At 69.1% G+C, this 56,060-nt stretch carries 50 protein-coding genes (1 of these 50 running past the window's edge); 20 read left to right on the plus strand and 30 right to left on the minus strand.

Translation table 11 applies throughout. The features are described 5' to 3' along the window. Window positions 1-129 precede the first annotated feature (129 nt). The 6 genes from ACZ3HL_RS26345 to ACZ3HL_RS26370 all read right to left on the minus strand — a co-directional run bounded on the left by ACZ3HL_RS26345 (window position 130) and on the right by ACZ3HL_RS26370 (window position 6,711). Window positions 130-972, minus strand: a complete 843-nt coding sequence (locus ACZ3HL_RS26345) for a prephenate dehydrogenase (protein ID WP_465534440.1) — start codon at window positions 970-972, stop codon at window positions 130-132. A 119-nt stretch (window positions 973-1,091) separates the two neighbouring features. Next, a complete protein-coding gene (locus ACZ3HL_RS26350) occupies window positions 1,092-1,889 on the minus strand; it encodes a helix-turn-helix domain-containing protein (RefSeq protein WP_465534441.1) in 798 nt (265 codons plus the stop codon). Window positions 1,890-3,185: 1,296 nt separating this feature from the next. Then, window positions 3,186-3,794, minus strand: a complete 609-nt coding sequence (vanX, locus tag ACZ3HL_RS26355; RefSeq protein WP_465534442.1) for a D-Ala-D-Ala dipeptidase VanX — start codon at window positions 3,792-3,794, stop codon at window positions 3,186-3,188. Then, window positions 3,791-4,831, minus strand: a complete 1,041-nt coding sequence (gene vanA-Ao2 / locus ACZ3HL_RS26360) for a D-alanine--(R)-lactate ligase VanA-Ao2 (RefSeq protein WP_465422310.1) — start codon at window positions 4,829-4,831, stop codon at window positions 3,791-3,793. Before vanA-Ao2 ends, vanX begins: the two co-directional genes overlap by 4 nt. A gap of 1 nt (window position 4,832) precedes the next feature. Next, complete coding sequence (gene vanH / locus ACZ3HL_RS26365; RefSeq protein ID WP_465534443.1) at window positions 4,833-5,864, minus strand: VanH-AOV family D-lactate dehydrogenase; 1,032 nt, start codon at window positions 5,862-5,864, stop codon at window positions 4,833-4,835. 121 nt (window positions 5,865-5,985) lie between these two features. Continuing rightward, window positions 5,986-6,711 carry an alpha/beta fold hydrolase gene (locus ACZ3HL_RS26370; RefSeq protein ID WP_465534444.1) on the minus strand — a complete coding sequence of 242 codons (726 nt, stop codon included), beginning with the start codon at window positions 6,709-6,711 and terminating at the stop codon, window positions 5,986-5,988. A gap of 69 nt (window positions 6,712-6,780) precedes the next feature. Between ACZ3HL_RS26370 and ACZ3HL_RS26375 the strand changes: the two genes are divergently transcribed. After that, complete coding sequence (locus tag ACZ3HL_RS26375; protein WP_465422307.1) at window positions 6,781-7,446, plus strand: TetR/AcrR family transcriptional regulator; 666 nt, start codon at window positions 6,781-6,783, stop codon at window positions 7,444-7,446. On the opposite strand, the gene ACZ3HL_RS26380 is transcribed toward ACZ3HL_RS26375, so the two are convergent. Next, the gene (locus ACZ3HL_RS26380) at window positions 7,367-7,828 is read right to left on the minus strand and encodes a hypothetical protein (RefSeq protein ID WP_465534445.1); all 462 of its coding nucleotides are present in this window, start codon (window positions 7,826-7,828) and stop codon (window positions 7,367-7,369) included. The genes ACZ3HL_RS26375 and ACZ3HL_RS26380 overlap by 80 nt on opposite strands. 239 nt (window positions 7,829-8,067) lie before the next feature. On the opposite strand from ACZ3HL_RS26380, the gene ACZ3HL_RS26385 reads away from it, so the two are divergent. The 3 genes from ACZ3HL_RS26385 (at window position 8,068) to ACZ3HL_RS26395 (ending at window position 12,105) form a co-directional block, all read left to right on the plus strand. After that, window positions 8,068-8,949, plus strand: a complete 882-nt coding sequence (locus ACZ3HL_RS26385) for a helix-turn-helix domain-containing protein (protein WP_465422305.1) — start codon at window positions 8,068-8,070, stop codon at window positions 8,947-8,949. A gap of 157 nt (window positions 8,950-9,106) precedes the next feature. After that, the gene (locus ACZ3HL_RS26390; protein WP_465534446.1) at window positions 9,107-11,287 is read left to right on the plus strand and encodes an RICIN domain-containing protein; all 2,181 of its coding nucleotides are present in this window, start codon (window positions 9,107-9,109) and stop codon (window positions 11,285-11,287) included. A gap of 152 nt (window positions 11,288-11,439) precedes the next feature. Beyond that, entirely contained in the window at window positions 11,440-12,105 is a 666-nt protein-coding gene (locus ACZ3HL_RS26395) for a VCBS repeat-containing protein (RefSeq protein WP_465422303.1), read from the plus strand. Between the two features lie 180 nt (window positions 12,106-12,285). On the opposite strand, the gene ACZ3HL_RS26400 is transcribed toward ACZ3HL_RS26395, so the two are convergent. Together ACZ3HL_RS26400 and ACZ3HL_RS26405 are read right to left on the minus strand one after the other, a co-directional pair. After that, complete coding sequence (locus ACZ3HL_RS26400; protein WP_016331847.1) at window positions 12,286-12,582, minus strand: DUF1540 domain-containing protein; 297 nt, start codon at window positions 12,580-12,582, stop codon at window positions 12,286-12,288. Window positions 12,583-12,630: 48 nt separating this feature from the next. Then, the gene (locus tag ACZ3HL_RS26405) at window positions 12,631-13,623 is read right to left on the minus strand and encodes an alpha/beta hydrolase (RefSeq protein WP_465534447.1); all 993 of its coding nucleotides are present in this window, start codon (window positions 13,621-13,623) and stop codon (window positions 12,631-12,633) included. A 112-nt stretch (window positions 13,624-13,735) separates the two neighbouring features. On the opposite strand from ACZ3HL_RS26405, the gene ACZ3HL_RS26410 reads away from it, so the two are divergent. Then, entirely contained in the window at window positions 13,736-13,957 is a 222-nt protein-coding gene (locus tag ACZ3HL_RS26410) for a hypothetical protein (RefSeq protein ID WP_465420173.1), read from the plus strand. A 1-nt stretch (window position 13,958) separates the two neighbouring features. On the opposite strand, the gene ACZ3HL_RS26415 is transcribed toward ACZ3HL_RS26410, so the two are convergent. Then, complete coding sequence (locus ACZ3HL_RS26415) at window positions 13,959-14,774, minus strand: oxidoreductase (protein WP_465534448.1); 816 nt, start codon at window positions 14,772-14,774, stop codon at window positions 13,959-13,961. Window positions 14,775-14,922: 148 nt separating this feature from the next. Between ACZ3HL_RS26415 and ACZ3HL_RS26420 the strand changes: the two genes are divergently transcribed. Further along, on the plus strand, window positions 14,923-15,594 hold the full coding sequence (locus tag ACZ3HL_RS26420) for a GbsR/MarR family transcriptional regulator (protein ID WP_465534449.1): 672 nt from the start codon (window positions 14,923-14,925) through the stop codon (window positions 15,592-15,594). A 102-nt stretch (window positions 15,595-15,696) separates the two neighbouring features. Here the strand turns inward: ACZ3HL_RS26420 and ACZ3HL_RS26425 are convergent, their stop codons facing one another. Beyond that, entirely contained in the window at window positions 15,697-16,515 is an 819-nt protein-coding gene (locus ACZ3HL_RS26425) for a peptidoglycan-binding domain-containing protein (RefSeq protein ID WP_465420166.1), read from the minus strand. Between the two features lie 255 nt (window positions 16,516-16,770). Here ACZ3HL_RS26425 and ACZ3HL_RS26430 point away from each other — a divergent pair, with 255 nt between their 5' ends. The 3 genes from ACZ3HL_RS26430 (at window position 16,771) to ACZ3HL_RS26440 (ending at window position 21,483) form a co-directional block, all read left to right on the plus strand. Beyond that, window positions 16,771-17,532 carry an NBR1-Ig-like domain-containing protein gene (locus ACZ3HL_RS26430; protein WP_465534450.1) on the plus strand — a complete coding sequence of 254 codons (762 nt, stop codon included), beginning with the start codon at window positions 16,771-16,773 and terminating at the stop codon, window positions 17,530-17,532. Between the two features lie 223 nt (window positions 17,533-17,755). Next, window positions 17,756-18,325 (plus strand): YbhB/YbcL family Raf kinase inhibitor-like protein, encoded by a 570-nt coding sequence (locus ACZ3HL_RS26435; RefSeq protein WP_465534451.1) that lies wholly within the window; start codon window positions 17,756-17,758, stop codon window positions 18,323-18,325. A 32-nt stretch (window positions 18,326-18,357) separates the two neighbouring features. Next, the gene (locus tag ACZ3HL_RS26440) at window positions 18,358-21,483 is read left to right on the plus strand and encodes an AfsR/SARP family transcriptional regulator (RefSeq protein WP_465534452.1); all 3,126 of its coding nucleotides are present in this window, start codon (window positions 18,358-18,360) and stop codon (window positions 21,481-21,483) included. Here the strand turns inward: ACZ3HL_RS26440 and ACZ3HL_RS26445 are convergent. Both ACZ3HL_RS26445 and ACZ3HL_RS26450 read right to left on the minus strand, forming a co-directional pair. Next, on the minus strand, window positions 21,467-22,210 hold the full coding sequence (locus tag ACZ3HL_RS26445) for an ABC transporter permease (RefSeq protein ID WP_126733900.1): 744 nt from the start codon (window positions 22,208-22,210) through the stop codon (window positions 21,467-21,469). The genes ACZ3HL_RS26440 and ACZ3HL_RS26445 overlap by 17 nt on opposite strands. Beyond that, window positions 22,207-23,139 carry an ATP-binding cassette domain-containing protein gene (locus tag ACZ3HL_RS26450; protein WP_465420156.1) on the minus strand — a complete coding sequence of 311 codons (933 nt, stop codon included), beginning with the start codon at window positions 23,137-23,139 and terminating at the stop codon, window positions 22,207-22,209. Before ACZ3HL_RS26450 ends, ACZ3HL_RS26445 begins: the two co-directional genes overlap by 4 nt. Window positions 23,140-23,272: 133 nt before the next feature. On the opposite strand from ACZ3HL_RS26450, the gene ACZ3HL_RS26455 reads away from it, so the two are divergent. Continuing rightward, window positions 23,273-24,490: a cytochrome P450 gene (locus ACZ3HL_RS26455; RefSeq protein WP_465534453.1), complete on the plus strand. Its 1,218-nt coding sequence runs from the start codon at window positions 23,273-23,275 to the stop codon at window positions 24,488-24,490. Between the two features lie 141 nt (window positions 24,491-24,631). Continuing rightward, complete coding sequence (locus ACZ3HL_RS26460) at window positions 24,632-25,483, plus strand: poly(ethylene terephthalate) hydrolase family protein (RefSeq protein ID WP_465534454.1); 852 nt, start codon at window positions 24,632-24,634, stop codon at window positions 25,481-25,483. An 11-nt stretch (window positions 25,484-25,494) separates the two neighbouring features. On the opposite strand, the gene ACZ3HL_RS26465 is transcribed toward ACZ3HL_RS26460, so the two are convergent. Both ACZ3HL_RS26465 and ACZ3HL_RS26470 read right to left on the minus strand, forming a co-directional pair. After that, a complete protein-coding gene (locus tag ACZ3HL_RS26465) occupies window positions 25,495-26,064 on the minus strand; it encodes an NADPH-dependent FMN reductase (RefSeq protein WP_465420151.1) in 570 nt (189 codons plus the stop codon). Between the two features lie 15 nt (window positions 26,065-26,079). Next, window positions 26,080-26,985 (minus strand): EamA family transporter, encoded by a 906-nt coding sequence (locus tag ACZ3HL_RS26470; protein WP_465534455.1) that lies wholly within the window; start codon window positions 26,983-26,985, stop codon window positions 26,080-26,082. A 93-nt stretch (window positions 26,986-27,078) separates the two neighbouring features. Here ACZ3HL_RS26470 and ACZ3HL_RS26475 point away from each other — a divergent pair, with 93 nt between their 5' ends. Then, entirely contained in the window at window positions 27,079-27,585 is a 507-nt protein-coding gene (locus ACZ3HL_RS26475) for a MarR family winged helix-turn-helix transcriptional regulator (protein WP_465534456.1), read from the plus strand. Here the strand turns inward: ACZ3HL_RS26475 and ACZ3HL_RS26480 are convergent. From ACZ3HL_RS26480 to ACZ3HL_RS26495, 4 genes are all read right to left on the minus strand, one after another. Continuing rightward, window positions 27,574-27,948: a GntR family transcriptional regulator gene (locus ACZ3HL_RS26480; RefSeq protein WP_465534457.1), complete on the minus strand. Its 375-nt coding sequence runs from the start codon at window positions 27,946-27,948 to the stop codon at window positions 27,574-27,576. The two genes, ACZ3HL_RS26475 and ACZ3HL_RS26480, sit on opposite strands and share 12 nt — an antisense overlap. Beyond that, on the minus strand, window positions 27,939-28,655 hold the full coding sequence (locus ACZ3HL_RS26485) for a hypothetical protein (protein WP_465534458.1): 717 nt from the start codon (window positions 28,653-28,655) through the stop codon (window positions 27,939-27,941). The genes ACZ3HL_RS26480 and ACZ3HL_RS26485 overlap by 10 nt, the downstream gene beginning before the upstream one ends. 100 nt (window positions 28,656-28,755) lie before the next feature. Then, the gene (locus ACZ3HL_RS26490) at window positions 28,756-31,287 is read right to left on the minus strand and encodes a phosphocholine-specific phospholipase C (protein ID WP_465534459.1); all 2,532 of its coding nucleotides are present in this window, start codon (window positions 31,285-31,287) and stop codon (window positions 28,756-28,758) included. A 559-nt stretch (window positions 31,288-31,846) separates the two neighbouring features. Further along, window positions 31,847-32,260, minus strand: coding sequence for a hypothetical protein (locus ACZ3HL_RS26495; RefSeq protein WP_465534460.1), 414 nt, complete (start codon window positions 32,258-32,260; stop codon window positions 31,847-31,849). A gap of 203 nt (window positions 32,261-32,463) precedes the next feature. On the opposite strand from ACZ3HL_RS26495, the gene ACZ3HL_RS26500 reads away from it, so the two are divergent. The 3 genes from ACZ3HL_RS26500 to ACZ3HL_RS26510 all read left to right on the plus strand — a co-directional run bounded on the left by ACZ3HL_RS26500 (window position 32,464) and on the right by ACZ3HL_RS26510 (window position 35,270). Beyond that, on the plus strand, window positions 32,464-33,177 hold the full coding sequence (locus tag ACZ3HL_RS26500; protein ID WP_465534461.1) for a Crp/Fnr family transcriptional regulator: 714 nt from the start codon (window positions 32,464-32,466) through the stop codon (window positions 33,175-33,177). A gap of 78 nt (window positions 33,178-33,255) precedes the next feature. Then, the gene (locus ACZ3HL_RS26505) at window positions 33,256-33,453 is read left to right on the plus strand and encodes a hypothetical protein (RefSeq protein ID WP_465534462.1); all 198 of its coding nucleotides are present in this window, start codon (window positions 33,256-33,258) and stop codon (window positions 33,451-33,453) included. Then, window positions 33,453-35,270 (plus strand): aKG-HExxH-type peptide beta-hydroxylase, encoded by a 1,818-nt coding sequence (locus tag ACZ3HL_RS26510; protein WP_465534463.1) that lies wholly within the window; start codon window positions 33,453-33,455, stop codon window positions 35,268-35,270. Before ACZ3HL_RS26505 ends, ACZ3HL_RS26510 begins: the two co-directional genes overlap by 1 nt. Window position 35,271: 1 nt before the next feature. On the opposite strand, the gene fxsT is transcribed toward ACZ3HL_RS26510, so the two are convergent. From fxsT to ACZ3HL_RS26535, 5 genes are all read right to left on the minus strand, one after another. Next, window positions 35,272-39,663 carry an FxSxx-COOH system tetratricopeptide repeat protein gene (fxsT, locus tag ACZ3HL_RS26515; RefSeq protein WP_465534464.1) on the minus strand — a complete coding sequence of 1,464 codons (4,392 nt, stop codon included), beginning with the start codon at window positions 39,661-39,663 and terminating at the stop codon, window positions 35,272-35,274. Window position 39,664: 1 nt separating this feature from the next. Continuing rightward, on the minus strand, window positions 39,665-40,747 hold the full coding sequence (locus ACZ3HL_RS26520; protein WP_465534465.1) for an AAA family ATPase: 1,083 nt from the start codon (window positions 40,745-40,747) through the stop codon (window positions 39,665-39,667). A 13-nt stretch (window positions 40,748-40,760) separates the two neighbouring features. Then, window positions 40,761-42,572: a VMAP-C domain-containing protein gene (locus ACZ3HL_RS26525; RefSeq protein ID WP_465420124.1), complete on the minus strand. Its 1,812-nt coding sequence runs from the start codon at window positions 42,570-42,572 to the stop codon at window positions 40,761-40,763. A 170-nt stretch (window positions 42,573-42,742) separates the two neighbouring features. Beyond that, window positions 42,743-43,459, minus strand: a complete 717-nt coding sequence (locus ACZ3HL_RS26530) for a S1 family peptidase (protein WP_465420122.1) — start codon at window positions 43,457-43,459, stop codon at window positions 42,743-42,745. 172 nt (window positions 43,460-43,631) lie between these two features. Further along, entirely contained in the window at window positions 43,632-44,666 is a 1,035-nt protein-coding gene (locus tag ACZ3HL_RS26535) for a PucR family transcriptional regulator (RefSeq protein WP_465534466.1), read from the minus strand. A gap of 97 nt (window positions 44,667-44,763) precedes the next feature. Here ACZ3HL_RS26535 and ACZ3HL_RS26540 point away from each other — a divergent pair, with 97 nt between their 5' ends. From ACZ3HL_RS26540 to ACZ3HL_RS26555, 4 genes are read left to right on the plus strand one after another with little or no spacing between them, the layout of a single operon-like run. Next, a complete protein-coding gene (locus ACZ3HL_RS26540; protein ID WP_465534467.1) occupies window positions 44,764-45,666 on the plus strand; it encodes an alpha/beta hydrolase in 903 nt (300 codons plus the stop codon). Further along, on the plus strand, window positions 45,663-47,405 hold the full coding sequence (locus tag ACZ3HL_RS26545; RefSeq protein ID WP_465534468.1) for an ABC transporter ATP-binding protein: 1,743 nt from the start codon (window positions 45,663-45,665) through the stop codon (window positions 47,403-47,405). The genes ACZ3HL_RS26540 and ACZ3HL_RS26545 overlap by 4 nt, the downstream gene beginning before the upstream one ends. Next, window positions 47,402-49,102, plus strand: a complete 1,701-nt coding sequence (locus ACZ3HL_RS26550; RefSeq protein ID WP_465534469.1) for an ABC transporter ATP-binding protein — start codon at window positions 47,402-47,404, stop codon at window positions 49,100-49,102. The genes ACZ3HL_RS26545 and ACZ3HL_RS26550 overlap by 4 nt, the downstream gene beginning before the upstream one ends. A gap of 31 nt (window positions 49,103-49,133) precedes the next feature. Further along, entirely contained in the window at window positions 49,134-50,318 is a 1,185-nt protein-coding gene (locus ACZ3HL_RS26555) for a GNAT family N-acetyltransferase (protein ID WP_465534470.1), read from the plus strand. Here the strand turns inward: ACZ3HL_RS26555 and ACZ3HL_RS26560 are convergent, their stop codons facing one another. From ACZ3HL_RS26560 to ACZ3HL_RS26570, 3 genes are all read right to left on the minus strand, one after another. Then, window positions 50,319-51,491 (minus strand): MFS transporter, encoded by a 1,173-nt coding sequence (locus tag ACZ3HL_RS26560; RefSeq protein ID WP_465534471.1) that lies wholly within the window; start codon window positions 51,489-51,491, stop codon window positions 50,319-50,321. A 167-nt stretch (window positions 51,492-51,658) separates the two neighbouring features. Continuing rightward, the gene (locus ACZ3HL_RS26565) at window positions 51,659-52,153 is read right to left on the minus strand and encodes a MarR family winged helix-turn-helix transcriptional regulator (RefSeq protein ID WP_126733919.1); all 495 of its coding nucleotides are present in this window, start codon (window positions 52,151-52,153) and stop codon (window positions 51,659-51,661) included. Window positions 52,154-52,216: 63 nt separating this feature from the next. Beyond that, on the minus strand, window positions 52,217-52,756 hold the full coding sequence (locus ACZ3HL_RS26570; protein ID WP_465534588.1) for a dihydrofolate reductase family protein: 540 nt from the start codon (window positions 52,754-52,756) through the stop codon (window positions 52,217-52,219). A 55-nt stretch (window positions 52,757-52,811) separates the two neighbouring features. Here ACZ3HL_RS26570 and ACZ3HL_RS26575 point away from each other — a divergent pair, with 55 nt between their 5' ends. After that, the gene (locus ACZ3HL_RS26575; protein WP_465420105.1) at window positions 52,812-53,399 is read left to right on the plus strand and encodes a TetR/AcrR family transcriptional regulator; all 588 of its coding nucleotides are present in this window, start codon (window positions 52,812-52,814) and stop codon (window positions 53,397-53,399) included. A 39-nt stretch (window positions 53,400-53,438) separates the two neighbouring features. Here ACZ3HL_RS26575 and ACZ3HL_RS26580 read toward each other — a convergent pair whose 3' ends face one another. The 3 genes from ACZ3HL_RS26580 to ACZ3HL_RS26590 all read right to left on the minus strand — a co-directional run. After that, window positions 53,439-54,413 carry a sporulation protein gene (locus ACZ3HL_RS26580; RefSeq protein ID WP_465420102.1) on the minus strand — a complete coding sequence of 325 codons (975 nt, stop codon included), beginning with the start codon at window positions 54,411-54,413 and terminating at the stop codon, window positions 53,439-53,441. A gap of 122 nt (window positions 54,414-54,535) precedes the next feature. Then, window positions 54,536-55,861 carry an erythromycin esterase family protein gene (locus ACZ3HL_RS26585; RefSeq protein ID WP_465534472.1) on the minus strand — a complete coding sequence of 442 codons (1,326 nt, stop codon included), beginning with the start codon at window positions 55,859-55,861 and terminating at the stop codon, window positions 54,536-54,538. Window positions 55,862-56,054: 193 nt separating this feature from the next. Beyond that, window positions 56,055-56,060 carry the 3' end of a dioxygenase family protein gene (locus ACZ3HL_RS26590; RefSeq protein WP_465420098.1) on the minus strand. Its footprint extends 837 nt past the window's final position, so the window shows 6 of its 843 coding nt (coding positions 838-843); its start codon lies beyond the right edge, outside the window — the gene reads right to left on this strand; its stop codon occupies window positions 56,055-56,057.

Genomic DNA, 56,060 nt, shown 5'->3' on the forward strand with positions numbered 1-56,060 from the left:
CCGCCTGGGACCGCGCGGCTTGGTGGCTAACCCCAATTCCGAACCTTTGATGGTTGCTAATGTGGCTTCCCCAACCCGCCGGCCCGCCTCCCCGGCCGGCTACCTGGGGCGGGCCGGCCACCAGGACCGCTACCGCCCAACGGCCGGACCGGCGGGGATCCGCCCGTGACCATCCACCCCGCGCCACAGCAAATCCGTCACGACGTCCAGGTCGCCCGCTCGCAGCGCCGAGGCCGCCGAGACGAGATCGGCCGCGATCCGGTCGAGCACCGCCGCCACCGGCAGCGCGTTCCCGGCGAGGATCTTCCGCCACAGCACAGGATTCCCGGCCGCGATACGGGTGACGTCGCGCAATCCCTGCCCGGCGAGGCGCAGGGCGACGTCGTCACCAAGCTTCAGGCTCGCCGCCACCGCCGAGGCGGCCACGTGCGGCGCGTGCGACACCAGCGCCACCGCCGAGTCGTGCTCGGCCGCGCCGACGGTGACGGCCTCGGCCCCGCACAACGCCACCAGTTCGCGGGTCAGCCGTAAGGCCTCGGCCCCGGTTTCGACGCCGGGGCACAGCGCCCACGGGCGGCCCGCGAACAGGCCGGCGCGCGCCGCGGCCGGACCGGATCGTTCCCGTCCCGCGAGCGGATGCCCTGGCACGTAGGAGATCAGGTCGCAGCCGAGCCGCTCCGCGTCGGCGATCGGACCGGCCTTGACGCTCGCGACGTCGGTGTACGCCCGAGCCGCGCCCTGCTTCTGGAGCGCGGCCAGCCGCTCCCCCACGAGGTGCGGCGGGACGGCGATCACCGCCAGGTCCACTTCCTCGCCGGTCCATTCGCGGCCGGCGCCGAGCTCCCCCGCCACACGTACGGCGTGTTCGTCGATGTCGGTGAGATGGACGGCGACACCCTTTTCCCGCAGGGACAACGCGGCCGACGTGCCGATCAGGCCGGTGCCGACGACAAGCGCCTTCTCGATGGTCACCACTACTTCTTAGGCCGCTCTCCCGGCGATGTCGAGCCGCGCGGCCTGGGCACCGCGGGAGAAGACGAAGGGGACTTTTCCGCGCCACACGCGGAAAAGTCCCCTTCGCGGCTACCCGGTCACCGTGCGGCCAGATCGGTCGCCCGGCTCTCCAGATGGTCCGCGAACCCCGCCCAGACCCGGGCGTGATCCCTGGCGAAGCCGGCGACCACGCCGTACAGGTGCGGCGGGACACCGTGCAGGATCCGTTCCCATTCCTGCCCGTCCATGGAGTGCATGGCGAGCATGCGCAACAGGATCCGGCCGACCTCGCTCAACCGCAGCGCCGGGTCGGCCTTGAGCCGCTCCAGCACGGTGAGCCGTTCCCGGTCCAGCGAGTGACCGAGGTCGGTTTCCGTCAGGCTCAACGGATCCGGCTTCGCGCGCAGCCGCCTGCTCCCGTCCGGGGTCGGGCTTTCCCCGCGCTCCAGCCTGCCGCGCACGTCCCGGACCGTCTCCGGGGAGATGCCGACCTGCTTGGCGACCTGACGCAGCGAAAGACCGGGATCGTTGCGGATCAGATCGGCGGCGAGCTTCCGCCGCTCCGAGCTGTCCACGGGCCGGACCCGCCCGTCCCTCCCGATCCTGGCGCCGTTTCCGCCCTCACCACCCCGCCTGCGCAGGTCCGCCACGGTTCCCGCGGAAATACCGGTCGCCGAAGCCACCCGCCGATCGGACCACTGCGGATGCGTCCCGATGATCTGGACGGCCGCCCGTTTCCGGTCCGCGAGGGAAAGCGGCAGACCGTGCCGGATGTTCGCTTCCACCGCGAGCACGAAGGCGTCGGATTCGGCGCCGTCGACGAACCTCGCGGAGATCTTCGTATCGCCTCGTACTCGTGCCGCCTTCAGCCGGTGCAGGCCATCGACCACCTGCATCGTCGGTCGGTGAACGAGAATGGGCGGTAACTCCCATTCCGCCGACAACAGTGTCTCGACATGCTCTGGATCCTCGCCCGAAGTTCGCGGCGAACACGCAGTGGACAGTCTCGACAGCTCGATTTCGACGACAGGGAGAGCGGACAAGTCAACTCTCGTCGGATCCACCTAGCCCCCATTGAATCTGTTGATTCAGCAACTTTCGGACACGACACGGAAACCTCACCGTCCAACTGCTCGGCTTCGGTGGTTGGACACCATGAACCCGTCCGACGCCAGCCTCGGCCGCAGGGCGGGGTGTCCTCGACGGTGAGGATCCCTCAAGCGCCACAGCGGAACCGCATGCGGCGCCCCGCCTCGACGGTCTCCCAGCCGACCGTTGGCGCGTATTCCGACGAACTACCGAAGCTGAACGGCATCCTCCCATCGCCCCGACGGCGATCTGCGAGACGAACACCCGACGGCCCCGGCCCGCCAGGACCGGCACTTGGTCAGCCTGACGGAACCGAAACCCGCTTCGGCGCGAGGTCCCGGACATGTCCGATCTTTGGACTCATAGCTGCTCGGTTCAGAGGATCGGCGCGTGAAGTCTTTGGTTTGCCTCGTGGTCGCGAGTCACCGACGCATCCCCTCTGTCCCCAGCAAAGCGTGCACACCATGTCAGCCCCAGCTGATGCGCACCTGTGCAGCATGGCATGAACAATCCATGTCGGCAATTGACGAACAGTGTGATTTTCGTAGTGAACGAGGCGCCCAAGATCAATATCCGGAACTCCGCATGCGGTATTGACTCGTTTGGCGAACATAAGTAAAGGGCCCGCGTACAAGCTTGCTCCCGGTCGCCTGGGTTAGCCTGTTCGCAGGTCTGGTTAGGCCGTTCGCGCGGCTCGTCTTCTGCCCTGATGATCACAGCACCGGCGGTTCATGTTCCGTTCTTCGATACTTGTTCACACGAACGGCCGAACCGTTGTCCCCTCGTCCGGACGGAATCTCACCCGGCCGGGGAACCCCACGAGCAAAGCGAAGCGTGGCAGGCTGGAAGCCGGCCCCGGTTCATCCGCGCCGCCCGGTCGGCGGCACCGTCCAGTGATCCACCGGAAGGAGGTTTCGTGCACGCAGGACAGCAAAAGGACTGCGTCCGGCCTCCCCCGGCGCTCACCCGAGCCGCCCGGATATTCATGGGATGAAATGGTGTTCGCGGCAATTGTCGCCGCGCGAACCTTCACGAACCCTGAAGCGCGTGAAGGCCCCCTTCCCTCGGCTCAGCCGAGGGAAGGGGGCCTTCACGCGCGATACCTACGCGATGGGGAAATCGAAATAAGTGTCCGGGTAGGGCTCGTCCTTCAGGTTGTAGTGCCACCACTCGCACTCGTACGAGCTGAAGCCCGATCCCTCCATGACCGCGCAGAGGTGCGCGCGGTTCTTCGCGGCCTCTTCCGTGACGCCCGCCGCCCCGTGATGCGAGACGACGTCCATCAGGTCGTGGTCTCCACCCATGTCGGCGAGTTCGCCGGTGTCCAGGTGATAGAGCGTCAGGTCCACGGTGCTGCCGCGGCTGTGGCCCGACTTCGTGGCCACGTAGCCCTTTTCGAACATCTGAGGCCGGTCGATGTTCGGGTAGTGCCGTGCCTTCTTCCGGCCGTCTTCCGGCTCTTCCGCCCAGCGCATGAAGCGGTCGACGGCACGCTGCGGGCGATACCCGTCCCACAGAAGCAGCCCGAAGCCGAGCTCCTGGGCCCTGTCCCGCGCCTTCTCCAGCGCCGCGCAGAACGCCCGCGTGCCGACGATCCGGTTCACCAGGTACCCGTCCACCGGCTTGCCGGTGAAGTTGTCCCACGTGGCGTACTTGGCGTCCCAGCGGATTCCGGAGACGACCTCGTCCACGAAGACGAAATCATCCTTCATTCGTCACGGCCCGCCAGCGTCAGGTTCACCAGCCGGTCGATCACGTCGCCGAGCGAGAGACCGGCGGCGTTCATCATGCGCGGGTAGCGGCTGTAGGAGGTCAGGCCGGGCAGGGTGTTGACCTCGTTGAGCACCACGCTCCCGTCCTCCTTGAGGAACAGGTCGACCCGCGCGAGCCCGCGGCAGCCCAGGGCGCGGTAGATGACCTTGGCCGTCTCCTGGACCAGGTCACGCGACTCGTCCGGGATGTCGGCCGGGACGATGAAGCTCGAGTTCTCGGAGCCGGTCTCGGGGCTCTTCTCCTGGTGGATCTTGAAGAAGCCGTGGGTCAGCGCGACCCGGTCGACCTCGCCCGCGAACAGGTCCTCGTCGTTGCCGAGGATCGAGCAGCCGATCTCGCTGCCGACGACGGCCTCTTCGATCAGGACCTTCGCGTCGTACTGGCGTGCCTCCGCCAGCGCGGCGGGCAGCTCTTCCTTCGCGGAGACCTTGCTGACGCCGAACGACGAGCCGGAGCGGGCGGGCTTCACGAAGACCGGGTAGTTCAGCTGGTCCGGGTCGACGTCGTTGTCCGGCGTGACGATGTAGAAGGTCGGCGTCGCGATCCCCGCGCCGCGGACGACCGAATAGGTCAGGGACTTGTCGATGCACATGACCGAGCTCGGGAGGTCGCAGCCGACGTAGGGGATGCCGGAGATCTCCAGCAGGCCCTGCATCGCGCCGTCTTCGCCGAACTTGCCGTGCAGCACCGGCAGCACCACGTCGAGGGCGATCGTCTCGTATTTGCCCTCGTCCAGGACGAGCAGGCCGTGCACACCGCGGTCCGGCGACAGCACGGCCGGGCGGACGTTGCCGTTCTCCCAATCCTCGGCGGGGCCGTCGCAGAGCATCCAGGAACCGCTCTGGGTGATCCCGATGTAGTACGGCTCGTACTTCTCGAGGTCGAGGTGCTTCTGGACCTCGCGCGCAGATTTGATGGAGATAGGATGTTCTTCGGAAAGCCCGCCGAACAGAATTCCGATTTTCAGCCTACCCATACTACTTCCCGCTTTCGAATTGGAGACAATTGATGATGGAGTTCTCGACAGTGTCACTCAGCGCGTGGTCCGTGTAATAGGCGGTATGCGGACTGATGAGCACGTTCGACAGTTTTTCCAACCGCAGCAACGTTTCGCTCTCTATCGCCTTGTTCCTGCAGTCGGCGTAGAAGATTCCTTCCTCTCCTTCGAGGACGTCCAGCGCCGCTCCGCCCAGTTTTCCGCTTTCCAGCGCCGAAATGAGGGCTTCGGTTTCGATCAGCGGACCACGTCCGGTGTTGATGATGTACGCGCCGTCCTTCATCCGCTCGATGTTCTTCTTGTCGAACAGATGATAGGTATCCGTGTTGAGCGGCACGTGCAGTGTCACGATGTCGCTCTGCTGCAGCAATTCGTCGAGGGGGACATACTCGGCCGAGGCGGTCAGCACCGTGTCGTAGGCCAGCACCTTGCAGCCGAAACCGCGCAACCGCTCCAGGACGGCGACCCCGATACGCCCTGTTCCGACCACGCCGACGGTCAGATCGCGCAGCTCTTTCCCGCGCACCTCGTTCAGGCGGTAGTCGTGGACCTCGGTGCGGCGGATGATGGACTTGGCGTCGCGCACCGCCATCAGCATGAGCATCAGCGTGAAGTCGGCGACGCTGTCGGGCGAGTAGGCGACGTTGCCCACGGTGATCCCGACGCTCGCGGCGTACTCCACGTCGATGTGGTTGAAGCCGATGCTCCGCGTGGAGATGTATTTCACGCCCGCTTCGCCGAGCGCGAGAAGAATGGAGTTCGTGACCTTGGTCTTGTGACCGATACTGATACACCTGTTTCCGGAGACCAGTTCGATATTGGCCTCGGAAACCGGCTCCCCCACAATGGTCGGCATAATGCCGAAACGAGGGGCCATCTCCCGGAACAGGGCGGCCTCGTCCTGCCCGCATCCATAAATCGTGATTCCGGTCGCCAAGACGGCCGAGGAGGGGGCGGACGCCAGCGATCCGGTGCGGGGGGCAGCTGATCGCGCTGGTTCGCTGTAGGTCATGCCCGACATTGTAGGCAGCGCGATGTTGCCGCTTCTTATGGGGTTTTCGAGGTCCCGACAATAAGTTACCAACTGGTAGCGCCGAGTGCACGACGTTGTCCTTCACCTGCGCCGTACAGCTCTATCGCAGATCTTGCCCGCCCGCCCCCGGCGTCGAAACCGTCCCGTGACGGATGCCACAAAGCCACGCCGACACCAGGTTCGCCAGGGCTTCCGGTGCGTCTCTCGCCACGAGATGGCCCGCCGCCGGGACACCGGCGACGGCGACCCGGGCGTTGGCCGTGCGCAAACGATCCACATCGGCACCGCGGAGCGGTGAATCCTGCCCGCCGTGCACCACCAGGATGGGCAGGTCGAGGGCTCCGGCCGTGGCGAGCAGGGCGGAACCCGAGCCGAGGACGTCCTCCACCAGGCGGGTGTAGCGGCCGCCGAGCCCGTGGAAGCCGAGCCACGAACGCACCTTGGCCGGTTCGAGGTCGGGTACGACGTCGACGAGAACGAGCCCGGAGGACCTGGCCGCGACGGCGGGATCCGCCAGCGCGGCGATGGCGGCCAAGCCACCGACCGAAGCACCCACGAGGACGATCGGCGCGGGCTGGCTTCCGATCATCCCGGCCACGTCGCCCGCCAGCGCCCGGAGCGTGGTCGCCCGGCCGGAACTGTCCCCGTGCCCGCGCAGGTCGAAGGCCACCGACCGGAAGCCACGCCGGGCCAGCACCGCGGCGACCGGCGCCCAGACCGCACGACGCTCCCCGCCCGCGTGCAGCAGCAGAACCGTCGGACCGGCGCCGGTCACCGTGCCCCGCAGGGTGACCTCGCCCAGGTCAAGACTGATTTCGGTGGTCACGACCACCCCCTTACCTTGGCCCATCAAGGTAGCGTAGATACCTTGGCACATCAAGGTACGATGCCGGTCGTGACGACACCCCGAGCACGACGGACTCCCGAAGAGGCCCGGCGGCTGATCCTCGACGCCGCCGCCTCACTGCTCACCGAGTCCGGCGTCGCCGCCGTCCAGATGCGTGCCGTAGCGGCACGCGTCGGAATGACCGACGCCGGCGTCGCCCATCACTTCGGCAACCGCGACAAACTGCTCGCCGAACTCCTCCGGCACGGTGGCCGCCGTCTCCGGGACGCGCTCGAGGGCCTTCTCGCGAGCTGGCTGGACCGCGGCGCCCACCTGCTCGAACTCGTCGAGGCGCTGCACGATCTGTACCGGAACGGCTACGGCGAGCTCGCCGTGGCGCTGCACGCGGCGGGCTGGCGCGACCCGGGCAGCGGGATGCTCGACCCGGTCGTCGACGCCCTCCACCGGCTCCGGCCACCCGGCGGCTCTCCAGAGGACACGCGGCTCGCCGTCGCCGCCCTGCATCAGGCGATGGCCACGGAGGCCCTGTACGGAAGCGATTTCCGGCGCAGCGCCGGGATCCCCGGGGCCGCGGCGGACGACTCGGCCGCGCAAGTGCGCTGGTGGGCGCGGCAGCTCCACCTCGCCCTCGGGATCAGGCCTGGTACGGACCCCGATCGCCGAGATCCGGGCTCACCCGAGGGTTCCGGCCCGCCTGCCCCGGCACCGGGGTGACCGTCGGCTCCCGCACGGAGTCGACGGGGTCGTCCTCGCGTTTCCGCATCCGGGTTTCGACCACGTCGTCCTGGCGCCGATGTCCGAGCACGGACAGGGTGAGGACGTGGGCCACCGCCATGAGCAGCAGGAACACACCCAGCCTGCCGACGAAGGCGGCCGCCGAACCGGACCACTCCGGAGCCACCACCGCCAGCAGCGCCAGCATCCCGATCGCCGCCAGGTGGAAGACCGTCACCACCATCCAGGCCACCGACCCGTTTCCCTCGCGGGCGTCCGGCCCGGTGAGATAGCGGCGGGCGCCGCGGTACAGGACCTGGCCGTCCGCGACGACGAAGATCAGGCCGATGATCAGGAAACCCGGGAGTTCGTTGTCGGGCATCGTTGCCTCCTCCGTTTCCCCGGGGATACCCGCGAAGTGCGGCGAGACGGGCCTCATGCCTCGATCGTGTGACGAGCTCGTGAGTGGTAAGGACGGTTAGAACCGTCCTTACCACTCACGAGGGGAATCAGATCGCGGATGTTCTGTAGAACATTTCGCCGCGGATCAAGAACCGAATCGCACGAAATCCTTCCCGGCCCTGCGAAGGCGCCCCGGAGTTCTTGCGCGAAGATGCGGAGATGGGTTATCGGACCTGGATGCGGTACTTCACCCCGTCCGCCGTGCATCGCCGGCTCGGCTTGGTGTGCCTCGGTGTCGGGCTGCAGCACGGAACCCTGCCCGTCGTGGGGCCGCGCGTGCTCGGCCATTACGTCGCCGTCGTGGTGTCCAAGGGGCGCGGTTGGTTCGCCGTGGCGGGCGGCGAGCGCCAGGAGGTCGTCGCCCCCGCCTTGCTGTGGCTCGTCCCCGAGGTCGGGCATCACTACGCGCCCGACCCCGCGCACGGCTGGGAAGAGTGTTTCGTCGACTTCGATGGCACCGCCGTGGACGCCTATGTGGAACTCGGTTACGTCACGCCCGCGACGCCGGTGGTACCGCTCGGCGACGTCGAGGCCGTCCGCGACATCGTGAGCCGGATCGTGCGCTGCGCGCGGGGTGGCAGCCCGCTGGCCCAGGTCGACGCCTCGGCGGCCGTGCATCACCTGCTGGTGGCCCTGCGGCGGGCCGCCGACGGCATCTCCGGCGACGGCTCCCTGCTGGAGGCGCTGGCGCGGGACGCCCTGTTGCCGATCAGTGTCGCGGAGATCGCGGCCCGTCGCGGCATGACGCTGCCCGAACTTCGCGCCGCGGTACGCCGTAGCACCGAGACCGGTTTGAAGGACCACCTGCTGACGCTGCGCCTCAACCGCGCCAAGGAACTCCTTGCCACCACGCGAATGCCGGTGCAGGAGGTGGCCAAGGCGATCGGTTACGAAGACGCCGCCTACTTCAGCAGGCTCTTCACCCGGCGGGCCGGTGTCTCCCCCGCGCGCTTCCGCGAATCGCGCGTCCAGGCCGTCCCCGGTGGCTGGAGTTCACGCGTTCCCCCTCCCGACGACCCGCCGCTGGTACCGGCGGACTGAGCTTGGACTTCCGCACCGCCCCGCTTGGACTTTCCGCGCAATAACTGCATGAACAACGCTTGAAGTTGAGCGAATGCGTTGACTTCTGCGCAATAACGTTCATAACATCGGCGGCCGCCCCGCCAACTGTGGTGCGGGTCACCCTTGGGAGAGAGTCATGCGGACCCTGCCTCTTCTCGCCGCCGCGGTGCTGGCCGCGGCGGCGACCACGGTGGTACCGGCGTCGTCCGACGCCGCGCCGCCGGACGCGACGTACACCATCACCGTCGACGCGAAGAAGTCGTTCAGCCCGACCACGGACACTCCGGCGAGTACCTATGTCGACAAGGACGGCACGTTCTATTTCCAGCAGGCGGCCGCGCTCTACGGCGCGGACCAGCCGCGCGAGTGGGACTTCTACAGCGGACGCGATTTCGACAGCTTCGAAAAGAACCCGATCAGCTCGGCGGTGAACCCGGTGAATCCCGCCGACCGCAACGACGACACCACCTGGCGGTGCAACAACAGCCCCACCGGTAAGGAATCCACGTATCCACCCGCCGGATCGGGTTACTCGCAGCGGAATTTCTGCGATCTCGTCGGTACCTGGGTCGATCCGGACACCGGCGACTGGTACGGCCTGATCCACAACGAGTTCACGCCCGAGCCGTTCGGCGCCTACTCGTTTTCCCACTACGACGCGATCGACATGGCCGTGTCGAAGGACCAGGGGAAGACGTGGCTCATCAAGGACCACGCGATCACCTCGCCCTACAGCACGAAACGCGGTGACACGGCGGCGTTCCCGCACCAGACGTTCGACTACGGCGACGGCGACCCGCGCCTGTTCGTCGACACCGCCTCCGGATACTTCTACGTCTACTACGGCTCGCGCATCGTCCCGAAGGCCGGCGCCGGTGGCCCGATGACCGGGCTGGCGCACGTCGCCCGCTCGCCGATCTCGGCCAAGATGGCGTCCGGCTCGTGGCAGAAATGGTTCGACGGCGGCTGGACCCAGCCCGGCGTCGGCGGCCGCGAGAGCAACATGGTCCCCGTGTCCGCACCCGGCGACACCGGCTACACCCCCGTCGCGGACGACTACGACCCCGCCAACACCGGCAACGTCAGCCAGCAGATCGCCGCGGGGCAACTGCCGCGCAAATCGGATCTGTTCATCATGAACATCGCCTACAACGCGCACCTGGGTCTCTACCTCGGCGCGCCGGAAGCCGTGGACAGCGTCGTCCCCCAGCGTTATTACGTGACCGATGACCTGACGACGCAGAAATGGCGGCTGATCGGCGACACCGGGAGCTACACCAACCAGTCCTGGTACCGCTGGTTCGTCGACGCCGCGAACAAGACGAACTCGACCATCATCGGCAAGCAGTTCCGTTCGTACTGCGCGGTGGCCTGCTCGAACAACGCGGGCGGCGAGTACACCACCCAGACCATCACGTCGTCCGCACCCGCACCGTCCCCTGTGGACACCGCGCGCAAGTACCGGATCGGCCTCGGTGACGGCCGGGTTCTCGCGCAGGGCACCGGGACCGCGACGACGTCGGTCGCGAGCACGACCGGCTCCGACCGCGAGGCGTGGCAGTTCTCCCCCGACGGCGACGGCTCGTACCGCGTGACCAACGCGGCCACGGGCGGGCTCCTCGGTGTCGACGCCGTGCAGGCGGGCCGGGCGTGGGGCGCGAAACCCACCGTGACGTCGTCCTCGACGGTCGGGCAGCAGTGGTTCGTCATCCCGTCCACTGTGGACAAGGGGACCTTCCGGCTGGTGAACCGCTACAGCGGGCTCGTGCTCGGGCTTTCCGGCAAGGCTTCACGCCTCGCGGAGACCACGCCGCCGCGTTCCTGGACCGACACCAGCGGGAACGCCGTCGGCGGCGGCCGGACCGCGGCCGAACAGACGCTGAAGTTCACCGATGCGGGCGCCGCGACCCTCGGCGGGATCCACACCCTGGCCGCGGCGGGCAAGAACCTCGACGACCCGGACTCGTCGACGGCCGCCGGCACGCCTTTGATCACCTGGACGCCGAACAAGGGCGCCAACCAGAAATGGCTGTTCACCCGGCAGTCCGACGGTTCCTACACCCTCACGAACTCGCATTCGAACCTGTGCGCCGACGTCGAAGGCGGAGCCACCACCGCGGGCGCGCGGGTCATCCAGTGGACGTGCACCGGCGGGCCCAACCAGCGCTGGACCGCGACGAAACAGCCTGACGGCGCTTACAAGCTGGCGAGCGTCCGCTCCGGCTTGCTGCTGACGACTGCGTCCACTTCGGACGGTGCCGCCGTCACGCAACGGGCCGACACGGGCTCCACGCTGCAGTTGTGGAAGATCGGCTGAACCGGGCGGCCCGCTCCTTCGGGGGCGGGCCACCCGGGTTGCGTTCGTGTGGCACATCACACTCCGGATGCACGTTCAAGATCCGCAACCGTCTCCCCTCATGAGAGCACTTTCGGTGAAAAGTTCACCGGAAGCGTCGGAGGGAGAGCACCATGAACCACACCGGCATCATCCGTACCGCCACCATCACCGGCGTCGCCGCCGCGCTGAGCCTGGCCGCCGTCGTCCCGGCGCTGGCGAGCCCGCCGCGCGACCCCGTCACCACCGTGGCCGACCTCGACGGTGACGGCGAGATCGAAACCGTCACCGCCCAGCTCACCGGCGACAACGACCAGGTCGTGTCCGCCACCGTGCACGGGACCTTCACTTCGATCCACCTCGCCGCCGACAGCTCCGTCCCGCTCCAGGCCCCGCGCGTCACGGACCTCAACGGCGACGGCCGCGCCGAACTGATCGTCACCCAGTCCGTCGGCGCCAACACCACGTTCTTCACCGCCCTGCACTACGACGGCCGCAACCTCGCCCAGGTCGTCGACAACGACAGCAAGCCGCTGTCGGTCGCCGAAGGCGGCGGCGTCGCCGCCCATCTGGGTTACCAGTGCACCCCGCTCGACGGCGGCGGCCGCACCTTCGAAACCGTCGCGGCCGAAGCCGACGACCTCGGTGCCGATCCGCTCACCTACTCGGGCACTCGCACCGTCTACACCCTTCGCGACGGCGCGCTGACCACTCGGAAGACCCTTCCGATCACCAGCCGCCCGGTGACCGACCCGGTGCTCGGCACCGACGCCGCGAGCTGCGACCAGCCCGGGAGCTGAGGCACCCCCAAGCGGGGGGGGGGGGCCCCCCCCCCCCGGGGGGGGGGGGGGGGGGGGGGGGCCCCCCCGTGCCCGCGGGGGGGGGGTGAGAGCGTGGGGGGGGGGGCCCCCCCCCCCCCCCCGGCGCCCCCCCCCCCCCCCCGGGGGGGGGGGGGGGGGGGGGCCCCCCCCCCCGCTTCACTACGGGGCGTAGGTCAAACAGTTGGCGGCATGGTCACCCTCGCCCGGTCCCACCCGGACACTCGATGCGGTGCATTCCAGCGCGGAATTGTGGCGGCAGTCGGACCGGGAGCAGGCGCCCACCTGTGCGGTCACTCGATCGAGTCCACCCTTGGTGTTGAGCGGGACGAACGTTCCGCAGTCGGCCGATCCGTTGCCGCCACCGACCGTGATGGCGAAGGCGTGACAGCCGTCGTGGTTGTACGAACAGCCGCTGACCGTGCATTCGTGGACGGCCGGCATTTCGGTGGTGGTCATAACGACTCCTGTACTTCGTGGTGGTGGTGTCGTTCGGTATGACCAGGGTTACACCGGCCCGTTCCGGCGGCAATTCGGGGAATTTCCTTCACATCCGGCGAGCAGCCGTTCCAGCCAGGATTCCCTGGCGGCCACACACGATCGAGCGACGGCGGTTTCCGGGGCGAGATCGTGGAAGCCATGGAAAGCGCCGCCCCAGACGTGCAATTCCGCCTCTCCCCCGGCGGCCCAGAGCGCATTCGCGTAGGCCACGGCCTCGTCCCGGAAAACCTCGGCGGCGGCGACATCGATGAACGTCGGCGGCAATCCGCCGAGGTCCGTCGCGCGGGCCGGGGCGGCATACGGCGAGACTCCGGGTGTGCCGCGCCGGTCCCCGAGGACCATCGTCCACGCCGTCAGATTGCTGGTCCGGTCCCAGACGCCGACACCGTCGTACCGGTGCGCGGACACGGTCTCGTTCCGGTCGTCGAGCATCGGGCACTGGAGCAGCTGACCGGCCAACGCCGGCCCGCCACGGTCGCGCGCCATCAACGTGACCCCGGCGGCGAGCCCGCCTCCGCCACTCCCGCCGAAGATGACCAGGCAGCCGGGGTCGAAACCCAGTTCGTCCGCGTGCGCGGCCATCCATTCCAGCCCGGCGTAGCAGTCCTCCACCGGCACCGGATGCGGATGTTCGGGCGCGCGACGGAATTCGACGGTGACCGCGACGGCGTCGTATTTCATCGCCCAGTCGACGAGCGGACCCACCGACGCGAACCGGTCGCCCATCACCATTCCGCCGCCGTGCACGTGGTAGATCCCCGGCCCGCCACCACGACGATCCCGGCGGGCGATGACCGAAACGGTGATCTCCGCCCCGCCGTATCCGGGGATCGGGTGATCGGTCCAGGTGACCGGGCGGTCGCCGATCTGCTCTTCGATCGTCGGGAACGGCAACGCCCGGTAGCGCTCGAGCTGATCCGCCGTCATGCCGACCGGCACGTTCCCCGCGAGCGTGGGCAGTACGGCGGCGAGTTCGGGATCGTAGGCGGGTTCGACCATCCGCGCGAGCCTAGCGACCGGGTGCCGGCATTCCGTATACGCCGGCCCGATTTCCGGGGGTTGACCAGGCGATGAGCGGGTATCCACCGGTGTGAGCCGAGTAGAGAACAGGATGCGCGACGTCGCCGCCCGGTGGCGGCGGAGGGGCGGCACGCTCGCGCTGCTGTGGACGCTGATCACCCTCGGCCTGGCCACGATGCTGTGGCTTTCGGGTTTCCGCGCGTGGCCGGTGTACCTGACGGCGGTGCCGGGCGCCGTCGTCGCCGCCCTGCTGTGGATCGGGGTCGCCCGCACCCGCCGCCGGAGGGCGGTCAAGAAGCAGCCGAGCGGTTGAGCTACTTCGTCGCGCGCATGGCCAGCTCGTCGAACTCGCGGTCCGGCAGGGTCCTGTTGAGTTCCAGGAGTTTTTCGGCGAGGTGGCCGACTGCGTAACGCGTTTCCAGGGTTTCGGACTCGACCGCGCGGCGGATGGCGTCCACGACGACGGCGGGATCGGAGCCGTCGCTGAGCCCGGTCTCGCCGTGCCGCGCCATGGCCTCCGCCATCTCCCGGTACGCCCCGCGGCCGGAATACTCGCGGAGCTGCGCGGCGGTCTGATCCTCGAACTCGGTCTTGATGATGCCCGGCTGGATGATCACGACGTCGATGCCGAAGGGCGCGACCTCCATGCGAAGCGTGTCGGAGAAGGCTTCGAGCGCGTGCTTCGAGGCGTAGTACCAGGCACCGAACGGCAGGGCGATCTCGCCGCCGATCGAGGAGACGTTGACGATCGTGCCGGACCGCTGGGCCCGCGTGGCGGGCAGGACGAGCTGGACGAGCCTGGCGGGCGCGAGGAGGTTGACTTCGAGCTGGTCGCGCGCGGTGTCGAGCGGCACGTCCTCGACGGCGCCGTGCAGGACGGTGCCCGCGTTGTTGACCAGGACGTCGATCCGTTGGTGCGCTTGGAGAACGGTGTCGACCGCGTGGCGGAGATCGTCCTCGTTCCTGGCGTCCATCTTCAGCGGATGGCCGCCCGCCGCGCGGAGGTCCTCCATCTTCTCGACGCGCCTCGCGGCGCCGTGGACGATGTGCCCGGCGCGCAGCAGGTCCAGCGCGGTGGCGTGGCCGATCCCCGACGAAGCGCCGGTGACCAGGCAGACCTTGGCCGTCATCCCGGGTTCCCTCCCGATCTCTCGATTTTCCGGAAACACTAGGCTCGTTTTTCCGGACCCAGCAACCGTTCCAGGCTGTTTTACGAGGTCAAGCACCTACAATCGATGCAATGACCATGGAGCTGAATGCACCGGATCAGGAGGACAGGTGCCGGGAAAACGCCTGACCCACGAGGAACGCGGGCAGATCGCTTCGGGACTGGCGATGGGGCTCACGTACGCCGAGATCGCCCGCCGGATGGGCCGCCCCAAATCGACGGTGATCCGCGAAGTCGCCCGCAACGGCGGCGCCCACGGCTACCGGGCGGGCCAGGCACAGCAGGCGACACGATGGCGGGCTCGCCGCCGCAAACCCGGCCCGCCTCCCGTCCCCACCCGAACGCGAGAGACGGTGCGGGACTTCGAAACCGAATTCGCCGAGACGATGGCCGCGACCGGTGTCCCGTCGATGATGGCCAGGGTCCTGGCCGGCCTGTTCACCGCGGACACCGGCGGCAGTACCGCCGCCGAACTGGCCGCCAGGCTCGAAGTCAGCCCCGCGTCGGTGTCCAAGGCCGTGGGCTGGCTCGAACAACGCGGCCTGATCTCCCGCGAACGCGAGGGCGGACGGCATCGGTACGTCGTCGACGACGATTTCGGCTATCGCGCCTGGCGTACCAGTCTCGACGCGATGACCCGATGGGCGGAGGTCACCCGGCGGGGCGCCGGGCTGATCGACGGGCAGGCGGGGGCGCGGCTCGACGCCACCAGCCGCTTCTTCCGCCATCTGCACAAGGACATGAGCGAGGCGGCGGAACACTGGCGGCGCACCGCGCGGTGATCAGCGCCGGTGATCGGCGGTCCGTGAAGGCCTCCTTGAGGGACTCAGGGTCTCTCAAGGAGGCCTTCACGGACTTGCGTGAATCACCTCCCGGCGGAGCGGTCACCCACGCTTGAATTCCTCCCAGGTCACCTTCTTCACCTTGGGGCCGTCGTCCTTGGCGTGGCTCGCCAGGCCGTTGAGCCCCTTGAAGTAGTCACCGGCCTGAGCCTGCGCCTGCGGCGACATGTCGGTGTCGCTGATCGCGATCCCGTGGATGTGCTCGGCCCAGTTCCCCTGGCTCGGGGTGCGGTGCCACGCGGCGAACCCGACCTCGCGCAGCGCCTTCACCGCGGCGGTCTTGTTCGAGATGTTGTTCACCGAGATGTCGACGGCACCGCCGCCGTCGTGCGTCCCGCCCGAGGCGCCGACACCACCGGCGTTGTACGAGCCCTGGGTGATGGTGAACTTGACGCCTGCCTTCTTCTCCGCGGCGGCGATCATGTCGGCGGTGCGCTTGTTGACCGTCTTGCCGTCGAGGCTGGTCTTGGAGCCGACGCTGATCGGCGCGGTCACGGTGTAGCGGCCTTTGCCCAGTTCGGTCAGCGAACCCTTGCCCGGCAGACCGCTGGCGGCGAGGCCGCTGTGCCCGAGCGACTTCTGGTACTTCTGGTACGCGGTGACCGTCGACGTGCCGAAGTGACCGTCGACCTGCTTCTTGTCGAGCAGGTTCTTCGCGGCCAGCGCCTGCTCGACCACCTTGACGCTCTCACCGGAGCCCGGCGTGATCGACTGGTCCGGCTTGTACGGATCCCACATGGCCGCCTTGACCACGGCCTCCATGTTGACCGACGGCGCGGCCGCCGCGGGCTGTCCCGCCGTCATCCCCAGCGCGGTCGCGGACAGTGCGGCGAACATCGCGGCGGTTGCCACCTTGCGCATGACTGCTCCTTCACTCGATGGCTGCTCCCCGTGAACAGCTCGTGACCGACACTGGCCCGGAAGCGGTGTCAGCCGGAACCGCCTGTACGGAACGTCTGACGTCAAAAACCGCAGGTTGACAGCGTCTGACAGCGCCACCGCCCGGCGGATTCCGCAGGTCGGCGCGGCGATCCGGACACTCTTCGCGATATAGTCACCAAGCCGCGCAGAGTGACGGGAATCGTTGTCACATCGGACACGATCGCGAGGGGAAGCGTGCCGGAACCGCGAACAGAAGACCGGGCCCCGGAGCTGGAAGCGTTCATGGACGGGCTGCGGAAGCTCCGGACGCGGGCCGGGGAGCCGTCCTTCCGGAAGATGGCGGCGAAGTCCGGCGCGGTGTCCCACGCGACCCTGCACCTCACCGTCACCGGCACGCGGTTGCAGCCGTGGGAGACGGTCCGGGAGTTCGTCCGCGCCTGCGACGGTGACGAAGAGGAATGGCACGCCCGATGGCAGGGCGTCCAGCTCGTCCTCTCCGCCGACCGCGAACCGGAACCCGCCTCGCGATGGCGGTCCAAACGCGTTCTGGTGCCGCTCGTCCTCGTGCTCGTCGCCGCGATCGCCGCCGTCGTGGTCATCCTGCTCCCCGGTGCACAGGACGCTCCCGCACCACCGCATCCCGGCGACTCCAGCAGATTCCTCGGCGACGTGACCATCCCCGACGAGACCGTGGTCGCACCGGGCACCCAGTTCGTGAAGGTGTGGGAACTGGAGAACACCGGCACCGTCGAGTGGCGGAAGCGGTACCTGCGCCGCACCGATCTCCCGGTCGCGCCCGGCACCTGCCGCACCCCGGACCGGATCCCGGTCAACGACACCGCCCCGGGAGGCCGCGTGCAGGTGACGGTCACCGTGAACACCCCGGCGAACGCCCCGGTCGACTGCAAGGTCTTCTGGAAGATGGTCGACGAACAGGACCGGGAGCTCTTCCCGGCCAGCAGGCCGATCTACTTCTCGGTACTCGTCCGTGCCTGAACCCGTCATTCGCGTGCTTGAAGACGTAACTCGCGTGATTGGAGGCGTAACTCGTGAGTTACGCCTCCAATCACGCGAATGACGCGCAGGATCACGCGAATGACGAGTTCGGGATCCGGCGAAAACACCTCGATAGACCGGAAAAGTGCGCTAGCCGCCGCTTCCCGGCCTGCCTAGGCTGAATTCCGCGCACGAGAACCACAAACGTCCTCGGGAGTCTCCGATGAGAGCAACGAGAATCGTGTTCTGCGCCCTGTTCGCCCTCGGCGCCGCCTGCCTTTCCCCGGCGGCGTCGGCCACTCAAGACGCGTTCACGCTGTCCAGTACCGCTTTCGCGGACGGCGGCCTCATGCCCAAGGTCCACGAATGCACCAGCGGCGGCGGGCAGGATCCGGCCAAGAGGAACGAGTCGCCGCCGTTGGCCTGGTCGGGTGCTCCCTCCGGGGCGAAGAGCTACGCCGTCGTCATGCGCGACCTCGACAACGCCGCCCTGATCCACTGGGTCATCTACGACATCCCGGCGAGCACGGCCTCGCTCCCCCAGAACGTCCAGCACGTCTACCGGCCACCGGTGCCCGCCGGCTCCAGGCAGGTCTACTACCGCGGGAGCGCGAGCCTCTACGGCTACCAGGGCCCGTGCTCGCCCTCGACGGTGAACACCTACGAGTTCGTCGTGCACGCCCTCGACCGGACGTCGCTCACCGGCCTGAACTCCGGTTCGTCGACCCGGGCCGCCGTCCAAGCGATCACCGCGGCTTCGGTCGGCTCGGCGAGGATCACCGGCGAGTCGTAAGTCCCCTGGTCACCCGTGGCAAGATCGGCCCAATGCGGATCGGGATGCTGGGGCCCTTCGAGGTGCACACGGACGACGGCGGTCTCGCCGACGTGCCGGGCGCCCGGTTGCGTGGGCTGTTGATCGCCCTCGCGCTCGAACCGGGCCGTGTGGTCCCGAAGGCGACGCTCGTCGACTGGATCTGGGGCGAACAGCCACCCGCCGACGCGACGAACGCCTTGCAGCGCTTGGTTTCCCGGCTGCGGAAGGTGCTGCCGGAAGGGGTTGTCGAGGGACAGACGGACGGCTACCGGCTGAAGGTCTCGCCCGACGACGTCGACGCCGTGCGGTTCGAGCGTCTCGTCGGCCAGGCCCGCGGCGACGAGGAGCCGAGGCGGCTGCGTGAGGCCCTCGCCCTGTGGCGCGGTGCCGCCATGCAGGACGTCGGCCTGCAGGACAGCGGCGCGTTCGACGCGGCGGTCACCCGGCTCGAAGGGCTTCGCCTGACGGCGTTGGAGGATCGGTTCGACGCGGAGCTCGACCTCGGCCACGGCGCGAAACTGGTCACCGAACTGACCGACCTGGTGGCCGCGCATCCGCTGCGTGAGCGGCTCGTCGCCGCGCTGATGCGGGCTCTGGCGGCGACCGGCCGCGACACCGAAGCCCTGCTCGTGTACCAGCGCACGAGGGAAGCACTGGCCGACGCGCTCGGCGTCGATCCGTCGCCGGAGCTGTCCGCGGTGCATGTCGCGCTGCTGCGGGGCGAGCTGGGACGGCGTGAAGAGAACCGCAAGACCAACGTGCGCGCCGAGCTGACCAGCTTCGTCGGCAAGGACGCCGACGTCGCCAAGGTCCGCGACCTCGTCGCCGGGCACCGGCTCACCACCCTGCTCGGTCCCGGCGGTTCGGGGAAGACCAGGCTGGCCACCGAAACCGCGCGCACCCTGCTCGGCGATCTGCCGGACGGGGCGTGGCTGGTGGAACTCGCCGCCATCGGCCCGGAAGACGATGTCGCCCAAGCGACGCTGGCCGCGCTCGGGCTGCGGGACGCCCTGCTCGGCGAGTCGTCGAACGCGGAACCCGCCGACCGGGTCGTCGCCGCGATCCGCGACCGGGAAGTCCTGCTGATCCTCGACAACTGCGAGCACGTGATCGAGGCGGCCGCGGCGTTCGCCCATCGCGTGCTCGGGGAATGCCGCCGTCTCCGGATTCTGGCGACCAGCCGGGAGCCGCTCGGCATCACCGGCGAGACGTTGTGGCACGTCGTGCCGCTGGCCGTACCCGACCGGCACGCCGGCGCCGCCGAGATCGAAGCCTCCCCCGCCGTCCGGTTGCTGCTGGACCGGGCGAGCGCGGTGCACAAGGATTTCTCGGCCGACAAGACCACGTTCGCCACGATGGCACGCGTCTGCCGGATCCTGGACGGGATGCCGCTGGCGATCGAACTGGCCGCGGCGAGGCTGCGCACCATGTCCATCGAGCAGCTCGCGAACCGGCTCGACGACCGGTTCCGCCTGCTGACCGGCGGCAGCCGGACCGCGCTGCCCCGGCACCGGACGTTGCGCGCCATGGTCGACTGGAGCTGGGAACTGCTGTCCGACGCCGAACGGACGGTCCTCCGCAGGCTCTCGGTGTTCTCGGGCGGCGCGAGCCTCGAAGCGGCCGAGCGGGTCTGCGTCAGCGAGACGGTCGAGCAGTACGAGGTCCTCGAACTGCTCACCACACTGACCGAAAAGTCGCTGCTGGTCGCGGCGGGCGACGACGCGCCGCGCTACCGGATGCTCGGCACGATCAAGGAGTACGCGGCGCAACGGCTCGCCGAGGCGGGCGAAACGGTCGTGGCACGCCACGCGCATCTCGCCTATTTCACCGAGCTCGCCGAGGCCGCGGAGCCGATGCTCCGCCGCGCCGAGCAGCTGGAATGGCTCGCCAAACTCAAGGCCGAGCACGACAACATCACGTCCGCGATGCGCGGCGCCCTCGCCGCGGGCGAGGGGCCCGAGGCGATGCGGCTGGCGGCGGCGTGCGGCTGGTACTGGTGGCTCAGCGGGCACCGCACGGAAGGTATGGAGCTGGTCAGCGCGGCCGTCAGGACGCCGGGCGAGGTGTCCGACGACGTCGCGGCCGTGGTGTACGGGCTCGTCTCGCTGTTCGTGAGTTCCGGTTTCGCCGACGAACACACCGCGGCGAAGTGGATCCACGAGTCGTACCGGCTGAGCACGCGCACCGAGAAGAAACATCCGCTGCTGGGGCTCGTCGTCCCGCTCGAACGCATGCTGGCCGGGGACGAAGCCCTGTCCGCGTGGGAACCGGTGCTGGACGACGCGAACGACTGGGTCCGAGCGCTGGGCAGGCTGCACCTCGGCAAGATGCGGATCACGCTCGGCCATCCCGGCCGGGAGGCGGACGAGTACCTGGAGCAGGCGCTCGGCGAGTTCCGGGCGATCGGCGAGCGGTTCGGGATCTCGTTCGCCCTGACCGAACTGGCGGACCGGATCGCCACCCGCGGCGATTTCGCCACCGCGTGCGCGTACTACGAAGAAGCGGTCACGGTCGTGACCGAGGTCGGTTCCCTCGAAGACCTCATCCGGCTGCGGTCGCGGCAGGCGCAGCTGTACTGGCTGATGGGTGACGAGGAGGCCGGCGCGGCCGCGGTGGCCGAAGCTCAGCTGTACGCCGAGCGGGTCACCTGGCCGGGGGCGCTGGGCATGCTCGCCCTCGCGCACGCGGAGCTCGCCCACTGGCGGGGTGAAACCGAAGAGGCGGCGCGGCAGCTCGACATCGCGACGACCGTGATGGGCGACGAAGCAGGCCTCGGCCACGTTCGCGCCATCACCCACGACCTACTGGGCTACTTCGCGGAGGAGCTCGAAAAGTCGCGTGAGCACCGGCAAGCGGCCTGGGAGGCGGCCGGCGAGGTGCGGCACGTCCCCCTGATCGCCCAGATGCTCGTCGGGATCGCGGATCTGGCCCTGCGCCAGGACGATCCCGAGCAGGCCGCACGGCTGCTCGGGGCGGCCGACGAACTGCGCGGCCTGCCGGACCGGTCCCGTCCCGACGTGACCCGGATCGAGGAGACAGTGCTGCGCCGCCTCGGCGAAGCGAAATTCGCGGAGGCGGCGCGAGAAGGCACCGAAGCGGACTGGAAGCGGCTGGCCGAGATCACGCTCGCTTCTTGAACGTCGAGGACGCCCACAGGTATCCGGCGAGCGCGATCCCGGCGCACCAGCCGAGCGCGGGGAGCACGTCGCCCGCGGCCGGAGCCCCAGTGAGAAGCCCGCGCAGGGTCTCGATGATCGGCGTGAAGGGCTGGTATTCCGCGAACTCGCGGAGCCCGGGCCCCATCTTCTCGGCGGGCACGATCGCGCTGCTGAAGAACGGCAGCATGACCAGCGGCACCGAAGCCATCCCAGCGGTTTCCGGCGACTTCGCCGCCAGGCCCAGCGCGACCGTGAGCCAGGCCGCCGCGAAACCGAGCAGGACGACGATCCCCACCACGCCGAGCCAGTCGAGGAAACCGGCCGCCGGCGAGAAGCCGAGCAGGAACGCCACCCCGGTGAGCGCCGCGATGGCGAGCAGGTTGGTCAGCACGCTGGTGACGACATGCCCGGTCAGCACCGCGCCGCGCGAGACGTCCATGACCTTGAACCGGTTGATGATGCCCTTGGTCATGTCGGAGTTCACCGCGGTCGCGGTCGCGCCGAGCCCGTAGCAGACGGCCAGCAGCATCAATCCCGGCGTCGCGTAGTCGACGTAATCGACGCCGACGCTGAACGCGTCCCCGAACACGTAGACGAACATCAGCATCATCACGACCGGCATCAGGATCGCGTTGAACACCGAGGTCGGGTTGCGGACGAGGTGCTTGAAGTTGCGGCGCAACATCACCGTGGACGCGGATTTCATTTCACTGCCTCCGTGCTGTGGCCCGTCAGGGCGAGGAAAACGTCGTCGAGATCAGGGGTGTGGACGGAGAACTCTTCGGCGGCGACCGCGTACTCGTCGAGCCGGTCCAGCAGCGAGCGCAGGGATTTCGTCCCGCCGTCGCTGGGGACCCGCAGGGCGAGCGCCTCGTCGTCCCTGGTGGCGCCGGGGAAGATCCGCGCGGCCGCGTCGAGTTCGGCGCCGGTGGTGAACCTCAGCCGGACATGCGTTCCGGGCATCCGGCGCTTGAGTTCGCCGGGCGTGCCCTGCGCGACCAGGCGGCCCTGGTCGAGGACCGCGATCCGGTCGGCGAGCTGGTCGGCTTCCTCGAGGTACTGGGTGGTGAGGAAGACGGTGACCCCGCCGTCCACCAGTTCGCGGATGATCGACCACATCGTGCGACGGCTACGTGGGTCCAGTCCCGTGGTGGGCTCGTCGAGGAAGATGAGCCGCGGATCGCCGACGAGCGTCATCGCCAGATCCAGTTTCCGGCGCATCCCGCCGGAATAGGTCGACGCCGGCTTCCGCGCCGATTCCACCAGGTCGAAGCGTTCCAGCAGATCGGCCACGACCCGCTTGCCCGCGGTCGACCGGCTCAGGTCCACCATCAGCTGCAGGTTCTCCTGCCCCGTGAGCAGTTCGTCCACCGCCGCGAACTGACCGGTGACCCCGATCGCCGCGCGTACCGCCTTGGCCTCGGTCACGAGGTCGTGGCCGGCGACCTTGGCCGTCCCGCCGTCGGACTTCATCAGTGTGGTCAGCAGGTTCACCGTCGTGGTCTTCCCCGCCCCGTTCGGGCCGAGCAGGGAGAAAATGGTGCCGGCGGGGACTTCCAGGTCGATACCGTCGAGCACGACCTTGTCCCCGAAGGTCTTGCGCAGTCCCGAGACCGCGATCGCTGTGTCTGTCATGGGCACCACTCTGGGCGGCCACGCTGACACGCCCCCGCCACGCCGCTGACACGGGTGGTGTCAGCGCCGTGTCAGCCCGCTGTCAGGATCCGCGGGCACAGTGGTGGCCACAACCACCACGAAAGGCGAAGCGATGACTCAGACGGTTCCCATCCCGCAGGGCCTCCCGATGGACCGCGACGCGGGCCCCTTCGACCCGCCCAGCGAGATCACCCGGCTGCGCGAGGCCCGCCCGGTGAGTCCCATGGTCTTCCCCGACGGTCACGAGGGCTGGCTCGTCACCGGTTACGACGAGGTCCGGCAACTGATGGCCGACACCCGGTTCAGCTCGCGCCAGGACATCGGCATCGTCCACATTCCGTACGAAACGCCGGGGATGCCCGCCCCGACCGAACCGTCCCCGCCGATGCCGGGCATGTTCGTCGCCATGGACCCGCCGGACCACGGCCGGTTGCGCAAGCGGCTCACCGGGGCTTTCACCGTCAAGCGGATGAAGCAGCTCGAAGAGCACATCGTCGAGATCACCGAACGGCAGCTGGACGCGATGGCCGCGCTGGTCCCGCCGATCGACCTCGTCAAGGAGTTCGCACTGCCGGTGCCGTCGCTGGTGATCTGCGAACTGCTCGGCGTCCCCTACGAGGACCGGGAGAACTTCCAGGCCGACTCCGCGCAGCTCATGGTCAGGGACCAGACGCTGGAGGAGAAGATGGCCGCGTTCATCGGGATGAACACGTTCCTCACCGAACTGGTCACCCGCAAACGCGAGACGCCCGGCGACGACATCCTGTCCGACCTCGGCCGCTACGACGACCTCACCATCGAGGAGCTGACGGGAGCCGCTTTCCTGCTGCTGCTCGCGGGCCACGAGACCACCGCGAACATGTTGTCGCTGGGCACTTTCGCGCTGCTGGAGCACCCTGAACAGCTGGCCGAACTCCGTGCCGACGCGGAGCTCATGCCCGGTGCCGTCGAAGAGATGCTTCGCTACCTGTCCGTCGCCGACATCTTCTTCCGCTATGCCACGGAAGATCTGGAACTCGGCGGCGAAACGATCCGCGCGGGGTCGACCGTCATCATCTCGCTGCTCGCCGCGAACCGTGATCCGCGGCGGTTCGAGAATCCCGATACCTTGGACCTGCACCGCAACGCCCGCAGCCTGTTGTCCTTCGGGCACGGCATCCACCAGTGCCTCGGCCAGCAGCTGGCGCGGATCGAGATGCGCGCGGGTTTCGAGGGATTGCTGCGGCGCTTCCCGACGCTCGCGCTCGCCGTCCCCGCCGGCGAAGTCAAGCTCAAGACCGACATGAACATCTACGGCGTCCACGAGCTCCCGGTCACCTGGAATGAATGAGTACCCGCAATGAATCCGCCGCGCGCGTTGTCACCATTCACAAAGAACACGGTGGCAATACTGGGAAACATCCAGGAACGATCGGCGCTCCGATTGGAATGATCACGGGAAACAATCCTTCGACACCCTTTCGGAGAACCCATGCGTTCCTTGACCCGCAGGGCACTGCTGACCGTGGCGGCCCTCGCCGTGACGGCGACGGTGGTCCCGCAGACCGCCGTCGCCGCGTCCGCCTCGGCCTCGGCCTCGACCAGCCCCCGTGTCTACGAGAAAGCGGGGCCGCACAAGGCGGTCAAAGCGCCAGGCGGCCCGGCGCACACCCTCTACTACCCCGCCGGCATCTCCGCCGCCGCCACCGAGCATCCGGTCCTGATCTGGGGCAACGGCACCAACGCCACCGTCGGCCAGTACGAAGCCCTGTTCACCCATCTCGCGAGCTGGGGCTACGTCATCGCGGCCGCGAACACCGGCCAGTCGGGATCCGGCGAGGAGATGCTGGCAGGCGCCCGCTACCTGATCGCGGAGAACTCCCGGCCCGGCAGCGTGTTCCACGGCCGGATCGCCACCGGGAAGATCGCCGCCGCCGGACATTCCCAGGGTGGCGGGGGCGCGATCGCGGCCGGCGCCGATCCGCTGGTGAAGACCACGCTGCCGATCATGCCCGGCCCGCAGGGAAACGTGAACAAGCTGCACGGGCCCGCCTTCTTCGTGTCCGGGCAAGCCGACGTCATCGTGCCCGCCTTCTACGTCCGCGGCCGGTTCCTCGCGTGCGACCAGGTCCCCGCCGTGTACGGCCAGCTGAAGGGGGCCACCCACTTCCTGCAAGGCGACACCCGCTACCGCCTCATCGGCGCGATCACCGCGTGGTTGCAGTACCACCTCGCCGGTGACCAGAACGCCAAGAGTGTCTTCTACGGCACCGGTTCCGGCCTCGAACGGGACGACGACGGCTGGTCCCAGGCCGACCGCAACGACAAGGCCGACGCCGTCTGACCGGAGCCCGTTCACCGCGCTCGCCGGGTATTCGCGCCGATGGTCCCGGCGAGCGCGGTGAGCAGGTCGGCGAGCAGCGACGCGGTGAACTCGTCGGTCAGCGTGCCTTCTTCGTCGAAGCGTTCGTGACTGCGGAAGACGGTCACCTCGGGTTTGACGACGACGTCCGAACCGATCGACGCGAGGATCTGGCGGAGCGACTGCTGGGCGCGGACCGAACCGAAAGCCCCCGGAGAGGCACCGGCGATCGCGATCGGTTTGCCGGGCAGCGGCGATTCGGCGGGCGGCGTGCTCGCCCAGTCGATCGCGTTCTTCAGCGCGGCGGGCAGGGACGAGTTGTGTTCGGGGGTGGCGATCAGGAGGCCGTCCGCTTCGGCGATCCGGCGCCGGAGATCCGCCACCGGTTCCGGTGGGGTGGCGGTGTCGAGATCCTGGCGGTAGAGCGGCAGATCGCCGAGACCGTCGTACAACTCGATGGCCATCCCACCGGGGTTCGTCTTGCGGGCCGCGTTCAGCAGGGCGGTGTTGTGCGAGCCGTCGCGCAGGCTGCCGGAAATCGCGAGGATCTTCAGTTCGGTCATGATCGGTCTCCTTCGTCAGTTCTTCGGGCGGTTGAGGGTCTGGCTGAGGGTCAAAGCGGTGAGAGCGACGGCGAATCCGGTGAGCTGCCAGCCGGTGAGGGTCTGGCCGAGCACCAGGAACCCGGCGGCCGTGGCGACGAGGGGGTTGACCAGCGTCAGCAAGGAGACCGACGCCGGGGCGAGGCGGTCGATGCCGCGGAACCACAACGGATAGGCCAGCGCGGTGGTGACGATGCCGATGTAGCCGTAGCCGAGCAGGTTCGCGGTCGTCAGCGTGTCCGGGAGACCTTCGAACAGCAGCGTCGCCGGGGCCAGCACGACGCTGCCCAGGGTCAGCTGCCAGCCGGTCATCGCCAGCGGATGCTCGGGACGGCCCCATTTCTTGGTCAGGATCAGGGCGACGGCCATCAACCCGACGGCGGCGAACATGGCGGCCAGGCCGAGCGGGTCGAGGCGGGCTTCCGCCGAAAGGGTCAGCAGCGCGACACCACCGGCGCCGGCGATCGAGGCGAGCAGGATCGGCGCCGGTGTCCGGACGCGGAGCATCGGCAGCGCGAGCAAGGCCACCAGCAGGGGTTGCAGGGCGCCGAGGGTCGCGGCGACACCGCCGGGAAGGCGGTACGCGGCGAAGAAGATCAACGGCAGGAAGGCGCCGAAGTTGAACATCCCGAGTACCGCCGTCTTCCACCACCAGGATCCGCGCGGGAGCCGCCTGGTCAGTGCCAGCAGGAGCAACCCGGCCGGGAGGGCCCTCAGCGCGGCGGCCAGCAGCGGCCGGTCCGGGGGCAGCAGGGTCGCGGTGACGACGTAGACGGTGCCCCAGCTGGCCGGTGCCAAGGCGGCGAGCCCGGCGTCCCGGAGGGTCGGTTTCGTGGCCGCCGGTTCGCTCGGAACGACAGGCCGTTCGGCGATGATCGCCATGATGTCTCCTCACTGATAATCTCAACGTTGAGATAACACCAGCGACTTCTGTCAATGTCAAGTCTCTTAATGTTGAGACGATTGGAGGGCGTCATGGCCGACGCGGTGGACGCGGTGATCGCGATGTGGCGGCACGAGCGGCCGGACCTCGAAGACAAGCTCTGGCCCGCCGAGGTGGTCGGCCGGATTCAGCGGCTTTCCCGGATCCTCGACCGGAAGCTCAAGGAGTTCAACGTCCGGCACGACCTGGAGTCGTGGGAGTTCGACGTGCTCACCACGCTCCGCCGATCGGGTAAAGCCGACGGTCTGACCCCCGGCGCGCTGCTCAAAGCCGCGATGGTCACCTCGGGGGCGATCACGAACCGCATCGACCGCATGGAGGCCAAGGGCCTGGTCGAGCGGGTGCGCGACAGCGACGACCGCCGTTCGGTCAAGATCCGGCTGACCGCCAAAGGCCGCGAAGTCGTCGACGAGGTCTTCGTGCTCCACCTGGAGAACGAAGCCGGCCTCCTGCCCGATCTGAAACCGGCGCAGTGGGCCGAACTGATCGGCGGCCTGCGGCTGCTGCTCGAACACTTCGGCGACACGTCATTGGAGTGACTTCAGCGCCGCCGCGGCGGCGTCCAGCGCGGCACCCGGATCGGCGCCGAGTTCCCTGGCGGTACGGGCGTACTCGTCCGCCGCCGCCCGCAGCAGCGCCGCCTTGCCCGGACGGCCGGCGAGTTCGGCGACGACCGTGCCCTTGGCGCGGGCGGTGTACACCCAGCCGTCCTCTTCCAGTTCCCGGTAGACCCTGGCCACGGTGCCCGAAGCGAGCGCCAGATCCCTGGCGAGTTGCCGGATGGCGGGCAGCCGAGTGCCCGGCGCCAGCGCGCCCGTGGTGATCAACCGGACGATCTGGTCCCGCACCTGCCGCCACGGCGCGACCCCGAGTTCCGTGTCGACGACCACCTTCAGTGGCATCGCACGGCTTCCGCGGGCGAACGGCGGGCGAGGTGATACCAGCCGGCCAGCCCGGCGAGGACCACGGCCGCCGAACCGGCGTCCGTCACCTCCGGCATCGCCAGCGTCACGGTGGCGGCGAGCCCCAGCCCCGCGGCGACCCGGGCACTGCGGACCCTCAGCGCGCCGTCCGCCGGAGTGTCCCCTGTGGACGGTCGGCGCACCGCGAGCAGGACGATCAGCCAGGTGACCACCGAGACGGCAGCGGCGACCCCGAGCAGCGCCCACCAGCGATGGACCACGAGCCAGACCGCCGCGGCCGCGACGACAACCGTGTAGAGGATCAGACCCCAGCCGGGAATGAGCCCGCGCACCGCACGCCGCTCCAGCGCCGCCTCGCGGCGGGCGCCCTTTCGCGGCCGTTGAGCCAGCACCTCGGCGATCAACGCGCCGATGAGCAGCGTGGCCAGCAGCAGCGACGCGCCCTCACCCCGGACGCCGGCGAGATCGGCCAGCACCGGCAGTCCGAGGAACAGCCACGGATACCAGAACCGGCGACGGCGCAGATAGCGCACGGCCTCGGCGACGTCGGACGGCGAAGGATCGGCGGCACCCCACCGCCGCAGCACCTTCCTGCCCTGTTTTTCGCCCGGCCACGACAGAACCAGGATCGCCAGGCCGAACAGGCCCATGATCAGGGCGACGGCCACGATGTTGTCGAACGGCACGATCGACCTCCCCGCTCTTGTATCAAGTACATGATACAAGAGCGGGCGGCCTCACGCGGGATCGGCGAGGATTCCGTTCAGATCGCCCAACCCCTTCGGGTCACGTCCAGCCGAGCGGGACGACCTCCGCCGCCGACGTCCACGGGCCGCGCCCGCCCGCTTCGGTGAGGGCCCGGAACCGGACGTAGCGGGCCCGGGCAGGCCAGAACCGCAGAGTCTTCCGGGCGGCGTCGTCGGCAAAAGTGCCTGTGGCGACGGGGTTTCCCCAGGCCGACCCGTCGGCGCTCAGGTAGACCTCGTACGCGCCGACGCGACCATTGGCGGAACCGTCCTGGCGCGGCAGGTAGGCCAGCCCCGTGACGGTGCGGGCGGCACCGAGATCGAGCTGGATCTCATGGGGCAGCGGGTCTTCCCCGCCGGACCACTTGGTGTGCCAGTGGGTGGCGGGATTCCCGTCGACGGCGTTCGTGGCGGCGCCGGACTCGCCCGCGGTCTCCTGGCTGTCGGCCGAGCGGACGGTGGCGGCGAGCGGCCCGGAACCCATCACCGGGTCGCTGATGGTCTCTGTGCCTGTCTCGACATGTCCCGCGAAGCGGCGGAGGAAGCCGTCCGGCCCCTGGACGGTCAGGTCGTACCAGCCACCCATGCCGCCTTCGGTGCTGAACCAGTCCTCGACCGTCGCGCCTTGGGCGACCGAGTACGTCCACGGTCCGCCACCCCGGTTGCCGGTGCGCACGGTCAGCTCGCACGCGGCGCCGGCGTTGGTCATCTTCAGGTACACGACGCCGGAACCCGGCCGCAGCACGACCTCCGGATTCGGTGCGCCGCCGGTGGTCGCGGTGATCCGGTTGCCCGCGAACCGCCGCAGGAAACCGTTGGGGCCGTGTGCGGTGAGGTCGTACGCGCCGTCCGGGGAACCCACCTGCCAATAGTCCGAGAGCGTCGCGTTCCCGCCGAGCGTGTAGCGCCAAGGCCCGTCGGTCCGGTGCGCGTTGGCGTAGACGTAGAAATGAGCGCCCGCGGCTCCGCTGTTGGCGAAGTCGATCCAGAACCGCTCGGCCGTCACCCGCCCGGAGACCGTCAGCTGATAGGGCAAGGGCCGCGCGGGCCGAACGCCGGTCTCCGGCACCGGAAGCTTCTGCACGGAAGGCGGCTGCGGCTGGGTGTTCCACGGCCCGCTCGTCGGCACCGGTGCGGGCAGCGCCGGATAGGTCGCGTTCGGCGCCGTGGTGTCCAGCGCCGACGTCAGGTCGCCGCACACGGTGCGCCGCCACGGCGAGATGTTCGGCTCGGCGACACCGCTCCACTGCTCCAGAAAGCGCAGCACGGAGGTGTGGTCGAAGACCTCCGAGCACACCTTCCCGCCCCGGCTCCACGGGGAGATGACGAACATCGGCACCCGCACCCCCAGCCCGATCGGTTCCCCGGAGACGAATTCGTCGGTCGTGGCCACGGAACTCTTGCCCTCGTCGGCCGAGGCAGGCGGCGCGGGCGGCGGCATGTGGTCGAAGAAGCCGCCGTCCTCGTCGTAGGTCAGCAGGAACAGGGTCTTGTTCCACACTCCGGGTTTGGAGGCGAGGGTGTCGAGGATCGACTTCACCAGCTCGGCCCCGGTGTTGGGCCCCCACGCGGGATGCTCGGTCTGCGATTCCGGCGCGACGATCCACGACACGGACGGCAGCCTGCCCGCGTCGACGTCGGCCTTGAAAGCGACCGGCAGCTGCTTCGGCGCGACCCTGGCCAGACCCCGGTCGTAGAGAGCGCGCTCGGTCGCGGTCAAGGTCGCGACGCCCGCGGCGAGACCGTCGAGCAGCCGGGTCCGTTCGGCGGCCGAGGCCGAATCCAGCGCGTAGTAGAAGTACTCCAGCTTCGGGAACGCTTTGCCCGCGGAGTCCTTGACCTTCGACAAGGCCTTGGTGCCGACGGCGAGGAAACTGCTGAAATAGTCCAGCGAATTGTCGCCGTAGTTGTCCCATTCCTGATAAACCCGCCAGCTCCGGCCCGCCGTCTGGAGGCGCTCGGCGTAGGTCTTCCAGGTGTAGCCGGTGTGCCCGGGGTTCCGCCAGGCGGCGTTGCCGATCGCGCGGGTCGTGCCGTCCGGTTCGAAGCCGAGTTTTCCGGTGAACAGGTACATCCGGTTCGGGTTGGTGGGCCCCATTTCCGAGCAGTGGTAGGCGTCGCAGACGGTGAACGCGTCGGCCAGCTCGTGGTAGAACGGCAGCGCCGAACGCCGGTGATAGGTCAGAGAGCGAACGCCCTTGGCCGCGCGCCACGCGTCGTGACGGCCCTTGTTCCATGCCCGGTGCCCACCGGACCAGCTGTGGTCGACGTCGGCCATGAACTGGTCGTCGATCGCGTACGGCAGCAGCGTTCCCGCGCCGTCCGGCTGCTGGAAGACCGACGCTCCCGACGGCAGTTTGATCGCGGCCGGATCAGCGAAACCCCGTACGCCGCGCAGCGTCCCCAGATAGTGGTCGAACGACCGGTTCTCCTGCATGAACACCACGACGTGCTCGATGACGTCGAGCCCGCCCGTGGGCGCTTCCGCGGCGAGCGCCTGCCGGACGCTCGCCGGCAACAAGGTGAAGGCGGAAGCCGCGCCAGCGGCCTTCAGCAGGGTACGACGGCGCACGGAGCCCTCCCGGAATGACGTTTAACCCAGTCCACGATGTTCGAAACTGCACCTTTTCGGCGACTATCGAGCAGATAGAAGCATAGGTGCCTGTCCGGTTCAAGGGTTCCGCCCGCGGGCTGCATGATCGGAGCAACAGTTCACGACTTTCGGATGGTGGCCGCGGTGGGCGTGGCCGCGCTTCATTGCCGGCCGGTCCGTGAAGGCCCCCTTCCCTCGGCTCAGCCGCGGAAACTCGACCCTCACACCTTGCCGAGTACATGAAGGACCCCCTCCCTTGCACCTAGGTACGGGAAGGGGGCCTTCATGTACTCGGGCGGCAAGAAACCGGTACCGGAACGGCCGGTTCGCGTGATCGGACGGCCGACACGCCCACGGCCCGGCTCCCGCGGCGAGTCGTCCGTCCAATCACGCGTGTCGTCCATCCAGACACGTGTGTCGTCCACCCAGACACGCGAGTCGGCCATCCAGACACGCGAAACCGCGCGAAAACCGTGGTGGGGGCCGCCCCCCTTGAGCGTCCCCCACCCGGTTCATCCGGCCCGGAACCGGGCGGACGTCATTTCGTGTCGCCGTCCGGACGGCCGGACAACGCCGCCACCGCGAGCACCATGACGACAGGCCAGATCACGGCCATCAACGAGAACCCGCCGAACGTGATCGCCGTGACCGAAGCCGCCGTCGCGATCAGCCCACCGACGGGTGATACGTAACAAAACCCCAAAGGGCCCAGAAAAAGCACCCACGACAACGCCACCTTCACCGATTTGGCGGGCGGACGCGGGACCGGATACCGCCCCGGACCGACGACCTCGTGGTCGTCGCCCTGATACCACCCGCCGGACATCAGCGGCGGGTGCGGCGCGAAGAAGGCCGGTCTTCGGCCGAACGCCTTGGGCGTCCGTGGATTCGGTACGGCCGGTTCACGCCGGTGATCCTTCGGCCGTCCCATGACACTTTCGGCGCTGCGCATGACGTCCTCCCCCGTCGCCTGCCCGAGGCCTGGTGAAGTCACCCCGTGCCTGGCACAATTACCGGTTGCGGTGCGAAACTTCCGGGTCGTTCTGCCCACTGACCATGGTGACGAGTCGGGGGAGTGGCTGATGCGTCAAATGGAACACAGCGCGAATTCCGACCACAGCGCGAATCCGGCCCCCTGCGATCCGGAGAGCCAGGATGACCGGTTCCGCAACGGGTGACCGCGGGGGCTTCGGGACCTGGAGTCGGCTGACGCCTGCGGAGCAGTCCGCTCTCCGGAGCGCGGGCCAGGTGAAAGTGTGGCGGCCCGGCCAGATCCTCGCCCTCCAGGGCAGCCCGCCCACCAGTATGTTCGTCGTCCTCCAAGGCTGGGTGAAGATCAGCGCCACCAACTATCGCGGCGAGGACGCGCCGCTGGCCGCCCGCGGCCCCGCGGAGATCGTGGGCGAGCTGGCCCCGATCAGCGGGCTCCCCCGGTCCGCCACCATGTCGGCGATCGACGAGGTGCGCACCCTGGTCGTGCCGAGGGAGAAGTTCCTCGCGGTCCTGCGAGACAGGCCGCGTATCGCCGAAGAGATCTTCCGTACCGCGGCGATCCGGCTGCAGCAATCCGACAGGCTGCGGCTCGAAGCGGGCGGCCCGGACTTCCCGCAACGCCTCGCCGCGGTCCTCCTGGAGCTCGCGCTGCAGCACGCGGTCGACTGGACGAACGGGCAGCAGGTCGATCTCCGCTTCAACCAAGGGGAATTGGCGGGCTTCGCGCGTGTCTCCCGCAGCACCCTGATCCGGGGACTCGAAGAACTCCGGCGGCTGGGTGTCGTACGCACCGCGCGCCAGCGCGTCACGATCACCCGTCCTCGCGCATTACGGGAATTGGCGGCCGGGCGGCCACCTCCGCCCGCCGACGCCTGATCAGTCCGCGAAATCTCGGCTATCCTTGTCGAGGTTCAACTCTCGCAACCGTTCCACGGGGTGGAGGGAATCGGCACGATGAGTTCTTTCTCGGCAAGCACCGAACCGGGCATCGAATCGGCATTGATCGATCTCGACGCGGTCTCCTTCACCGCGTTACGAGAGCTGGACGGCGAAGCCTTCCGTCAGTCCGCGCTCCACGTCGTCGAACGGACCCGACGCGTCCACGCGCGCTACAGAAGCAATACCACCGGGGGCGGCGAGCGCATCGACTGATGCCGCCGCCCGCCGAGGCTCGCCCCGCGTTCCACCGGTTGTCATGGCGGGACTTCGACGCGCTGGCGCGCCTCGACGGCGACGAGGACATGGCCCGGCGGCTGCGGCGGGCCGAGCGAAGCCGTCGCAAACTGCTGATCCACGCGTTGCTGACCGAGGCCACGAAGATACCGGGCCATTCGGGTCCCCTGCCCCCGCTCGATTCCGCTTGGGAACTCCTCGCACGTGCCGAAGCACGAGCACCTCGCGCGGTGAACCGGATGCTCACCAACCCGTACACCGGAAGCTGGGCCGGTTACACGACTCGCCTGCTGCGCAACGGGATCGACGGTGTCGGTCCTTTGTGGATGCATCTGGGCCACGCGCACGCGATCGCGGCGGCCGCGGCGATCCGGGCGGAGCTCGACTTCGAAACGGCCATCCCGGCCTGGCACGGCAACGCCATGCTCCCTTCCCTCGGCATGGCGAGATTTCCCGGTACCGCGGCGTGTTCCTCAGCCATCGTGCGCGGCGAGAAAGGCCGCTACCTCGTCTCGAACGCCGAAACGACGGTCCGCCTGCCCGGCTCACCCGACGCCGACGCCCCGGGCTGGTGGGGAATCCGGCGAGTCCGGAGCCAGGTAGGCGCGCACCGGTTCTCCCTGCGGCTGGACGATCTCGATCCCTATCGAGGACTTTACGAACCGATCCCACCGGAACGGCTGCCGGACAAGGACTTGGCGGATTGGCAGCGGCTGATCGACGAGGCCTGCCACCTGGTCGCCGCCCATCTCCCCGGCTTGGCCCGCATCATGCCCGTCGGGCTCGCCTCCTTGGTGCCGAAGCCCCAGGTGCTTTTCCGGAACCCGAGCGCGTCGACCGGGGAGGCGTTCGGCAGTGCGGTGGTCGGCCTGCCCGCCGACGGTGCGTCCCTCGCGGAGACCTTGATCCACGAGTTCCAGCACATCGTGCTCGGCGGGCTGCTGCACCTGGTCGAGTTGTCCGAGCCGGATCCCGGTGAACGGATCTACGTGACCTGGCGGGATGATCCACGGCCCGTGAGCGGTGCCCTGCAAGGGGTCTACGCGTTCTTCGGGGTCACCGCGTTCTGGCGCGCACTGGCACAAGCCGGTGAATGCCCTCGGCGCTCAGGCTTCGAGTTCGCGTTCTGGCGCGAGCAGACGTGGCGCACCCTGCGGGTCCTGCGCGCGGACTCGACCTTGACCGACGCCGGACGCCGGTTCCTCGACGACATCGCCGAACGTCTCGGCCCCTGGCAGGTCGAACCCGTACCGGCGGAGGCCGGCGAACTGGCCGCGGCCGCCGGCCGGGATCACCTCGCCGGCTGGCGGGTCCGCCACCTGCGACCGGACCCGTCCGTGGTCACCGAACTGGCGGCCGCTTGGCTCGCCGGAAGACCGAGGCCACCGATCACCCTCGACGCCCCGGACCTTCCCCCGACGCCGGTACCGGACGGAGCCTGGTCCCACGCCAGAACGGATCTGATCCGGCTCGCCGTCGGCGGCACACCGCCGTCGCCGGGCGGAAAACCGCCGGCGGTACCCGGCGCCACCGCCGCGGACTTCGCCTACACGGCGGGCGACTTCCTCGAAGCGATCCAGGCCTACCGGCGGGAACTCGCCACGGATCCCGACCGGCCGAACTCCCTGGTCGGCTTGGGCCTCGCGCTCGCCGCACGAGGCCCACATCCCGCCGCCCGCGCCTTGCTGCATTGCCCCGAACTCGTCCGGGCCGTGCATCGGTCCTTGCGAGCCGTTCCACGGCCACCGACCGTGGAACGGCTCGCCGCCTGGATCGGGCAACTCGTGCCGGGCTGACTCACATCAGGATCGGGTCGATGTCGCAGTTGGCGCGGGCACCTCGGCCCGCCGCCTGCGTTCCGGGGTGGGCCTCGCCGAGGACCCGCCGGTACCGCACCAGGATCGGGTCGCGGAACTGTACGGCCTCGTCCGTCCGGCCGAGCGCGGTCAGATCCAGTCCGAGGTTGAAGGACGCCGCCAGTACCGTCGGATGGTCTTCGCCGAGTACCTGCGTACCGCGCTCGAACGCGTCCCGTCCCAGTTCGACCGCCCGGTCGAACTCACCCAGCGCCGCCAGATCACTCGCCAGGTTGATCGTGGCGGCGACGGCGTACGGGTGGTCCGGGCCGATGCCGGCCCGGAACTGCTCGAGGGCGCGCTCGTCGAGGACGCGGGCGCCCTCGACGTCGCCCATGAGCCGCAAGGTGACCGCCAGGTCGACATTGGCGACGAGGGTGTGCGGGTGATACTCGCCGAGCCCGCTCCGGAATCGCTCGAAGGTCTCCTCACCGAGCCGCTTGGCCGCGGCCAAGTCACCCGAGTGACGAAGATCGAGCGAATGGGCGAGAGCACAGCCCATCGTGACGGAGTGGTCGTCACCATAGGCGAGCCGGAACCTCTTGAGGGCTTCCGTGGACAAGCTGAGCGCGCCCGCATGGTCGCCGTCCTTGCGCCGGGTCACGGCAAGCAGGAACGAATGGGTCGCGCTGTCCAGCTGGTCCAGGCCGAAGCGCGCGTGGAAGTTCTCCGCGAGCCTTTCCTGCTGCACCCGGGCCTGGCCATAGTCCCCCGCCTCGCGCAGGTCCACGATCAAGGAAGCGTTGACGCTGAAGGTGCGGACGTGATCGCGGCCGAGGACCTCGATCCGGCGCCGGAGGGTGTCCTGGTCCAGTTCCGCGGCGGCGCGGTAGGCGCCGGACAACCGGAGGCTGATGGCGTGCTGGTACGCGGCGTTGAGCGTCTCCGGGTCGTCCTCGCCGAACATGCGCTTGGACTTCTGGTAGACCTCTTCGCTCAGCTTGGTCGCCGCCGCGAAGTCGCCCTGCGCCCGCAGGTCGATCGTGATGTTCCGCTGGAGCGCGAACGTCTCTTCGTTCTCCTCACCGGACACCTGAAGGCGCAGCGCGAGAGTGCGCTGATTGAGTTCCGCGGCTTCGGAGTACCGGCCGATCGCCCACAGATAGAGCCCCAGCCTCGACGAGACTTCGAGGGTCTGCGGATGGGTGGGACCGAGGACTTCGGCGAACCGCTTCCGCGCTTCGAGGCCGAGCCGGGCGGCCTCCTCGTGGTCGCCGTACTCGAACAGGTAGCGCATCAGGTTGATGTAGAGCTGACGCGGCCAGTCGTCGTCGCAGTCCAGCACGTTCGCCGCGTAGGCGTGCGGCAGCAGTTCGCGGTAGCGCGCCCAGTGCCTGCTCGACTCGGGGTCGTTCGGGTCCAGCGCGGCCAGCAGCTGGTGGGCACCGTGCTGCATCCGCGCGTGCACCTGACGGGCCATGACCCGGTTGCGCAGGACCAGCTGGACCAGCCGGTGCAGCTGGAGGGTGTTGTTGCCGTGGTCGATCTTCGCGAGGCCGTACCGGTTGATGTCCCGGATCGCCCGCGCGAGCTTGATCGGGTCGCGCAGGGCCGCGTCGAGCTCCGGGGAGATCGACACCCGGTTGACCCCGGTGAGCAGGTCCCGAGAAATCGGCTCCGGCGAGAAGAAGGCGCAGATGTGCAGGATCTGGTGGGCGGCCGGGTTGCGGGTCTTCAATTCCTCGAACGAAACGTTCCAGGCCGCGGCGACGGACACCTCGTTGTCGGGGGCCGAGGCGGTGTCGAGAATTTCCTCGACCGACTCGTCGAACAAGCGGAGATACTCCTGCACCGGCATCCCGGTCACCGCCCGCCAGGCCGCCGCCTGTTCCACGGCCAACGGCAGATCGCCGAGCTTTTCGGCGAGTTCGTCGGCGTCGGCCGGGTCGATCTCCGGACCGCGGCGGCCGAGCAGCTCGACGCTTTCCTCGCGTTTGAACACCGCCAGTTCCAGCGGGCGGGCGATCCCCGCCCAGTCGGAATTCCGCGAGGTGATCAGGATTTCGCCCGGACCGTTGCGCGGAAAGAACGGCAGCACGGTGTCCGGGCTCTCCGCGGCGTCGAAGACCAGGAGCCAGCGGCGGAACGGCCGTCCGGTCCGGAGCGCCTCGATGACCGCCGGGACCGCGACGCTGGCCTCGGTCGCGCCTTGCAGGCCGAGCATCGTGGCGAGTTCGGTGAGACCGGCGCGGATCTGGGTCGTGTGCGCGGCGTCGATCCACCAAACGAGGTCGTAGTCCTGGAGGTGCCGGTAGATGTACTCGGTGGCCATCTGGGTCTTGCCGATACCGCCGAGACCGTGCAGCGCCGAAGGGAGCACGGCGGTGGTACCGCTGCTCAACCGCTTGGTGAGCTGGTCGAGCAGCTCGTCGCGACCGGTGAAGTTGGGATTGCGCGGGGGGACGTTCCCGAAGACCAGCGGCGGGTCTTCGGGCTGGCGGTCGGGGAAATGCCGGGAACTGTCCGTCGCCGAAGGGTGGACGATCCTGGTCGTCGGTTCGTTCGCGTCGGGCTCACTGAGTTGAGTCGAGCGTCCCTGTGGCACAGGTGTCGAAGCAGGTTGACGTTCGGCCGTCTCAGGCATTTTCGTGCTCACAGCCTTCTTTAGTGATTCAGATTCGAATGCGGCGAGACCCCGGCCTCGTACCGCGTTCCGTAGCCGGTCGGCCCGGGACAGGTACGGTCCGGAAAGCGCGCGCATGACCGCGCTTTCCAATTCCACATCGGCCGGGGGCTCGCGGTCGAGGTCTGGATCCGGTGTGTTGTTCGGGTCGGCGATGGCGTCCCGGAGGTGACCGAGCAACCTGATCCGGTCACCGAAATGGGTGGCGGCCACTCGGACGACACTGGCCGTTTCCGACCGTCGCGCGCCACTGAGCAGCAATTCCCGGACTGCCTCGGGAAAAGCGAAGACCCCGTCGGTGTCCCAAGTGGACTCGCCCTCCCTGAGTGCGGGAGCGTACATCATCCCCGACAGCAAAAGTTCGAGGAGGTGCTCCACTCCCGCTTCCGGTACGAACCGTTGTCCCACCAGCTTCGCCACGTCGAGACGGACCGGTACCGCCGCGAGCAACTGCGCCAAGCGTAGCGCCGGCGGCGACGCAACACTGCGGAATCTGTGCACTCTTTCGGCGGGTGACAAAGTCGCCGGTGAGGCGGCGATCGCGGGCCGGGAACCCCGTTCCGCGGCGAGGACGACCGTTCCTTCGGCGGATCCGGTGTTCTCACCGGTCATCAGCGCGGCCCACCAGCCCAGGGACCGCGGCCGCAATTCGAGCACGGGCACCGGGACGAGATGCTCAGGCACCTTCGAGCCGGGTTCGAGCCAGGCGTCCGCGAGGTCGCAACCCCAACGGCTGTTGGGGGCCAACGCGTTCGGGACGCGTAGCCATGCCTTGCGCGGGTCCATACCGCAGCGGCCCCACAGCCACTGCGGGAGCAGGTGGACGATGCTCACCGGCATCTTCCCGCCCCAGCGCGCCAGCATCGGGTACAGCGGGTCCTTGTGCTGCCAGGCATCGCCGACACCGTCGGTCAGCAGCAATACGGCCCGCCGCCCCGAAGAATCCAGGATCTCGTCCGGGTCGCGGGCGGGCGCGCCCGGCGTGCCACCGCGAAGAACGAGGCCGTCTTCGTTGTCCTTCGCGGTCTCCAGCAGCCGGACCTGAATGGTGCGGAAAGCACCCACCTGCCGGAGCAATTCGACGAACGCGGACACTCTCGGCCGCCACAAGGCCATCGAGGGACCGTTGTCGAGGACGAGCGTCAGGTCGAGCCAGCGCTCTTCTCTCGATCGGGTGACCGGCCACCACCGGCCGGTCTCCGCGACCCGGACGGCGGTCGCCACTTCGTCCAGGACCACGTTGTTGTGTCGCCGCGAGACCGTCTCCCGTTTCAGCGATCTCAACGCGCGGAAGTACTCCAGCGATTCGAGGAGTACCGCTCCCCCCGGCCCGGTGCCGTCGACCGCGGGTTCGGGCAGCTCACCGGGCACGGCCTCGATCGCGACTACCTGACCTTCGTCCTCGGCGGGCGCCCCGGCACCGGTGACCCGGGACGGCCGCGGCTCCGGGGGTTCCGGGCTTTCCCCGCGCTCGGCGGGCGCGTTGCGGATCCGCCGTTTCTCCGGAGGCTCCTCCTGCTCCTCGGCCGGATCGGCTTCCTCGGCGGCCCGCCGCGGCGAAATGGCCGCGGCCAGCCACACGATGTCGGCCACGTCCGTCCAGCTCAGGTCCTCGAACCCGAACGGCTTGACCCCGTGGGGGGAACCGGTCTTCCGCCGCTCCGCCACCGAGGCGGAACGCGAGTCGGACATACCGCCCGGCCCGTCCATGTCACCGCACCGTCAGTCGTTGCCAGAGGGCGTCCACCAGCCGCGGCCATGCCTCCTGATCCGGCTGGTACGCGCCCGACGTCGCCAGATAGACGGCGTCGAGCAGCCTGTCGGTGGGGAGACCGCCTTCCGCCTTGCTCCGTTCGGCGAATTCCCGGATGAGCCTGTCCCGGTGTTCGCCGTTCTCGCCGACGAGATGACCCGCCACGATCGCCGCGAGCTGCTCCTCGTCCGGGTTCTCGATCCGCAATTGCAGGCAGCGGCGCAGGAAGGCGGGCGGGAACTCGCGTTCTCCGTTGCTGGTCATGATGACGACAGGGAAGGCGGAGCAGGCGATCCGGCCGTCTCGGACCACCGCGGTGCGCTGCGGGTCCGCGGTGTGCACGGTGACTTCGGGGTGCCGGTTCCGCACGCGCGCCAATTCGCCGATGGGGAATTCGCCGTCCTCGAAGACCGACAGCAGATCGTTGGGCAGATCCGCTTCGGATTTGTCCAGCTCGTCGATCAGCAGTACCCGCGGCAGCCTGCTCGGGAGAAAAGCGGTGCCCAGCGGGCCGAGGCGGACGAAGTCACCGATCGGCGGCTCTTCCGTCTCGCCACCGCGTTGCGCCTGGCTGGTCGCCGCGGCCTGGACCCGGCCGATCGCGTCGTAGCCGTACAGCCCGGAACTCAGCGCGGTGTTGCTGGTGATCGCCCAGCGCAGCACCCTGCCGAGGCCGAGCTCCCTGGCGATCCGGTACGCGAGGCTGGACTTCCCGGTCCCGGGGTTTCCGGTGACCAGCAACGGACGGCGCAGGTACAAGGCGGCGTTGACCATGTTCAGCTGGCCGGCGTCGACGGTGAGCTCCGAAAGTGTGAACGCGGTGCCGAGACGGCGCTCCGCCTCACCGTCGTCCGGCGGCGGCACGTCGTTCTCCGGTGGCGGATCACCGCGATACGAACGCCATGGCGGCGGCGCGGGCAGCAGCTGCGCGAGATCGATGTCGTGAATGGGCCTGCCGGTGCCCCGGTAGATCCACCAATCGGGTGCATCGATTTGCGGCGTCCGGCCGTTCACGGGCGCGTCCTGATCGTTCCCGCTCATCCGCGGCGTCCCCTTACAGTCGAGTCGGGATCAACGGCTGGTCCAGAACGATCACACGTTTGGGGTCGTCCCACATTACCACCAGATCGTGAGCCAGAGAATTCTTGAACGGTACCGCCGCACCCGAATTCGCCAGTTTGCGGCGATCCGGGAGTTCGATGAAACCGCTGTCCGCGGCCAATACCCAGTCGAGCAACTCGCGCAGGTTCTCGGCCTCCGCGTCCGGATGCCAGAGCACCACCGGAAGACCACTGCGGAGCGCGCTCGTCAGTTCGTCCGGCGCGCCGCCCGGTTCCGCTTGGGGCGACGGGGGTTTCGCCAATACCAGACCGACCCAGTGATCGTCGCTGAGGATGGCGTCGATCGGGTGATCCTCGAACTCCGCGCACCCGGAATAGTGCAACCGATCGGGGGCGGGATCCTTCACCATCGAATCCCAGCGAACATGCCATGCGCGATGCCAATGCCTCGCCCGCATCCTCTCCAACGACCGTATTCCGAGCCGGTACCCGTAGCGCAACGGCTGGGGATGGCCGGTCTCATGTTCCTTCGCCCAGCGCTGCACGGGCAAATTGATCAATGTCCTCGGCAGCAGGAATTCCACCGACGCGGACATGCTCTGGCCGGACCAGACGCCTTCAGTCTCCAAGATGACGTCGTCGACCCTGAACTCGACCTCGTCTATCCCGATTTCGCGCACTCCACCGAGTGACGGCGGCCAGACCTCCGGATCGTCCTGCCGCCAGAACGCGAGCGTGCACCGCGTCGGATCCCCGGAAACCGGTTCGAGCATGATCATCAAATGCAGATGGGGCCGCTCCGGAATCGGCGGCGTGCTCTGCCGCTGGTGCACGAGGGCGGGGCCGAGCCGCAGTGACCGGGCCTGGTCGCCGATCCAGTTCGCGATCATGGCCGCGGGCTCGCCGACCACGTTTTCCGCGAGCAGACCGAGAAAGGTCATGGCGGGCGGCACACCGTCCGGCCCCGCGTTGAAGTCGGCGAGCAACTGGAAGGCGCCCCACGCGTCGGTGACGCCCTCCAGCCGGGGCAGCGGGACCGCGGGACCGAGCGCGCGGCTCACCATGACCGCCAGCTGGGGGACTTCCAGCCCGCTCAGCCGTCGGCGCAGGCCGGCCAGATCCTTACGGGGGATCAAATCGAGGACGGCGCTGTTCAGGTCGGCCAGAAACAGGTCTTCGGCGGCCACCACGGCCGGATCGGGGGATTTGGCGACCGCCACGGAGACTTCGCCGTGCAGCCGCAGATAAGCCGTTCCGGTGAAGGTCTTCACCGCAACGGGTATCGGATGGTACGACTCGGGCAACAGGCCCGGGTCCTTTTCGATGACGTCGGCGAAAAAACGCTGCGAACAGATGAACGCGATCATCCGGCCGGATTCCGCGAACGCGTCCTTCGCCTGTTGCGCGTCCAGGATGCGGAAGGCGATGTCGACCGCTTCGCCGACCCAGCCGTTGCCGTCGTCGATCACCTCGCCGGAGTTGAGGCTCACCCGGAGCCGCATCTGCGCCTGCGGTGTCCGCGTGTGGTTGTACCGGCGGAGGGCGACCGCGATGCGGTCCGGCAGCAGATCGGCAACCAGGCTTTTGGTCGTCCCGGGCGGAAGAAGGACCAGTACGCCGTCGCCGCGGTCTTCGTGCGCGCAGGAATCGAAGTCGATCCCGCTTTCGGCGAAAGCCGTCTTCAGCACTTCGTACATGCCTTGATGCACGGCGAGCCTGTCGAGCCGGTTGCGGTCCGGCGCGGTGAACCCCACGACGTCCACCACGACGATCGTGCGGTCGAGAGCCCGCGTCGGTCGCGCCACTGGCCCCCTCCCAAGGTCCGTGGCGCCGACCCACCGGCGCCGACCGCCACAGTATCGCGTCGATCGGCCGGAAAGGTGAGTGTCAATTGACAAATTGGCCGCTGCGGGAGCGTGCTAGGTCTCGTGAGTGGTAAGGACGGTTCTAACCGTCCTTACCACTCACGAGCCGGTCAGACGCCGGCGACCTGCTGGATCCAGCTGCGGTAACGGGTGATGTTGGTGTAGGCGGTGTTGTTCGACCGGTCGCTGGTCGAGGCGACGCCGACCTGGCGGCCGGAGGCGAACATCGGGCCGCCCGAGTCACCGCCGGCGGTGATGCCGTCGACGCGGTTCGCGCAGACCGCGACGCCGCCGTGGTAGTCACCGCAGTTGACCGAGTTGACCCGGACGGTGGCGACCTTCAGGTACCGGGACTGGCAGTTGATCTCCGAACCGCACTGGCTGGTCGCGCCCCAGCCGTAGACCTGGACGTTCTGGCCGACCGAGACGTTGCTCGTGGTGCCGAGCGGTGCGTAGGTGGCGTTGACCGAACTCGTCAGCCGGACGATGGCGAGGTCCGCGCCCGAGTGCCGGGTGATGCTCGCCGCGGTGGCCATCGTGCCGCCGCTCTGCTGGTCGAGGCTGCCGATCCGGAACGTGTAGCTCCCGCTGCTGGCGACACAGTGCTTCGCGGTGAGGATGTACTGCGGCGCGATGATCGTCGCGCTGCAGTTCTGCTGTCCGTTCACGAACAACCGGGCCGCCCATGGCGCGTTCTGCGCGTACTGACCGCCGATGATCATCGGCTGCACGCCCGAGGGCTCGGCGGCGGTCGCGGCGGGGGCGGTCGAGCCGAGCAACGCCATGAAGGCGGTACCGGCCAGCAGGACGAGAGAGCGCAGTCGCATGTTCCGACTCATTTCTGCGGCGGGGTTCCGGCCGCTTCGGTGGGGACGAACGCGCTGATTCTGTGTCGTGCCAAGGGAACCCGGAAACCGACGAAAGTTCGCGTGGGCTACCTATTTATTTCCATGACGGACGGCGCCGATTTTTGGGTACCCGGCGAAGATCATTAGGTAGTCACTCGCCGAGCAGCCGCCACGCGGTGAGGGCGAGCCTCGCCCGGGTGAGCCCGAGCGGATCGGTGAGGTCGACGGCGAGGCTCTTGCCGATCTGGGTCAGCCGTCGCGCGACGCTGCTGTGGTGCAGGTGCAGGGACTCCGCGGCCTGGCGTACCGAACCCGTGGCGCAGTAGGCGTCCAGCGTCCGCAGGTCCTCGGGATCCGCCGCCAGCCTCGTGATCGCGACGACGTCGGCGTTGGCACGCGCGTCCTCTTCCGGGATCCGCGCGAGCAGCGCCAACGCTCCGAGTTCGCCGTAGTGGATCACCGGACGGCGCGCGGTCGTGAACCGCAACGCCGTCCTGGCGTCCTGCCAGGACCTGTGCGGGCACTCGGCGTCCCCGATCCCCGCCCGCACGTCCTCCGGGAAACGCTCCGGATCCACCGCGGTGGCGAGGATGATGCCGACGTCGGTGAGGGACGCGGCCTTGACCGGGCGGCCGGGGCAGATCAGGCTCCCGACCTTCTCGAGCGGGAGCCCCGACCGGACGGCGACCACCCGGATCGGCGCGTCGGCGGGGAAACCCAGCAGCCGCAAGGCCCGGTTCCTGGCGGCGTCGTCACTGGCGGAGCTGATCACGAGTTCCACCAGTGCCGGATCGGCCATCGTGGTGCGGGCAGGGCCGTACCGTTCGACGACCGTCGCCACGGCGATCGCGAGCCGGTCCAGCACCGCTTCGTCGAGGGCGACGGGTGCTCCCTCGCGTTCCAGCCACACCGTGCCGATCTCCTCGTCGTCGAGGGTGATCGCCTCCGTGATGGACGCCGGCGCGGAAGCCGGTGCGGCTTCGCGGCCGTCGGGCGCCATGCGGAGGGTGCTTCCCGTGCTGTGGAGCCGGATACCCGCCACGCATTCCGCCAGCCCCGCGGTGGCGCGGGCGAGCGCGGGAAGGTCGACCCGCCGCCGCATCAGGGTGTCGTAGAACATCACGACCCGGATCGCGCCCTCGACGTCGGGATCCAGATGCGACAACCGCGCGGCCAGTGCCTCCATGTCCGCGAGCGTACGCGGCGATCGTCGCGCGAAGGGGGCGATCACACGCGACGGATGGCGGCCGCCTTCCGGCTCCGGAGCCGGAAGGATCGTGGTCATGGATCCCGAACTCGAAGCCTTCATCGCCCTCTTCCCGAAGGCGAAACTCGACGACCCGGTCGCGGACCGCGTGAGCTTCGCGAAGCTGGCCACGTCCGTGCCGCAGCCCGACACGTCGGACATGGACGTCGAAGACCGGACGGTGCCCGGTGACCCCGGTGTCCCGATCCGGATCTACCGGCCCCGTGAGGCACAGGGCGCCATCATCTGGCTGCACGGCGGCGGCTGGGTCATGGGCAACCTGGAGACCGAGCATCCTTGGGCGGCGCGGCTCGCCGAGGCCTCCGAGGCGACGGTGATCTCGGTCGAGTACCGGCTGGCGCCGGAGAACCCCTTCCCGGCCGCGTTCGACGACGTCTACGCCGTGCTGAACTGGACGGCCGGGCACGCGGCCGAACTCGGCGTCGACCCCGGCCGGATCGCGATCGGCGGGCACAGCGCGGGCGGCGGGCTCGCGGCGGCGACGGCACTACGGGCTCGCGACGAAGACGGCCCGCGGATCTGCTTCCAGCTGCTCAACCAGCCGGGTCTCGACGACCGGCAGGAGTCGTGGTCGGCGCGGAACTTCACCGACACGCCGTGGATGAACCGCGCCAAGATCACCGCCGCGTGGGGGCACTACCTGGCCGGGAAGCCCGCGCCTTCGCCGTATGCCGCCCCTTCGCGGGCCACCGATCTTTCCGGGCTGCCGCCCGCGTACGTGGCCTCCGCCGAACTGTGCCCCAACCGCGACGAGAACATCGAGTACGCGCTCCGTCTGCTGCAGGCGGGGGTTTCGGTCGAGCTGCACCAGTGGGCGGGCACCTTCCACGGGTCACAGGCCATCCTGTCCGCCGAGGTGTCCCGTCGTCAGATCGACGAACTCGGCGGCGTCCTGCGCCGCGCGCTGGCCTCGTCATGACAGCCCCTACGGCGGCCCGCTTGCTGCGCCCGTTCGCCGGGAGTTTCGCCGCGGTGGTCGTCCTTCAGGTCATCGGCGCCATCTCGGGGTTGGCGCCGCTGCTCGCGGTCGTCGAGCTGGGCAGGGCGCTGCTGGCATCCGGCCCGGTCGACGAAAGCCGGGTCTGGGCCGCGGTGATCGTGGGCGCGGCAGGCATGTTCGTCCGGCTGGTGCTCACGGCCGCGTCGTCGGGGATCGGGCATCTGCTCGACGGCCGGGTCCAGCTCACGTTCCGCCGCCTGCTGGCCGAACGCCTGGGGCGCGTGCCGATCGGCTGGTTCTCGAGCCGCCGCACCGGTGAGCTGGCCAAGGTCGTCGGCGAGGACGTCGGCGCCGTGCACCCGTTCATCGCCCACACCCCCGGCGAGCTCGTGTCGGCCTTCGTCGTCCCGCTGGTGTCGCTGGTCTACCTGCTCACCATCGACTGGCGGCTCACCTTGATCACGCTGATCCCGGTGGTGCTGGCGGTGGCCATGGTCCCGCTGATGATGACCCCGTCCCGGCTGCGTGAGCAGGAGGAGTTCGACCGGGGAATGGCGGGGATCTCGGACTCGGTGGTCGAATTCGTCCAGGGCATCGCCGTGGTCAAGGCGTTCGGCGGCGCGGGCCGCGCCCATCGCAGGTTCCGCACCGCGGCGGACGCCTTCGTCGCCACCTTCACCCGGTGGGTGCACGGCATGGCCGGGCCGGCGGCGGGAATGCAGCTGGCGCTGTCGCCGCCGTTCGTCCTGCTGGTGGTCCTCATCGGCGGCACGCTCCTGATCACCGGCGGCGGCCTCGCCCCGGTCGATCTCCTGCCGTTCCTGGTACTCGGCCTTGGCTTGACCGCGCCCGTCGCCGCGCTCGGCCATGGCTTCGACGAACTCCAGGCCGCCCGTCGCGCGACCGGCCGGATCCGCGAAGTGCTCGGGGTGCCGTCACTGCCGGAGCCGTCGAACCCCGTTTCGCCGCGAGGCCACCGGGTGGAGCTGCGCGGTGTCCGGTTCGGTTACGAGGCCGGCCGCGAGGTCCTGCGCGGACTCGATCTGGTGCTCGAACCGGGGACGGTCACCGCGCTCGTCGGCCCGTCCGGCGGCGGAAAGTCCACTTTGGTCACTCTGCTGCCGCGCTTCTTCGACCCGGCGGAGGGTTCCGTGCTGCTGGGCGGCGTCGATCTGCGTGAGATCGGCAGCCGGGAGCTGTACCGCAAGGTCTCCTTCGTGTTCCAGGACGTCCGCCTGCTGCGCGCGTCGGTCGCGGACAACATCGCGCTCGCCGTGCCGCACGCCGATCGCGAAGACGTCGTGCGCGCCGCCCGGCTCGCGCAGATCCACGACCGGATCCTCGAACTGCCGCACGGCTACGAAACGGTGCTGCACGAGGAAGCCGGACTGTCGGGTGGCGAAGCGCAGCGGATCTCGCTGGCCCGTGCGCTGCTCGCCGACACACCCGTCCTGGTGCTCGACGAGGCGACCTCGTTCGCCGACCCGCGGACCGAACTGGCCGTGCGCCGGGCGCTGGCGACCTCACGGGCCGATCGGACCGTCCTGGTCATCGCGCACCGGCTGGAGACGGTCGTCGACGCCGACGCCGTCGTACTGCTGGAGAACGGCACCATCACCGAACGCGGGAAACCCGCGGATCTGCTGGCGCGGAACGGGAAGTTCGCCGCCTTCTGGCGTTCCCACCACTCCGCCGAACCCCAGGGGGAACCTCGATGATCCGGATGTTGCTGAGCGTCCTCGGCCCCGGCCACGCCCCGCCGGTGCGGCGCACCGTGGCACTGATGACGGCGACCGCGATCGTCGAAGGCCTGTCCTACGCGCTGCTGGTCCCCTTGCTGCGGGCGCTGCTCGGAAGCACTCCGGGCGACGCCGTCCCGTGGCTGATCGCGTTCGGCGCGGCCTTCTCGGTGTTCGCGATCCTGCGGTACCGCGCCGATCTCGCCGGCTTCCGCGCCGGCACGACGTTGCTGCACGGGATGTACCACCGGCTCGGCGACCATCTCGCCCGGCTGCCGATGGGCTGGTACGGCGGGAAACGGGTCGGTGAGGTGTCGTCGCTGGCCGGACCAGGTGTCCTGCAGGCGATGGGCGTGATCGCGCATCTGCTGGCGCCGTTCGTCGCCGCGTGCGTCACCCCGCTGACGATCGTGTTCGTGATCCTCGTCTTCGACTGGCGGCTGGGGCTGGCCGCGCTGATCGCGGCCCCGGTCGTGGCGGTCATCCAGGTCTGGACGGGCCGTTCGATGGCCGCCGCCGACGAAGAGGCCGCGGAACGCGGGAACGAGGCCACGGGGCGGGTCATCGAGTATCTCCAGGCGCAGCCGGTACTGCGCGCGGGTGGACGGGCCGCGGAACGATTCCGGTTGCTCGACGACTCGCTGCGGGACCTTCAGCGGGCGAACCGCCGGTCCACGCTGTCGGCGCTGCCCGGTGTCGTGGGGCTGACGTTCACGGTGCAGGCGATGTTCACCGGCCTGCTGGTGCTGGGCGCGTTCCTCGCGCTCGGCGGGGGCATCGGGGCGCCCGAGGTGCTGACGATCCTCGTCCTGGCCGCGCGCTGCGCGGATCCGTTGCTCTCGCTGACCGACATCGGCGGCAAGCTCCGCGGCGCGCGTTCGGTGCTGACGAGGCTCGACGCGCTGCTGCGGACCGAACCTTTGCCGGAACCGCCGGAGCCCGTCCGGCCGGATCGCCACGATCTGGAGTTCGAGTCCGTCGTCTTCACCCGCGGCGGCCGCACGGTGCTCGACGGACTCTCGCTGACCGTCCACGAAGGACGGAAGCTGGCCGTCGTCGGGCCTTCGGGAGCCGGGAAGAGCACGGTGCTGCAACTGCTCGCGCGGTTCCACGACGTGGATTCGGGCGCGGTCCGCGTCGGCGGCGTGGACGTCCGTGCGATGGGCACCGAGGATCTGATGTCGCGGATCGCGATCGTCTTCCAGGACGTCCACCTCTTCGACGGCACGATCGAGGAGAACGTCCGGCTCGGCCGTCCGGACGCCGGAGACGCCGAGGTGCGCGCCGCCGCGACGGCGGCCCGGCTGGACGAGGTGATCGAACGGCTGCCCGGCGGCTGGTCCGCGAACGTCGGCGAGGGCGGGGCGCTGCTGTCCGGCGGGGAACGCCAGCGGGTCTCGATCGCGCGTGCGCTGCTGAAGGACGCGCCGATCGTGGTGCTCGACGAGGTGACGTCGGCACTGGATCCGGTCAACGAGAAGGCCGTCCACGAAGGCATCGAGCGGCTCATGGCGGGCCGGACCGTGGTGATGGTGGCGCATCGGCTGCGGACCGTCGAACGTGCCGACCACGTGGTGTTCCTGGACGGTGGCCGGATCGTGGAGGAGGGAGACCACGACACGCTGGTCCGGCTCGGTGGCCGGTACGCCGGGTTCCTCGACCTGCAAATCGCTTGACGGCGCGCGCGAACGGCAATGCACTGGGGCGATGAAGATCCGTTCCACGACCGCCGAGGACCGCGATGTCTTCGTCGACACCATGTTCACCGCGTTCGCCCGGTTCCCGGACACCGCGGGCGAGACCTGGTCCGCGCTCGAACTGGACCGCGGCCTGCTCGCGGTGACCGGGGACGGGCGGCCCGTCGGCACGGCCGCCGCGTATTCCTTCGAGCTCACGCTGCCCGGTGACGTCGTCGTCCCGGTAGCCGGGGTGACCGGCGTCGGCGTCCTGCCCTCGCACCGGCGGCGAGGTGTGCTCAGCGCGATGATGCGGCATCAGCTCGCCGAATTCCGCGAGCGGGGCGAGTTCCTCTCCGTCCTGCTCGCGTCGGAAGCGCTGATCTACCGGCGGTTCGGCTACGGCCCGGCGACCTACACCCGGCGTCTGACGGTGCCGCGCCATCGGGCCGTTTTCGCCGGTGGGACGGCCGGTGGCTCGATCGAGGTGCTGCGCCGGGCCGAGTGCGGCGAGCTCCTGGAGGAGATCTACGACCGGTATCGCCGCACTCGGCCCGGCGCGCTGTCGCGGCCGCACCGCTGGTGGTCCTTGGGCGCCGGGCAGCCGCCGATCTCCCGGGCTTCGCGCTACATCGCCCTGCACCGCGACACCGACGGCGTGCCGGACGGGTACGCCTCGTACTCGCTCACCGAGCCCAGCACTCTGACGGTCGACGAGACCATCGCCGTCGACGACGAGGTGTCCACGGCGCTCGCCCGGTTCGTGCTCGAACACGACCTGATCACCGAGGTCGTGTTCAAGCATTGCCCGCCCGACCATCCACTGCGGTGGCAGCTCGAAGACTTCCGGGCAGGCGAAGTCGGCGGCGACACGGACTGGCTCTGGGTGCGGCTCCTGGACGTGCCCCGCGCGCTCACCGCACGGGGCTGGTCCGCCGACGGCGAGCTCGTCCTCGATGTCGACGACCCGGCGCTCGGCGAGCGCGGCCGGTACCTGCTCACCGTCCGCGGTGGTGAGGCGGCCTGCGTCCCGACCGACACCGAACCCGACCTGTCCATGGACGTGAGCGACCTTGGCTCGATCTATCTCGGCGGCACCGCACCGAGCCTGCTCGTGCGGGCCGGGCGCGTCCACGCCCATCACCCGGGTGCGGCCGCGCTCGCGGACGCTCTGTTCCGTACCGAGCGTGCGCCGCACTGCCTGCACTGGTTCTGATCAGGCCCGGCGGGTGCCGACCGTGAACAGCAGCGACGCCGCGGTCAGCACCACGCCGAACCACACCACGCTGGTGATCCCGGCGTGGTCCGCGAGCAGCCCCGCGAACAACGCGCCCAGCGCGATGGAAGTGTTGTACGCCAAGGTGTTGAGCGACATGGCGGCCTCGAACGTGTCGGGCGCGGACCGCTGCGTCATGGTGAGCTGACTCAGTTGCACCACGCCGTAGGACAGACCCCAGAGCACGAGCGCGATCAACGCCCCCGCCTGCCCGTGGCCGACGACGAGCAGCAACACCAGGGACGTCACGAGTCCGGCCGCTCCGACCGCGAAACTGACGAGGACGTTCTTCGCCACGAAATGCCCCGCGAGGAAGTTCCCCGCCGCTCCCCCGGCGCCGAAGACGATCAGGCACACCGTGACGAAGGCGGGCGACGCCGACGAAGTGCCTTCCAGGAAGGGGCGGATGAAGGTGTAGACGCCGAAGTGCCCGAGCACGAACAGCACGACGGTGATCAGGACCGACCGCAGGCGCGCGTTAACCCGCGGCAGGCCGAAGACCTCACGGACCGGGACCGCGTTCGCCGACGGCAGTGACGGGACCAGGACGACCACGGCGAGGAACACGAGGACGCTGAGCCCGCTCCAGATCAGGAACGTGCTCTGCCAGCCGACAAGGCGCTCCAGGATGGTGCCCAGCGGCATCCCCAGCACGGTGGCGATGGAGATACCGGACATCACGACCGCCGCCGCCCGGTTCGCGTGGCGGCCGGGAACGATCCGCATCGCCATCCCCACGCCGATGGCCCAGAACGCGCCGTTGGCGAAGCCCATGACGAGCCGGGTCGCCAGTACCAGCGGATAACCGGGCGCGAGGGCGGTGATCAGATTGCCGGCGGTCAGGATCGCGAGCAACGTGGAGAGCAGGACGCGCCGGTTGATCCGCCGCGTCCACGCGACCACGAACGGCACGCCGAGGCCTGCCGAAACGCCGTAGAGCGTGACCATCAGGCCGGCGGCGCCCACCGAGATGTCCAGGCTGGAACTCACCGGGGTGAGCAGGCCGACGGGCATCAGTTCGGTGGTGAGGAAGACGAACAGGCTGGCGGTGATGGCGGCGACCCCTGCCCAGCCCTTCAGGGTCGAGTGCGCGTTTTCGGTTCGGGTGACCATTTCTTCTCTCTCGATTCACGAGCATGACGAAGAAACCCCTGCGGGCACGGCGATTCCGCCCCTGGGGTACTTCGCTCCAGAAGGATCGACGGCGCGCGGGACAGCCCCGCGAACCTCTTAGCGCTAAGCTATTTGATGCTTAGCGCTAAGTCAAACGCGTTGGCTCGTCAGTCGTCGAGAGCGACATCCCCCAGTGACCGCAACAGGTTTCGCAGTAGAACGGCCAGTTCGTCCCGCTCCTCGGGGCTGACCGCGCTCAGGAGCCGGTGCTCGGTGTCGACGTGATCAGGCAGGGCACGGTCGATGAGTTCGCGTCCTTGCTCCGTGAGGTCGACCAGCACGCGGCGGCCGTTCGTCTCGTCGGGCGCGCGGACCACCAGACCGCGCTCTTCGAGCCGGTCGAGCCGCTGGGTGATCGCACCAGAGGTGACCATCGCCGATCGCATCAGGTCGGCGGGGGTCAGCGTGCCGGCCCGGCGCAGGGTCGCCAGGACGTCGAACGACGACCGGTCGAGGTCGTGGCGGGCGAACGTCTTGCGCAGTTCGCCCTCCATGACCCGGGTCAGCCTGGTCAGCCGCCCGATGACACCCATCGGGGAGACGTCCAGGTCGGGACGGGCTTCGGCCCACTGGCGCAGAATGTGATCAACGTGATCCGGCACGACGGGAGGCTACCCCGGCCCCGGAGCGCGGACGTTCGCCGACACCACGGCCGGAGGAAGCCCTCACTCACGACCGACGGCATAGGTGAGCAGCAGCGCACCCGAAGCGAACCGCCGGTCGTCGACGAGCGTAACCGCCGTCTTCGCGTACTCGCCGTCGAAAAGCCGCGTCCCGCCGCCGAGGAAGACCGGATTCACCACGAGCCGCACTTCGTCGAGCAGCCCGAGCCGGACGGCGGACGTGGCGGCCCCTCCCCCGGCGAAGAGCGCGATGTCACCTTCGAGACCGGCGAGCGCCGAGGCGTCTTCGAACACGAGAGAGTTGTGCCAGCTCGTGGCTCGGAGGGTGCGCGAGAGGACGTACTTCGGCAGTTCGTGCATCCGGCGCCGTTGCGTGGCCGAAACCTCGTCCCCGGCGGTCGGCCAATAGCCGGCGAGCTCCTCGTAGGCCTTGCGGCCGAAGACCATGCCGTCGATCGACTCCAGCAGTTCGTCGATATGCCCTTGGAACTCGTCGTCGGCGAACTGCCAGTCGATGTCACCCGCGGTGTCGGCGATGTACCCGTCGAGCGAAACGTTGATGTGCAGGAAGAGATGCCCTATGGGAGCTCAAGCTACACTTCTTGAACGCTCTGTCAAGAAGTCGTACGATGACGCCATGCCACGCACGGGAAGGCCGCGATCCTTCGACGAGGACCAGGTGATCGGAGGAGCGCTCGACGTCTTCTGGCAGCGGGGTTACGCGGCCACGTCGATGCGCGACCTGAAGGAGGAACTCGGCATCCTGCCGGGAAGTCTGTACGCCGCGTATGGCGACAAGCACGCGCTCTTCCTGCGCGCGCTGGAACGCTACGCGGGCGGCGCCGCGAGCCAGGCGGTCACCCTCGCCGAAGGACCGGTTCTCGCGCATCTGCGTGAGCTTCTGCTCAGCGTCCTGGATGCGGCGCGGGAAACCCCGGGGCGCGGGTGCCTGCTGGGCAACACCGCCGCCGAACTGCTTCCCGCCGACGAAGCCGCCGGGAAGATCGTCCACAGTGGATTCGAAGCGCTGGAAACCGGCATCGCGCAAGGACTCGAAGCCGCACAGCGGTCCGGCGAGGTCCGCGCGGACGTCGACTGCGGGACGCAGGCGCGGCTTCTGCTCGTCGTCATGCAGGGCCTGCACGTGGTGGCCAGGGCGGAGGCGGATCCGCGCAGGCTCACCGACGCGGTCGACGCCGCTTTGGCGCCCTTGACCGCGAAGTGACGCCTGGGCACACCGCCGCCGGTGTGCCCAGGAGCCGGATCACTCCTCGAAGCCTTCGTCTCCACCGCCGAAGGCGTCTTCCATGACCTCACCGAGGATCATGCCGCCGACCACGCCCGCGGCGGCACCGGCGACCACGCCGCCCATCCCCGGCCCACGCCTGCCGTGGTGCCCGTGATGCCCGTGGTGGTCGTATTCGTGGCCGTAGTGCTCCTGGTGCCCGCCGAACATGGCGTGCCCGCCGCCGGACTCGGCGACCTTGGCGAGCCAGCCGTCGATGGCCGCCGCCCAGTCGGTGCGCAGGGCCTCCTCGTGCGAAACGTGGAAACGGCCGAAGGAGTCTCCGCCGGAGCGGAACATGCCACCGCGCCGGTCGGCCTCCAGCACCACCACCAGGTCGTCCGGGCTCGCGACGAAGGTCAGCTCCACCTGGCTGACGCGGCCCGCGTAGCGCGACGGCGGGAAGAACTCGATCTCCTGGAAGAACCCGAGTTCCTGCCGGACGCCGTGCAGCCGCCCCGCTTCGACGTCGGCGCTGCGGAACGAGAAGCCCAGCTCGCCGAACGCCTCCAGCACCCGGTCCTGCGATTCCAGCGGCCCGACCAGCACCGGATCGAGGTCGCCCTTGTCCGGCGCGCCGGCGATGACGAGCTCGGTCCGCACGCCGACCACCATCCCCGGCAGTTCACGTCCGCCGACCGCGCTGATCGGCGTCTCCCACGGCAGCGCGATCTGGAACGGCACCGTGGTCAGTTGCCCCGCCGTCACCGTCACCTTGCGGCCCGCGCTGACCCGCAGGAACTCCGCGGTTCCGGCGCGCTCGTGATCGCCACGCTCGACCTCGACCCGGGTGACCAGCGAAAGCAGGATCTCCTCGATCTGGGCGTCGCTCGAACCGCCCTGGATGCGGACCTGGCCGGTGATCACCTCGCCGGGAACGGCGTGCGGTGAGTCGAGCACGGTGTCGACGGACGGACCGCCGACTCCGAAGGCGCTGAGCATCCGTTTGAACATCAGGGATTTCCTCCGCTGGGTACTGGAACGAGGGGAGTACCGGAACACTTCGACTACTACCGAGATCCGTCGCGGCCCGCCAGGCAAACCGGGGTAAAACCCCCTAAACGGGCGCGACGTCACTACCTTCTCAGATCGGCCTGGCGGACATCGTGCAGGTGGATGACGACGTCGTAGGACCGACCGAGCGAGATGGCCGCGAGATCGACGGGGAACTGCGTGCCGATGGTGCGCGTGGGCCGGGCCGTGTCCAGCCAGGCCCGCGCGGACGGCGGCGCGGTGCGCACGTCCAGGTAGAAGTCCTCGAACCGGACCTGGTCGAGGGTGTGTTCGTTCGAGCCGGACGGCGCGGCCGGAACAGAGAAGCGCTTCCAGTCACCTTCGAGCGCTTTGTCCTTGGACAGGAAGGAACCACGGTCGAAGCCGAACCCGATCGGCAGGTAGTCCCGGCCCAGCGTTTCGCGCAGGAAGGCACCCTGGGTCTTCGGGTACATCGCGGGGCTGTCGGTCTCGTAGGAGACGTGGCCGTTGTGCGCGGAGAGCAGGATCCTGTGCCCGGTCCGCCGCTGCCACCAGGCGACGTTCTCCGCCATCGCCCGGTCGCGCAGGATCTGCGCGGTGGGCAACCCCTTCGGGTCCGAGAGGTCGACGGCGAGGAACCTGGCTGTCTGCGCGACGAACTTGGCGTGCTGCTCCGCCCAGTCGCTGCCTTCCGCACCGCGCAGGCCCTTGATCAGCTCGTAGGCCTGCTCCGCCTGTGCGGCGAGCCGCAGCCGCTCGTCGAGCGGCTTGCGCAGGTACACGAACGCGTCGTCGATCGGGCGCAGGCCCGTGTAGAGCCGGTTCAGCCGGGGGAGGTCCGCCGGATGATGCTGCCGCACGTAGCCGGTGATCCTGGCGAAGAACGCGTCGTTCACCGATGGCGCGCCGAGATCGTCACCGACGAAGTGCACGGCGCGGCCGGGGTGCGCGCGGTTGTACTCGCGCATCCACCGGATGAGGCTCACGAACTCCTCGCGGTCCCATGGGGAACCGGCCAGCGTCCGCTTCGCGAGCTCTCGGACGTCACCCTTGCCGCCCTGGACGTACTCGTCGATCTCCAGGCCCGCGGACCAGCTCAGCTCCAGCGCGAAGGCCCGGAAGCCCTTTTCCTCGACGAGGTAGCGGAACACCCGCTCCTTCATGGTGAAGAACTCGTGCGAGCCGTGGGTCGCCTCGCCGAGGCCGACCACCTTCGCGCCGCCGATCATCCCGCCCAGCGCCCGCAGGTCGGCCGTGTTCCGGCCTGGTTCGGTCGAACGCAGCGGATGCGCCGCGCGGTCCAGCGAGCGCACCGGGGCCGGGCCTTCGTCCGCGAAAGCCGGGCCCGCCATGGGTACGAGCAGCGCTCCGGCCACCACCGCGGCGACCACTCCCCGTCTCCCCCACCGTTTCCGGCGCTGTGTCATGACGTCCACCCCTTCGCTCCGATGTCGAAGACGATCATCGTCCGCGGACCGGGGGCGGCGCATTGAAGCAAAGCTCCTACTTGGGGTGAGGAAAACCCCACCCCACGAGGAAGCGGGTGGACCCCGCCGCCGGGGTGTGGGACCCGGCGGCGGGAGTCCACCCGCGTTTATCTCCCTCCGCAGCGGCTGTCCGTCACTC

It is taken from the genome of Amycolatopsis sp. NPDC000009 (genome assembly GCF_055563465.1).

What these genes read in the sequence shown, in the direction of transcription:
- ACZ3HL_RS26550 (WP_465534469.1), top strand. Translation starts at nt 47,402, where the DNA reads ATGATCCGGATGTTGCTGAGCGTCCTCGGCCCCGGCCACGCCCCGCCG.
- ACZ3HL_RS26585 (WP_465534472.1), bottom strand. Translation starts at nt 55,861, where the DNA reads ATGACACAGCGCCGGAAACGGTGGGGGAGACGGGGAGTGGTCGCCGCG.
- ACZ3HL_RS26505 (WP_465534462.1), top strand. Translation starts at nt 33,256, where the DNA reads ATGAGTTCTTTCTCGGCAAGCACCGAACCGGGCATCGAATCGGCATTG.
- ACZ3HL_RS26510 (WP_465534463.1), top strand. Translation starts at nt 33,453, where the DNA reads ATGCCGCCGCCCGCCGAGGCTCGCCCCGCGTTCCACCGGTTGTCATGG.
- ACZ3HL_RS26445 (WP_126733900.1), bottom strand. Translation starts at nt 22,210, where the DNA reads ATGAAATCCGCGTCCACGGTGATGTTGCGCCGCAACTTCAAGCACCTC.
- ACZ3HL_RS26480 (WP_465534457.1), bottom strand. Translation starts at nt 27,948, where the DNA reads ATGCCACTGAAGGTGGTCGTCGACACGGAACTCGGGGTCGCGCCGTGG.
- ACZ3HL_RS26555 (WP_465534470.1), top strand. Translation starts at nt 49,134, where the DNA reads ATGAAGATCCGTTCCACGACCGCCGAGGACCGCGATGTCTTCGTCGAC.
- ACZ3HL_RS26380 (WP_465534445.1), bottom strand. Translation starts at nt 7,828, where the DNA reads ATGCCCGACAACGAACTCCCGGGTTTCCTGATCATCGGCCTGATCTTC.
- ACZ3HL_RS26465 (WP_465420151.1), bottom strand. Translation starts at nt 26,064, where the DNA reads ATGACCGAACTGAAGATCCTCGCGATTTCCGGCAGCCTGCGCGACGGC.
- ACZ3HL_RS26470 (WP_465534455.1), bottom strand. Translation starts at nt 26,985, where the DNA reads ATGGCGATCATCGCCGAACGGCCTGTCGTTCCGAGCGAACCGGCGGCC.
- fxsT (WP_465534464.1), bottom strand. Translation starts at nt 39,663, where the DNA reads ATGGACGGGCCGGGCGGTATGTCCGACTCGCGTTCCGCCTCGGTGGCG.
- ACZ3HL_RS26400 (WP_016331847.1), bottom strand. Translation starts at nt 12,582, where the DNA reads ATGACCACCACCGAAATGCCGGCCGTCCACGAATGCACGGTCAGCGGC.
- ACZ3HL_RS26560 (WP_465534471.1), bottom strand. Translation starts at nt 51,491, where the DNA reads ATGGTCACCCGAACCGAAAACGCGCACTCGACCCTGAAGGGCTGGGCA.
- vanX (WP_465534442.1), bottom strand. Translation starts at nt 3,794, where the DNA reads ATGAAGGATGATTTCGTCTTCGTGGACGAGGTCGTCTCCGGAATCCGC.
- ACZ3HL_RS26535 (WP_465534466.1), bottom strand. Translation starts at nt 44,666, where the DNA reads ATGGAGGCACTGGCCGCGCGGTTGTCGCATCTGGATCCCGACGTCGAG.
- ACZ3HL_RS26575 (WP_465420105.1), top strand. Translation starts at nt 52,812, where the DNA reads ATGCCACGCACGGGAAGGCCGCGATCCTTCGACGAGGACCAGGTGATC.
- ACZ3HL_RS26395 (WP_465422303.1), top strand. Translation starts at nt 11,440, where the DNA reads ATGAACCACACCGGCATCATCCGTACCGCCACCATCACCGGCGTCGCC.
- vanA-Ao2 (WP_465422310.1), bottom strand. Translation starts at nt 4,831, where the DNA reads ATGGGTAGGCTGAAAATCGGAATTCTGTTCGGCGGGCTTTCCGAAGAA.
- ACZ3HL_RS26495 (WP_465534460.1), bottom strand. Translation starts at nt 32,260, where the DNA reads ATGCGCAGCGCCGAAAGTGTCATGGGACGGCCGAAGGATCACCGGCGT.
- ACZ3HL_RS26410 (WP_465420173.1), top strand. Translation starts at nt 13,736, where the DNA reads ATGCGCGACGTCGCCGCCCGGTGGCGGCGGAGGGGCGGCACGCTCGCG.
- ACZ3HL_RS26450 (WP_465420156.1), bottom strand. Translation starts at nt 23,139, where the DNA reads ATGACAGACACAGCGATCGCGGTCTCGGGACTGCGCAAGACCTTCGGG.
- ACZ3HL_RS26405 (WP_465534447.1), bottom strand. Translation starts at nt 13,623, where the DNA reads ATGGTCGAACCCGCCTACGATCCCGAACTCGCCGCCGTACTGCCCACG.
- ACZ3HL_RS26580 (WP_465420102.1), bottom strand. Translation starts at nt 54,413, where the DNA reads ATGTTCAAACGGATGCTCAGCGCCTTCGGAGTCGGCGGTCCGTCCGTC.
- ACZ3HL_RS26425 (WP_465420166.1), bottom strand. Translation starts at nt 16,515, where the DNA reads ATGCGCAAGGTGGCAACCGCCGCGATGTTCGCCGCACTGTCCGCGACC.
- ACZ3HL_RS26475 (WP_465534456.1), top strand. Translation starts at nt 27,079, where the DNA reads ATGGCCGACGCGGTGGACGCGGTGATCGCGATGTGGCGGCACGAGCGG.
- ACZ3HL_RS26455 (WP_465534453.1), top strand. Translation starts at nt 23,273, where the DNA reads ATGACTCAGACGGTTCCCATCCCGCAGGGCCTCCCGATGGACCGCGAC.
- ACZ3HL_RS26435 (WP_465534451.1), top strand. Translation starts at nt 17,756, where the DNA reads ATGAGAGCAACGAGAATCGTGTTCTGCGCCCTGTTCGCCCTCGGCGCC.
- ACZ3HL_RS26545 (WP_465534468.1), top strand. Translation starts at nt 45,663, where the DNA reads ATGACAGCCCCTACGGCGGCCCGCTTGCTGCGCCCGTTCGCCGGGAGT.
- ACZ3HL_RS26415 (WP_465534448.1), bottom strand. Translation starts at nt 14,774, where the DNA reads ATGACGGCCAAGGTCTGCCTGGTCACCGGCGCTTCGTCGGGGATCGGC.
- ACZ3HL_RS26460 (WP_465534454.1), top strand. Translation starts at nt 24,632, where the DNA reads ATGCGTTCCTTGACCCGCAGGGCACTGCTGACCGTGGCGGCCCTCGCC.
- ACZ3HL_RS26500 (WP_465534461.1), top strand. Translation starts at nt 32,464, where the DNA reads ATGACCGGTTCCGCAACGGGTGACCGCGGGGGCTTCGGGACCTGGAGT.
- ACZ3HL_RS26520 (WP_465534465.1), bottom strand. Translation starts at nt 40,747, where the DNA reads ATGAGCGGGAACGATCAGGACGCGCCCGTGAACGGCCGGACGCCGCAA.
- ACZ3HL_RS26540 (WP_465534467.1), top strand. Translation starts at nt 44,764, where the DNA reads ATGGATCCCGAACTCGAAGCCTTCATCGCCCTCTTCCCGAAGGCGAAA.
- ACZ3HL_RS26350 (WP_465534441.1), bottom strand. Translation starts at nt 1,889, where the DNA reads ATGCAGGTGGTCGATGGCCTGCACCGGCTGAAGGCGGCACGAGTACGA.
- ACZ3HL_RS26390 (WP_465534446.1), top strand. Translation starts at nt 9,107, where the DNA reads ATGCGGACCCTGCCTCTTCTCGCCGCCGCGGTGCTGGCCGCGGCGGCG.
- ACZ3HL_RS26385 (WP_465422305.1), top strand. Translation starts at nt 8,068, where the DNA reads ATGGGTTATCGGACCTGGATGCGGTACTTCACCCCGTCCGCCGTGCAT.
- vanH (WP_465534443.1), bottom strand. Translation starts at nt 5,864, where the DNA reads ATGACCTACAGCGAACCAGCGCGATCAGCTGCCCCCCGCACCGGATCG.
- ACZ3HL_RS26440 (WP_465534452.1), top strand. Translation starts at nt 18,358, where the DNA reads ATGCGGATCGGGATGCTGGGGCCCTTCGAGGTGCACACGGACGACGGC.
- ACZ3HL_RS26530 (WP_465420122.1), bottom strand. Translation starts at nt 43,459, where the DNA reads ATGCGACTGCGCTCTCTCGTCCTGCTGGCCGGTACCGCCTTCATGGCG.